A 56,513-nucleotide genomic window follows, 5' to 3' on the forward strand; every position below is an offset into this window, starting at 1 on the left:
GATAAAGCTTTTGTTTGCCCTATCCCGACAAGCGCCCACACGAATTACCTGATCAATTTGTTAAAGAGCGGTGCTTGGCGATTATCGCTGCGCGATCATTCGTCTCAAGCGAGACGCGCTGTTTTGCGTCTCTCAAAGCGAGGTGCATATTCTAGCAACCTCTCGTTCCGAGTCAACTCTTTTTTTCAACTTCTGTCACCGTGGCGACTGTGAATCAGAGCTGCTTCGAAGGCCGGTCATTATCGTCATTTTCTTATGAAAATCAACAACTTGTTTCCAACCTTCCCGCTGGTCCCGACTGCCGTTTCCGGCTGTCTCCCCAAGCGAGGAGGCGAATTCTACAGCCATGAGCGGGAGAGTCAACAGGCAATTCTTAAAATATCTGAATTATATTAAAACTGTTCAAAAAGCAGACAAACTCAGGCCCTGCAGTTCAAAAAACATACAGTCAAATACAGCAGATCGTTACTGGACAAAAAACAGACAGCTTTCAGGCTGTTCAATCACAATTGAAAAGGGCGCCCACAAGGGCGCCCCAATTCAAAACCAACGATGACTGTCAGGAAGTGTAACTGAGCGGAATAAAGGTGCCCCAGAGTATGGCGGATGCGGCCAGCACGCCCACGAGGACACAGAGTCCGACGGTCAGAATCGAGGAAGAGAAGAAGAACGCCCGATCCTCGGGAATCTGCATGATCACCGGAACTCCCGTGTACAGGAGGTAAACGGTGTAGGCCAGCGCAACCATGCCAACGATGACATTGAACCAGAGCATCGGGTAGAGCCCTGCCAAGCCGGACAGAAAGAGCGGCGTTGCAGTGAAGGTCGTCAACACGATGCATTCGTCCATGGTGACATTGCCGCCGTAGGTCTTTTCCATCCAGTGCACGGCGTAGGCGATAAAGCCTACCGCGACCCACATGGCGAAATAGAAGGCAATCGCAGCTGGCAGGGCACTGGACAACTCGAGCTTGACCGGGTCTCCCCCCGCTATGCTCCAGCCAACCTGGGTCGTGCCGATGAACAGCGACACGGCCGGAATAGCAGCCAGGATGCTGATCTGCGACAGAAAGACGTGAAGCGTCGTGTAATGTTCATTGCGTATTGAACCCCATTCATCTTTGGGGTGATAGAGCATTCCCATCATGTGCTGTAGGAACATTTTGCACTCTCCCTCTTCGTACGCCCTGGACATCCTTCCCTGACGAACCTGGGCTATTTTGTAGGATTGAACTGCATCAAGTCGTTGAACCTTGGTTTCTTTTTATTCCCCTTTACAGGCCTATGAAAGTGTAGATGGTCTGCGCCGGGTTTGTAGGGCATCAGAGATTAAATTTCAGGTAGTGATCCACCAGCAGCAGCGCGAACAGCGCCATGACGTAGACGATGCTGTAGCGGAACATCTGCATCGGTACACGGCGATCGTCACCGGCGCGCATCACCCGCCAGGCCCACTGCAGGAAACGCAAATTCAATACGGAAATGCCGGCCAGATAGATCAGCCCGCTCATGCCCGCAAGGAAAGGCAGCGCCGTGGTTGCGATCATCAAAAGCGTGTACAGCATGATCTGCAAGCGCGTGAAGTGCTCGCCATGCGTGACTGGCAGCATGGGCACCCCCGCCTTTTCGTAATCTTCCCGGCGGGCGATGCATAGCGCCCAGAAGTGCGGCGGTGTCCAGGCGAAAATGATCAGCATAAGCAGCAATCCATTGGGCTCCAGTGCTCCGGTAACCGCGGTCCAGCCCAACAACGGTGGCGACGCGCCGGCAACGCCACCGATGACGATGTTCTGGGGGGTCGCCCGCTTCAGGAAAACCGTATAGATCACGGCATAGCCAATTAACGACAGTAGCGTGAGCCAGGCAGTCAGCGGGTTGACCCAGAACGCCAGCAAACTGATGCCGGCGACGCCGATCAGCGCAGCGAAGGCCAGCGCCTGCTGCGCACTCAGCTTGCCACTGGGCAATGGACGCCCCCGGGTTCGGGCCATGTGCTGGTCGATGTGCCTGTCCATGACATGATTCACCGCCGCGGCCGAACCTGCGGCCAGCGCAATGCCCGACATGGTCAGTATCACCAGGACGAGTGATGGCGGCCCCTCCTGCGCAAGCCCCATTCCCACCAGGGCCGTCAGCAGCATTACCGCCACCACCCGGGGCTTGCAGAGCTCCAGGTAGTCGCGCCAGGTCACCGGAGCATGGGCGAACTCAACAGCTTTGCGCGCAGGCATAACAGTTCTCCTTCTCAATGACTGCGTCTCTTTGGTATAGCCAGACAAGGCTTAGCAGCAAAAGCACCGCTCCGCCGTGGTGCGCCATGGCAAGAGGTATCGGAACAGCATAGACAATATTGGCAACGCCCAGTCCGACCTGTGCAGCGGCCAGCGCTGCGACACCCAGCAACTCCCCTTTGTGCCAGCCGGCACGGGCGAGTCGCCAGATCATGATCGCAACCACCAGCAGCACCAGCAGCGCTCCAGCGCGGTGGGTCATCTGGATGGCCGCTCTACCCTCACGCGGCAACTGACCGCCCTGGTAGTTAGGCCCCGTCTCAAGCGTCACCTCGAAGCCGCCGTGAAAGTCCAGAGCCTGCGTTTGCCCGCGCTCGCAGAGAAGCCAGTCGGTACAGGCCCAACCAGCGTAGTTCGCACTGGTCCAGCCGCCCAGCGCAATCTGGAGAAACAGCACAATCAGCGCGGCGAGCACCCAGCTTCGCCCTCGCCGACGCGCCACCGGCCTCCCTGCAGACCCGCGATAGAACCGCAACAGGCGAAAACGCAGCAGGACCAGGCCGGCCAGTATCAGCAGTCCGCCCAGCAGGTGCAGCGTGACAACAATGGGTAGCAACTTTAACGTAACGGTCCACATGCCGAACAACGCCTGCACCACCACCAGCCCGAGCAGCGTCATACTGAGCACGGCCGGATAGCCTTCGACACGGCGCCGGCGCCAGCCGGCAACCGCCAGTGCCAGCACCAGTAGGCCGAGCGTACCGGCAACGTAGCGGTGCACCATCTCGATCCAGCCCTTGTGGGCCAGCAACGGCTGGTCAGGGTAGCGAGCCTGGGCAATCGCCAGCGCCTCTTCCGAGCCAGGCAGAACGATATGACCATAACAGCCGGGCCAATCGGGACACCCCAACCCTGCGTCGTTGATGCGAGTCCAGCCACCGAGCATCACTACAACGAGAGCCAGCAACACAGCGGCATGGCCGAGTTTCAGAGGCCACCGAGCATACGAAGACGTCATCCCCGCCTCCTCAACCAACATTCGACAGTTTCAGCAGCTTGCGCACATCATCGAGCACCCCCTGAGGCGAGACTCCGAGGTCGTAGCGCATGACCAGGTTACCCAGCGGATCGATCAGCCAGAGCCCCGGCCCCAGCTCGGCGACCCGTTTCGACACCAGCCCTTCGCCGGACGGCGACAGGCTGACAAGGTGCCACTCCACCCGGTCCCGCTCCTTGCCGATAGCGGTCCAGAGGTTGGGCATGCGCTCGACCCAGTCCGCGCAACTGCGACAGTCTGCCGGCACGGTCAAAAGCAGCTGCCATTGCTCCAGCCCCTGCCAGGGCTTGCCGCCACTGTCATGCAGTTGCCACTCGGATATCGACGCCCCATCGGCCAGAAGCTGGCCATGATGAGTGCGACCCTCGGGCACGCCGACTCCGCTCCAGTACATCAGAACGGCAAGCAGCAGCGGCCCGAATCCAAGCCCCCACACCAGCCAGAAAGTCCCTCTACGCATCGAATTCACCTCCTCTCGACCTCAGATTCCAGCCGTGCCACAGTACAAGCCCCGCCAGTACCGCCGCCATGCTGAACCACTGAAAGGCATAGCCCAGGTGCCTCTCCGGCTTCATCAGGGCCTGGTGTCTGTCAACCCGCAGGCCAGCCACGACCGGTTCGGTCAGATCCAGCACCCAGGGCAGAACATCCTGCCCCAGTTCCTGACGCAGGCGCTGCTCATCCAGCGCCTGCACCCGCTTGGGCCAGCCCGCGTCCCAGACGTCCTCCCCGATGACCAGGCTGCCCTGTAGCCGGTGCATCCGGCCGTCGAACAGGGCTTCCTGCGGAAGCTCGACCTCAGGGAGAACGCTTCTGTCAGGGGATGCGGCCATCCAGCCCAGATTCACCGGTAGCAGAGCCTCTTCCGCCGGCATGAAAGCGACCACCTCGTAGCCGGCCCGGCCATCCCGCGTGCGGTTGTCCAGCAGCAGCCAGTGATCCGGCAACAAATGACCTTGCAGCTGAGCTGGGACGAAGTCCGCGCTGTCAGGGCCAAGGGCCTGCAAATGATGAATCACCCGGCTGTCGTCGTTCCAGGCCTGCAGCATCTGTCGCTTCTCTGCCGCGCGTTGCAGCTGCCAGCACCCCAGAGCGACCAGCGCCGGCAGCAACAACAGCGCGCAACAGAGTAACCACCACTTGAAACAGGTAGCGCCGCCATCTTTACTCATGACTTTGCCCTGTCGGATACTGATGCCTCACCCTGCCGGAGCACACAATGCTGAAGTTACTGATTGCCGTCATATTCGCTGCCATCGTCATCAGCCTGTTCAGTGGGCTGTACTTCCTGCTGACGGACCGCGGCCAGTCACACCGCACGGTCAATTCGCTCTTTTTCCGGGTCGCTTTCAGCATCCTGTTACTGCTGGTCATCGTTTACGGTTTCTACAGCGGCGAACTGAGCATGCATGCGCCCTGGCTGGGACCTTGACCCCCGTCTTGCACCTCACAGGATATAGACGAACAGGAACAGACCTACCCAGACCACATCCACGAAGTGCCAGTACCAGGCAACCGCTTCGAATCCGAAATGCTGCTCGGCACTGAAGTGCCCCTTGAGCACCCGCAGCCAGATAATGATCAGCATCAGCGTCCCCAGCGTCACATGCATGCCGTGGAAGCCGGTGAGAATAAAGAAGGTGGCGCCATAGATTCCGGCGTGCAGCGTCAGCCCCAGGTGATGGTAAGCCTCGTAGTATTCGTAGGCCTGGAACACCAGGAAACTGGCGCCGAGCAGTACGGTGACGGCCAGCCAGAGCACGATATTGCTGCGATTACCCAGTTTCAGCGCCTTGTGCGCGATAGTGACGGTAAAGCTCGAGGAGATCAGCAGGACGGTGTTCAGAAGCGGCAGATGCCAGGGCGAGATGATCTGTTCAGGTCCTGGAAACCGTTCCATATCCGGAGTCGTCATTAGCGGCCACTGCGCCTGAAACCCCTCCCAGAGCATGTTCGAGACGCCCTTCTCACCCTCTCCGCCAAGCCAGGGCACCGCCAGATTCCGCACGTAGAACAGCGTGCCGAAGAAGGCGGCAAAGAACATCACTTCCGAGAAAATGAACCAGCTCATCCCCCAGCGGAAGGAACGGTCCATCTGTTCGCTGTACATCCCCGACATGCTCTCGTGCACCACGTTGCGGAACCAGCCGAACAGAATCGCCAGCAGCATCCCCAGCCCCAACAGCAGCAGCAGCCAGCCGGTACCGGTCGAGGCGCCGGCACTGAGGGCGTTCATCAGATTGCCGGCACCGAATGCCAGCAGAAACAACGCGATCGATGCCAGGATCGGCCAGCGACTCTGAGGGGGTACATAGTAGCTAGCGGTACTCATAACGGAGACCTCCGTGTTTCGCTGGCCAGCGCCTGACCGTCAGGCGCCTCGGGCGTGATATCGAACAGTGTGTAGGAAAGCGTTAGGGTGCGGATATGCTCGGGCAGCTTTTTGTCGACCACGAACAGCACCGGCATTTCCACCTGTTCCTCTCCCTCCAGCGACTGACTGTCGAAACAGAAACAGTTGATCTTGTGCAGGTAGCGCGCAGCTTCGGCCGGCGCCACCGATGGAATCGCCTGGGCGATCATGCGCCGCTCGGTCGGGTTGCGGGCAAAGAAGGCGGTCTGGCGCATTTCGCCGGGATGGACGCGAACGGCAGTATCCAGCGGCCGGAACTCCCAGGGCATGCCCTCGTTGTTCACGCCGATGAACTGCACCTGCACGCTGCGACTGATATCCGCGTCCTCGATCGCCACGGGCCCCGTATTGGTAATCTTGCCGTTGAGTCCGGTCACGCGGCAAAAGACATCGTACAGCGGCACCAGCGCGAAGCCGAAACCGAACATCAGTACGCAGCCCGCCAGCAGCCGCAGGACCAGGCGACGGTTCTTGCGACCCAGCTCGCTCATGGTCTTATTTCACCACCGGCGGCTGGGAGAAACTGTGGTAGGGCGCCGGAGACGGCAGCGTCCACTCCAGCCCGTGCGCGCCCTCCCAGACGCGGTCGGTCGCTCTGGCGCCGCCACGGATACAGACGATGACGTTGTAAACGAAGAGCAGCTGCGACAGCCCGAAGATGAAGGCCCCAACGCTTGCCACCGAGTTGAAATCGGCGAATTGCAGCGCGTAGTCCGGAATTCGTCTCGGCATGCCGGCCAGGCCGACAAAGTGCATCGGGAAGAAGGTGATGTTGACACCGACGAAGCTGAGCCAGAAGTGAATCTTGCCCATGCGCTCGTTGATCATGTGGCCGGTCCACTTCGGCAGCCAGTAGTACGCCGCCGCCATGATCGAGAAAATGGCGCCCGGAACCAGTACGTAGTGGAAGTGAGCGACGACGAAGTAGGTGTCGTGGTACTGGAAGTCCGCCGGCGCGATCGCCAGCATCAGGCCGGAGAACCCGCCGATGGTGAACAGCACCACGAAGGCCAGCGCAAACAGCATCGGCGTTTCGAAGGTCATGGAGCCGCGGAACATCGTCGCTACCCAGTTGAACACCTTCACCCCGGTCGGCACCGCGATCAGCATGGTGGCGAACATGAAGAACAGCTCGCCGGCCAGCGGCAGGCCGACGGTAAACATATGGTGCGCCCACACCAGGAACGAAAGAATCGCAATGGAGCCAATGGCATAGACCATGGAGGCGTAGCCGAACAGGCGCTTGCGGGCGAAGGTCGGGATGATCTCGCTGATGATGCCGAAAGCCGGCAGAATCATGATGTAGACCTCGGGGTGGCCGAAGAACCAGAACACGTGCTGGAACAGCACCGGGTCACCACCGCCAGCGGCGTTGAAGAAGCTGGTTCCGAAATGGATATCCATCAGCATCATGGTCACGACCCCAGCCAGGACCGGCATTACCGCGATCAGCAGAAAGGCGGTGATCAACCAGCTCCAGACGAAAAGCGGCAGCTTCATCATCGTCATGCCGGGGGCGCGCAGGTTGAGGATGGTGGCGATAACGTTGATCGCCCCCATGATGGAACTGATCCCCATCATGTGAATCGCGAAGATGAAGAAGGTCACGCTCGGCGGCGCATAGGTGGTCGAGAGTGGCGCGTAGAAGGTCCAGCCAAAGTTGGGTGCGCCGCCGTCCATGAACAGCGTCGAAATCATCATCGCGAAGGCGAACGGCAGGATCCAGAAGCTCCAGTTGTTCATACGCGGCAACGCCATGTCCGGCGCACCGATCATCATCGGCACCATCCAGTTGGCAAGACCGACAAAGGCCGGCATCACGGCGCCGAACACCATGATCAGGCCGTGCATCGTGGTCATCTGGTTGAAGAATTCAGGCTGCACCAGCTGCAGGCCCGGCTGGAACAGCTCCGCCCGGATCAGCAGCGCCATGGTGCCGCCGGTCAGGAACATCAGCAGGCTGAACCATAGGTAAAGAGAGCCGATGTCCTTGTGGTTGGTGGTAAACAGCCAGCGCCCTATGCCGCTGGCGGGGCCGTGTGCGTGATGGGTGTCACCCAGGTTCTGACCGAGCGTCGATTCCATGGCCCCCTCCTACTGGTTCAGTTCAGCGATCTGTTGAGGGCTGACACTGTCACCGGTGTCGTTGCCCCAGGCATTGCGTTCGTAAGTGATCACGGCCGCCAGGTCGACGGCGTCTAGCTGGGCGCCGAACGCCTGCATCGCCGTCCCCGCCTTGCCATGTAGCACGATATCGATATGCGGACCTATGTCGCCGGTAGCGATGGGACTGCCGGCCAGCGCCGGGAAGGCACCGGGCACGCCCTGGCCGTTGGGCAGGTGACAGGCGGCGCAGGCGCTGTTGTAGACCTGCTCGCCGCGTTCCATCAGCTGCTCCAGACTCCAGTCCTGTTCGGCCGCCGCCGCCTGGGCTTCCGCAGCGCTGCGGGCATCGGCCAGCCACTGGTCGAACTCTTCCTGCGGCTTGACCTCGACCACGACCGGCATGAAGCCGTGGTCCTTGCCGCAGAGCTCGGTGCACTGGCCGCGATAGATGCCCGGTTCCTCGGGTATGACCCAGGCCTCGTTGACGAAGCCCGGAATGGCATCCTTCTTGACGGCGAAATCCGGCACCCACCAGCTGTGGATAACGTCATTGGAAGTGAGCAGAAAGCGAACCTTCTTGCCGGCCGGCAGCACCAGCGGGTTGTCGACCTCGAGCAGGTAGTGCTCGCCCTTTTCCGCCTCGTTGTTGATCTGTTCGCGCGGTGTCGAGAGTACCGAGAAGTAGTCGATGTCGTGGCCAAGATACTGATAGCGCCACTTCCACTGGTATCCGGTGATCTGCACATCGAGATCGGCCTCGGTGCTGTCGTACATCCGGATCAGAGTGGCGGTGGCCGGCACGGCCATGGCTATCAGAATGCCGAAAGGTATAAGGGTCCAGAGAATTTCCACGAAGGTATTTTCGTGAAAGTGATGCGCCTCGGCGCCCCTGGATTTGCGATGGTGGATGATCGACCAGAACATGACGCCGAACACCACCACGCCGATGGCGACACAAATCCAGAAAATGATCATGTGCAGTTCACGGATATCTCGGGCGATTTCCGTGCTACCTGGTGATAAATTCACTTGCCAGGCGGCGGCTGCTGGCAGGGAAACAAGCAATCCAATCCATGGCAACAGCCAGATTCTTTTTATCATTACCGGGCCTCTCACAAGGTCCGCCGGGCCGCCCAAGTGTCGCGACCATGCGGAATTTTCCCTAGCAGATCACTTGGTTAAAACTGAGTATAGCAGCCCCCCGGGTAATGCAAGTTTGTCTCAGGCTGCTCCCAGAGACAGCGCCCAACGCACCAGCAGCATAACGAAAATCACAAAGGCAGCGGCCACGATCAGGCCCGCCAGAATGAAGCGCCAGGGCTTTTCAGATGAAAAATCTTCACGGCGTCTGCGCTCGGACTGGACCCCGAACATTGCCGCGAGCACGCTTTGCAGCGTCTTCAGCAGACCGCCTTTATCGGGCTCTTTGGCCATCCGGGCCTCCGGTTTCTTAGATTGGTCGGGCTTTGGCGGAAACGCCGTGCAATTTGCAGGATGGGTGGAACGACGCATGGCAACGGGATATCCGCCCCTGAGGAAGCAAGCGCGTCGTGCAACCCATCTGTGAGTAGCAGCTCAATATCGAAGAGCCCGGCAGCACCGATGGGTTACGCCGCTTGAGACTTTCTGCGAACCGACAGTACAGTGCCATCGCGGCTCCACCCATCTACTGTTCGCTGAAGTTATAGCCGAAAAGCATGAAGAACGCCGGAGCCGAATGGCACTCAGGCCGTCTGACGACGTGCCCCCCTGCTCCTGCGCCGACGTTTCCACAGGCGGAAGCCGAGCAGCCAGGCGAGAATCAGACCGTAGATCAGTTGTTCCTGGAAGGAGCTGCGGATCTGCCAGATGAAATGCAGCATCGCCAGCAGGGCGATCAGGTAAACCAGGCGATGCAGTTTTGCCCATTTCGGACCGAGGCGACGTTGCATCCCGCGGGTGGATGTAACGCCCAACGGAATCAGCAGCAGCAGCGCCAGGGTACCGACAATGATATAGGGACGCTCGCTGAGCTCACGCAGCAGCAGATCCGGCCGCCAGCCGAGTATGAAGGTCGCGAACGCCAGCAGGTGGACCACCGCGTAGAACAGCGTGTAGAGCCCGAACATGCGGCGGTAGCGCTGCAGCCAGGCCCAGCGGAACATCAGTCGCAACGGCGTTACCGCCAGGGTGACGAACAGCAGCCGCAGCGTCCAGATACCGGTGAACTGCACGATGGCCTGCGCCGGATCCGCCCCCAGATCCATCGCCAGCGCGCGCTCCACCAGCCAGGCCAGCGGCAGCAGCGGCAACAGGAATACCAGCCACCACAGCGCCAGACGCCGGAGACGTTCGGGAGTCAGAACCATTTGCGCAGGTCCATGCCACTGTAGAGGCTGGCGACCTGATCGCCATAGCCGTTGAAAGGCTTGGTGTCGATGATATTGGGCGAGAACAGCGACGACGGCAGCCGCCGCTCGGTGGCCTGACTCCAGCGCGGATGGTCGACTTCGGGATTGACGTTGGCGTAGAAGCCGTATTCGTTCGGCGCCGTCTGGTTCCAGGTGGTCACGGGCATGGATTCAGTCAGTTCGATCCTGACGATCGACTTGATGCTCTTGAAGCCGTATTTCCAGGGAACCACCAGCCGGAAAGGCGCACCGTTCTGCGGCGGCAGCGCATTGCCGTAGAGCCCCACCGCCAGCAGCGTCAGGGGGTGCATCGCCTCGTCCATTCGCAGCCCCTCGACATAGGGCCAGTCCAGGGTCGAGAAGAAACCACCCTGCCCCGGCATCTGCTCCGGATCCAGCAAGGTGGTAAAGGCGACATATTTGGCCCGCGAGGTCGGTCCGAAGCGTTTGAGCAGATCGCCGAGCGGGAAGCCCATCCAGGGGATCACCATCGACCAGGCTTCGACGCAGCGCAGCCGGTAGATACGCTCTTCGATCCCGTGGGGCTGCAACAGATCCTCGAGGGCATAGGTGCCGGGTTTGTCGACCTCGCCGGCGATCTCGACGCTCCAGGGATCGGTTTTGAAATTCTGCGCCTTGCGTGACGGGTCCTGCTTGCCTGTGCCGAACTCGTAGAAATTGTTGTGCGTGATGACGTTGACGTAGGGTGCAGGTTTCTCGGCCGTGGACAACGCTTCGTTACGGGCACCGGCGCGAAGCTTGCTCTGCAGCCAGTCGGGACCGGGATAGCGGGGGGCATCTGCGTCGAGGTCGTAGGCCGGAATCGCTGCGGCGCCGCCGCTGAGCGCCAGCGCGGCAGAGCCGGCCAGCCCCTGCATGAACAGGCGCCGATTGCGATAGATGGGCTCCGGGGTGATTTCGGAGGCTTTGATCGGGTCGGGTTTCTTGATCAGCATGACGGACTCTCTGTCTGGCTCTCACCGAAAGTATACCGGGAGCCTAGGACGGGAGACTGAAACCTGCCTGAAAAGCACCGCATCGGCCGTATCGGAATGCAGCATCCTGTAGGATGGCTATGGCATTGACCTGCCAGTGCGCACCGCGGTCACAGCGGCGTAACCCATCGGTCAATGGCCCGCCTGTGCCCGAAGATACTCCCGATGGGTTACACGGCGCCCGGGCTCTGGCAGAAATGCTTAAGCCCGCTGCTGTGCGCCGCTCCAGCCATCCTACAAGCTGCCTGAAAAGCGCACCATCTCCCGCATGGGGATGCGGAAGATGGCAGGCCTGACGTCAGAAAGCCCGGCGCTTGCGCCAAACCCAGATCGCCGGGCCGGAAAGCATGTAAACGAGGAACAGTGACCAGAGGAACAGCGGCGGACTGATCGAGATGACCCCGACAACAAGCACGATAGCCGCCAGGATGACGAACGGCACCTTGCCCTTGAAATCGACCTCCTTGAAGCTGTGATACAGCACATTGCTTACCATCAGCAGACCGCACAGGGCCACCATTCCCGCCACCGCATACGACAGCGGGCCTTCCGGCACCACCTCGAATTCGGTGCAGGCCCAGACCAGTCCGGCGACAGTGGCGGCAGCGGCCGGGCTCGGCAGGCCGATAAAGTACTTCTTGTCCACCGATCCGATCTGGGTGTTGAAGCGCGCCAGACGCAGAGCTGCGCAGGCAACGTAGATGAAAGCGGCGAACCAGCCGATCTTGCCGGTGTTGTCGAGCGCCCAGGTAAAGGCCACCAACGCCGGCGCCACACCGAAGGACACCATGTCCGACAGCGAGTCGTACTCGGCGCCGAAGGCGCTGCTGGTGTTGGTCATCCGTGCCACACGGCCATCGAGTCCGTCGAACAGCATCGCCACGAAGACCGCAATGGCCGCCGCCTCGAACTTGCCGTTCATACCCGCGACAACGGCGTAGAAACCCGAAAACAGCGCGCCGGTGGTGAACAGGTTCGGCAGCAGGTAGATACCCCGGCTACGCGGCTTGACATCGTCTTCGCAGGGCTGATTATGTTCGTCCGTCATATTTACCATCGCTGACCACTGAAAAAAGTGGCGACCATTCTACAGGCGCGGTGTCCCTGCTGTCACCGCTTGTGCGCCGCAGCAACGGCTCCGCTGGCGGGCAGAGGCACGCTGTCGCCAAGCAGCACCCGGTCGACGAACTTGCGCATCAAACCGTTGGACTCCGGGGTTTCCTGCGCCGTCGCCAGTACCTTTCCGAGATGATCGTCGCCGTCGGTATAGTGGGCCCGGTAGTGCGTCAGGCGCTCGACCAGCGTGGCCTTGTCCACTTCGGGATGGAACTGGAAAGCCCAGAACGGACAGTCTCCGACCCGGATGGCATGCAGGCACTGATCGGTATACGCCAGAAGCCTGCAGCCCGGCGGCAAGCGGTCGGTGTACTGCCGGTGCACGGACACCGCAGCGAAACCATCCGGCGTATCGTGAAACAGCGGATCCGTGGCAGCATCAGGTGTCAGACTGATCGGCAGGGTGCCCATCTCGAAACCCGTTTCGCGGTGCGCGACCCTGCCGCCAAGCGCCAGCACCACCAGCTGGAAGCCGAAACAGGACGCGAAGGTCGGCTGGCGGGTTTCGACCACGCGCCGGAGCAAACGCTGACTGTCGTGGACGAAGGTGTAGCGCTCTGGCTCCAGCACATTGGCTTCACTGGCGCCCCCCACCAGCAGAGCATCGTAGCCATCGGCGACGTTATCGGCAAAGGACGGCGTATCGAAGACATTGAGCACCTCGATCTGCTCCAGCGCCAGTCCGCAGTAGCTGGCGAAGCTGCGATGCTCCTCCTCGCGGACCTTCCGCTCGGTGCGGATCTGCAGCAGCAACAGCTTCAGATCCGAGCGCTCTTTGGCCGTTTGCATCATGCCTTCCTCAGAGAAACAGCTCCATATCGCAACTGGACCTGCGACCGATGGCATCCGAGTGCCGTGCCAGCCAGTCATCGGCCCTTTGCCTGCCGCGATTTCGAAGCGACTCGAGAAAGTGTAGTCGGGTATCGCATTTTGTGGCACGCCCCAGGGTCGCCAGCAGCTCGTCGGTTTCGATCAGATGCATACGCAGCCGACGCATGCGACGCTCGAACAGGCTGAAAGAAATGGGCAGCTGACTCACCTCCTGCTTGATATGACTGATGGCGCGCATCTCGCGCAGAAAGGTGGTCTGAAAGCCAAATTCGCTGATGCGTTCCTGAATCGCCGCAGCCGACGCCGGCGTACCGACCCGCAGCAACGGCTGCAGCAGTACCACCAGCACATCGTGGCAGTCGCAGTCGAAGATCAGCGGGTAGACCGCAGGGTTGCCGGAAAAGCCGCCATCCCAGTAACTGCGACCGTCCACCTCGATCGCCTGATTCAGGTTCGGCAGGCAGGCCGACGCCAGCAGGTGTTCGGCATGCAGTTCGCCTTCGCGAAACAGCCGTATCTTGCCGGTCTGGACGTCGGTGGCGGCGATGAACAGGCGGAAGGGGCTGCCGGCCCGCAACCGTTCGAAGTCGACCAGCCGCTCCACCAGGGCCCGCAATGGGTTGATATCCAGCGGGTTCATGTCGTAGGGCGATATAAAGTGGCTGATCTTCAGCATCAAACCCGCCATTGCCGGCGCCGTCCCCTGTGTCGAGAGTACCGCCGGCGGCTCCGGCAAGGCGTGCAGCGACACCTGCTCCCAGAAACGCGCCAGCAGCTCGCGGGCCCCTTCGCGCCCGCCCTGCTGCCAGCCGCTTGCCAGCACCACCGCGTTCATGGCGCCGGCACTGGTGCCGCTGACACCCTCGAATGACAGATCCGGCTCCTCGAGCAGACGATCCAGCACGCCCCAGGTAAAGGCGCCGTGGGCACCACCGCCCTGCAGCGCCAGATTCAGCTTTCGCACAACCATGATATGCCTCCGGCATTTTTGTGCACTGCACAAATTTGACGTCCTGCGCCCTGAACGTCAAGTGAATCTGCCATGACGGGTGACGGGTGACGGGTGACGGGTGACGGGTGACGGGTGACGGGTGACGGGTGACGGGAAAATTGTAGGAGCCCGGTCTCCGGGCGAACAACCCCGTGCCGATATTGTTCGCCCGCGGAGCAGGCTCCTCCTACAGGCGGGGTTCCGTGGTGCCGGGAGTCAGTGAAAATCCCGCGAACGCAGCGACAGCGCCCGCCACTGGTCGCTGATATCGGACAGGCGCCCGGCCACCACGTGAATCACCGCCCCTTCGCGCTCCAGCACCCCGGCCACCTTCAACAGCCTTGCACCGAGCAGCGCCTGACGCTGGAGCCTCGCGGTATCGCGCCAGACGATCAGGTTGACCTGACCGCTCTCGTCCTCGAGTGTCACGAATGTGACGCCCGAAGCAGTGCCCGGCCGCTGCCGGTTGGTCACCACCCCGGCGACGCGCACCAGCTGGCCGGGCCGGCAATGCTCCAGCTCATCCGCCCGCAGACAGCCTCCGAGCATGCCCCGCTCCCGCAGCAGCGCCAGTGGATGCCGCCCCAGGCTCAGCCCCAGATGGCGGTAGTCTTCCTCGAGATCCGACTGCTCGTCCGGTGCGTCCAGCCAGGCCGCTTCGGGCTCGGCAACGCGGGCCTCCCCCAGCGCCAGCTCCGGATTCGCTGCCAGCAGCTCCCAGCGCGCCTGATAGCGATGGCCACTGAGAGAGTTGAGGGCGCCGGCCGCCGCCAGCGCATCCCAGTCGTTGCGCGCCAGCCGGACACTGCGCTGCGCCTCGGCCAGTGACACGAAACCTGGGGCCGGGCGCTGTGCGACCAGCCGGCCGGCGGCCTGCCGGGCAAGCCCTTTCACCAGTCTGAAGCCGAGTCGCAGGGCTCCGTCGGGTTCGAGCGTGCAGTCCCAGTCGCTGGCATTGAGGTCTACCGGCCGTATCGTCACCCCGTGACGCTGCGCATCCTGCACCAGCTGCGACGGCGAGTAGAACCCCATCGGCTGGCTGTTCAGCAGGCTGCAGCAGAAGGCCGCCGGTTCGTGGCACTTGAGCCAGGCCGAGACGTAGACCAGCAGCGCGAAGCTGGCGGCGTGTGATTCGGGGAAACCGTATTCGCCGAAGCCCTCGATCTGGCGACAGATGCGCGCCGCGAATTCGGCGCTGTAGCCCCGCTCCCGCAGCCCGGCGACCAGTTTCTGCTGGTAACGGGCGATACTGCCGCTGCGACGCCAGGCCGCCATCGCCCGACGCAGCTGATCGGCTTCGCCGGCCGTGAAGCCGGCGGCGACCATCGCCAGCTTGATCACCTGTTCCTGGAAGATCGGCACCCCCAGGGTACGCCCCAGCACCTGCCGTACCTCGTCGCTGGGATAGCTGACCGCCTCGAGGCCATCGCGCCGTTTCAGGTAAGGGTGCACCATGTCACCCTGAATCGGCCCGGGCCGCACGATCGCCACCTCGATCACCAGGTCGTAGTAGCAGCGGGGCCGAAGGCGCGGCAGCATATTCATTTGCGCCCGGGACTCCACCTGAAAGACACCAACGCTATCGGCCCGCGACAGCATCTCGTAGACGGCCGGATCTTCCCGCGGGATGTCCTGAATGCGAAAAGGTTCGCCACGGCGCTCGCCGAGCAGCGCCAGCGTCTTGCGCACGGCGGTCAGCATGCCCAGTGCCAGCACGTCCACTTTCAAAAGCCCCAGGCTTTCGAGGTCGTCCTTGTTCCACTGGATCAGGCTGCGGTCCTTCATCGCGGCGTTTTCCACCGGCACCAGCTCCGACAGCGGACCTGCCGAGATCACGAAACCGCCGACGTGCTGCGACAGGTGACGCGGGAAGCCGAGGATCTCCTCCACCAGCTCCAGCAGCAGCTGGAAACGGGGCGCCGGCGCCTCGCCGCCGAGCTCGCGCAGCTGCTCCAGCCAGGCGGCCCGCCCGGCGCGGCGATCCAGTTTGCCGGTCAGCCAGGCCAGGTAGGCCCCGTCCAGCCCCAGCGCCTTGCCGACGTCGCGCAGTGCGCTGCGCAGCCGATAGCTGATCACCGTCGCCGCCAGCCCCGCCCGTTCGCGACCGTAGCGCCGGTAGATATACTGGATCACCTCTTCGCGCCGTTCGTGCTCGAAATCGACGTCGATATCCGGCGGCTCGTTACGTTCTGCTGAGATAAAGCGCTCGAACAGCAGGCTGACCTCGCGCGGATCCACCTCGGTGATATGCAGGCAGTAGCAGACCACCGAGTTGGCGGCCGATCCCCGCCCCTGGCACAGAATTCCCTGGTCGCGGGCAAAACGGACGATATCCTCAATGGTGAGGAAGTAGTGTTCGTAGCGCAGCCTGGCGATCAGCTTAAGCTCGTGCTCGATCTGCTTGCGCACCGCCTCCGGAGTGCCGTCGGGAAAGCGCCGCCGCTCTCCGTCCCGCACCCGCTCGGCCAGCCAGTCACCCGCGCTTCTACCCGGCGGTACCAGCTCGGACGGGTATTCGTAACGCAGCTCGCCCAGCTCGAAATTGCAGCGCTCGGCAATGCGGACTGTTTCTCGCATCAGCTCGGCGCCATAGAGTCTCTGCAGCTTCTGCTGCGAGCGCAGGTGCCGTTCGGCATTAGCCTCCAGGCGATAGCCCGCATCCGGCACCGGCACGCCACAGCGAATGGCCGTCAGCACGTCCTGCAGCCGCTGCCGCGACGGATGGTGCATCAATACCGCATTGCCGCAGACGGCCGGTATCCCCAGCTCTTCGGCCAGCCCCCTTTGTAAAGCAAAGCGCTCGGCATCGCCGGCCCCCAGCAGCCGCTCCAGCAACAGCCAGAACCGGCCGGCGAAACGCTCGCCAAGCGCCCGGGCCCGGCGACGGGCCTGCGCCGGATCGTCCCCCGGCCGGTATAGCAACAGACAGTCTTCCAGGTCGTCGATGTCGGCCCAGTCGAGCCGGTACCGGCCTTTTTCCGCCCGCCGCCGCCCCAGGGTGATGAGCGCACAGAGACGGGCATAGCCCCGCCGGCTGGCGGCCAGCACCACCAGCCGCTCGTCGCCGAAACGGAACTCGGCGCCGACGATCAGCTTCAGCCCGTGCTCGCGGCAGGCTTCCCAGGCGCGCACGACACCGGCCACCGAGCACTCGTCGGTCAGCGCCAGGGCTCGATAGCCCAGCTCCGCCGCGCGCGCGACCAGCTCTTCAGGGTGGGAGGCCCCGCGCAGGAAGCTGAAGTTGCTGAGACAGTGCAGTTCGGCGTAGTCGGTTTGCATAAGGTATGTTTCCCAAGCAATGGCACGCTTCGCTCCGCTCAGGGATGCCCTACGTTTGCCCATCCTTGTAGGGCACCTTGAGCGCAGCGAAACGTGCCGCTGAAGCCCCCCTCCAAACCACCTACCCGAACCAGCCGTGCAGATACCAGTCTCCGCCCGCCTCGCGGTAAAGCCAGCCGCGGCGCCCGTCGGGCCAGCGGCCGATATAGTAGTCGCGGCGCACCGGAGCGCTGTCCCACCAGCCACTGACAATGCGTTCCGGCCCCTGCAGCAGCTCGATGGCGCTGCCGACCTGCCTGGACGGCAGTCGCTGCGGTATCTCCAGCAACCAGCCGGGACGCGCACCCGGCTGCAGGGCGGCGGACGACAGCCGCCCCTGCAGCGGCGCCCGGCGCCAGCCGCGCTCCGGCCGATAGTCGGCGCAGGGCTCCAGCCGGCACAGCGCATCGCTGCCAAGGCGCGTCTGCAGCCGACTCAGCAGCCGTGCCGGCGTATCTTCCCGAGGCGCAATGCTGAACAGATCCTCCCGCCCCCGTTCCAGGTCCCGGAATTGCGTCGCCTCCAGCCGCAGGCCGATCACCGGCTGCTCCAGTGTCAGTCGTTCGAAGCGCAGCCGGCACAGCTCGAGCCAGACCTCGGCGCACTGCTCGCCGGCCGCATGTCCGACCGACAGGCGCTGGTTCCGCTCCTGCTGCGTAAGCTCCAGTTGCAGCTCCAGGGCACGCCAGTGCCGGGCACGCAGAAAACCCTCCAGCTGAGCCAGGAGCCGCCGCAACGGAAACAGCAGCGCCAGCGTCTGTTCAACCTCGTACGCCAGCGGCAGCTCGCCGCAAAAGACCTCGGGCGGCTCGAAGTAGCGCGGCGGGTCCGGCAGCCGACCGGTCAGCCGGTCGAGGCAGGCAGTCAGCTCCGGCCCCAGACGATGCGCCAGCTCCGCAGACGGCAGCGCCAGCAGCTGCTCCAGCCGCTGCAGCCCCAGCCCGCGCAAGCGCGACTGCAGCCGCTCGTCCAGCCCCAGGCGCTCGGTTGGCACCTGCCCGAGGCGAGCCCGGTACTGCTCAGGATCGCAGGCACGAAAGCCGCCATCCAGCGCCAGCAGCCGCGCCGCCAGCGGCGTCTGGCCGGTGGCGATGCAAGCACTCAGCTGCAGCTGCTCCAGTTGTGTCGTCAGCTCCTGCCACAGTGTCTCCAGCCCCCTGAAATAGCGCAGCATGGAAGCGATCTCCAGCAACAGGCCCAGGGGCGGCTGCAGGCTGACACGGGCGCTGAAGCGGCCGCTCCAGAGCGCCAGCCCTTCGAGATAGCGCGGCTCCTGTGCCGGCTGCGGGGTCAGCAGCTCCAGTTCCGGCACCAGGCTGAGCGCCGTCGCCACCGCCATCTGCGGCTGCACCCCCTGCTCCGCAGCTTCCACGTTGCAGAGCCGGACGCGGGCACCGCGCTCATCCAGCAACGCCAGCGGCGCCCGGCGGCCTTCGCTTCGCATTTCCAGTGGCAGCAGTGGAAAGTGCAGATAGAGCCAGAGCCCCTTCATCGGAACCTGCGAACGGCCCCCGATGAGTTCCTGATCAGACGGGGCCTGTTAGCGGACTCGCCGACCAGTCGCAGTCGCGGACGGGCGCTGGCTGCCGGCCTGGAGTCGGCGGCCGCCCCCTCAAGCGACAGCACCTGGCGCGACAGCGGCCAGGCGCCCTTGCGCTTGAGCACCGAAATACCTGCGCTCACGCCGTCCTGCTCGGGCTCCAGCAGCAGCCGGTACGGGGCCGGCGAGCTCTGGTCGCGGCAGGCGCCGGGGCGAAAGACGAATCCCAGCCCCCCGCCTTCGCTGGCGGCCAGCTGCAGACGCCGCAGCGCCTTAGCCTCGCCACCCGGCAGCCAGCCCAGCACCGCGGCGCAACAGCCGCTTTTCAGCCCCTGCTCGAGGCACCACAGACGGTCACGACGGCTGGTGCTGCGCACCAGCAGCAGCCGTTCCAGCGGCACCCCGGCGGCTTTCAGCGCCGGCGCGTAAGGGATATGGGGCGGATCCACCCAGAGAATCCAGCGGTCCTTCGGCGCCGCCGCCAGCAACGGCAGCAACAGTCGCAGTTCACCGCAGCCTTCGGTGTCGTAGAGCACCTCGACCAGGTTGCCCGACTGCCAGCCGCCGCCGGGCAGCCACTGATCCAGCTGCGCATGACCACTCGACAGGGTCGCCGCCGACGCCTCGCTCACCGCCTCACGCCCGCGCCAGACAGCGCCCTGTTGCATTAACTGATCCAGACTCATCGCCAGCCTCCCGAGTTACTGTACATATATACAGTATATTGGTCGAAAAAAGCTGTATGAGCAAGTGGTGAGTGGGTAGGGTGCTGCAGAGCGAAGCAACCGCCATGGATGGCGGGAAGCCTGGCATTGCAGGAGCAAATGCCAGCGAAGCGCACCGGTAAGGGGTAAGGGGTAAGGAAGATCGTAGGAGCCGCGCCCCGCGGCGAATTGTTCCGGCATGGCGGTTATTCGCTCGCGGAGCGAGCTCCTACACAAGCTAGGCGCCGTACGGCTTCTTGTAGAGCCCACTCCGTGGGCGAACCGGTGCGGCACCCAGCCGGATCCGTTCGCGGCGGGGAAGTGCCCGTAAGTTTGGGTACGCCGCTCCCACGTTCACTTCAGCCAGATCACACTGGCCATGCGGCCGGTTTCACCGTCGCGGCGATAGGAATAGAAACGCTGCGGATCGCTGAAGGTGCAGAAATTGCCGCCACCGACGGACGCCACGCCTGCCAGTTCGAGACGCTGGCGGGCCAGCCGGTAAAGGTCGGCGAACCACTTGCCCGGATGATCCGCACGGGCCACGAAAGCACCGGCGGCCCCGGGTTGTGCGGCGCAGAACGCGGCCCTCACCTCGTCGCCGACCTCGAATGCCGACGGGCCGATCGCCGGCCCCAGCCAGCAGTGCACCCGGGCAGGCTCGGCGAACACCGCCAGCGTACGCTCCAGCACGCCGACCACCAGGCCGCGCCAGCCCGCATGGGCGACGGCCACCCGGTCGCCGTCGCTGAAGAATACCGGCAGACAATCCGCGGTCATCACGATGCAGGCCTGCCGGGGACGGTCGCTCCAGCAACCGTCGGCCTCCCTGACCTCGCCATCGTCCCGCGACTCGACCACGCCGGTGCCGTGCACCTGACGCAGCCACTGCGCCGGATACTCTAGCCCCAGTTCCGCGATCAGTCGGCGCCGGTTCTCGGCCACCTTAAGAGGATCGTCACCGACGTGGTCGCCCAGGTTGAGGCCGCTGAAAACACCCTCGCTGACACCGCCGTCACGCGTCGAGACGCAGGCACCGACCCGCGACGACAGCGGCCAGTCCGGAACGATCAGTTCCATAGGTCCTCTTCTTCGCGCAGGTCACGCTGCAGCGCTGCAAGCAATTGCTGCATATCGCCAGGCAGATCCACTTCCCAGGACATCAGTTCGCCGGTCGACGGATGCCAGAGCTCGAGCTTCTTGGCGTGCAGCGCCTGGCGGTTGAAACCCCGCAGCTCCTTTATCAGTGACTCGCCAACACCCTTGGGCAGGCGGAAGCGACCGCCGTAGAGCGGGTCGCCGACCAGCGGGTAGTTGATATGCGCCATGTGCACGCGGATCTGGTGGGTACGGCCGGTTTCGAGCTTGAGCCGGATATGGGTATGGGCGCGGTATCTGTGCAGCACGCGGTAGTGGGTCACCGCCTCCTTGCCGATCGCCACCACCGCCATCTTCTGACGATTGCGGTTGTGCCGGCCCATCGGCTCGTCGACCATGCCGCCGCCGGTCATAACACCCTGCACCACCGCCTCGTACTCGCGCCCCATCGAGCGCTCCTGCAATTGGCCAACGAGCTCGGTCTGGGCCTGGATCGTCTTGGCCACCACCATCAGGCCGGTGGTATCCATATCGAGTCGGTGCACGATACCGGCGCGGGGCACCTGGGCGATCTCGGGGCTGTGATGCAGCAGGGCATTGAGCAGGGTGCCGTCGGCATGACCGGCCGCGGGATGCACCACCAGCCCGGCGGGCTTGTTCAGTACCAGAATATCCTCGTCCTCGTAGACGATATCCAGCGGGATATCCTGCGCCTTGTGACCCTCGATCCGTTCGAGCTCGGCTTCGACGCGAATCAGCTCGCCCCCCAGCAGCTTGTCGCGGGGGCGTTTCTGCTCGCCGTCGACGCTCACGCAGCCGTCCTTGATCCAGCCCTGCAGGCGGGAGCGCGAGTAGTCGGGAAATAGTTGTGCAATCGCCTGGTCGAGTCGCATGCCGACCTGCTCGTCGGATACGCGTGCCTCGAGTTGAACCTGTTCAGGTTTCTGTTCTGACATCGGGGATATGTTATTCAGCAGGATGTTTTGGCTTGGGTTCCGGTTGTGTTTAAATAAGCCGGACTTTTGGATTAACTCGCCCAGTATAACCGAAACCGGCAAGGGAGCCTCTCCCATGGACGGACTTAAGTATCGCTGTAGGCAATCGGGACTCATCAACATGCGTTTTGTCAAAGTCATCGGCATCCTGACACTGTTTTCCATGCTGTCCGCCTGCTCCATGTTCGGCGGCGATAAAGAGGAAGAGCCGGATATCCCGGAACAGCAGCTCTACTCCGAGGCGCTGAGCGCGCTGGATGCCGGCAACTTTACCCTGGCCGTCGAGAAGCTTCAGCTGCTGGAGGCCCGCTACCCCTTCGGTCGCTTCTCCGAGCAGGCGCAGCTCGAGCTGATCTACGCCTACTACCGCAACTACGAGCCGGAAGCCGCCCGCGCCGCCGCCGACCGCTTCGTCCGCCTGCACCCGAACCATGAGAACATCGATTACGCCTACTATCTCAAGGGCCTGACCTCGTTCGAGGAGGACCGCTCGCTGACCGCCCGCTTCTTCCCTATCGACGAGAGCAAGCGTGACCCGGGCGCCGCGCTGGAATCGTTCGAAAGCTTTTCGACTCTGGTCAACCGTTATCCCGAAAGCCAGTACGCGCCGGACTCGCTCAAGCGCATGCAGTACCTGAAGAACCGGCTGGCACAGTACGAGGTGCACGTTGCCAACTACTACATGAAGCGAGGCGCCTACGTCGCCGCCGCCAACCGCGGCCGCTACGTGGTCGAAAACCTGCAGGAAACCCCTGCCGTGCCGACCGCGCTGGCCATCATGGCGGATGCCTACACCGAACTAGGCATGACCGACCTGGCCGCCAACGCACAGGAAATCCTCAAGGCCAACTTCCCGGACTTCGAGTACAAATCCAGCCGCAAGCGCGAAGCCTCGCTTCTCGAGACCGCGACCTTCGGCCTGTTCGGTGACGAAGGCGAAGTACCGGCGCCCGAGCGGGCCGAGTGACCGCCTTGAATGGCGGGAACATTGAAAACGTAGGAGCTCGCTCCGCGAGCGAATGATCACCTGCTGAAACGAAAACGATTCGCCCACGGAGTGGGCTCCTACCAAAAAACTATCCTTCCATAACACCGCAAACAATAAAGGCGCCTTCCGGTGCCTTTATTGTTATGGGATATCGCCAGACCGCGATCAGTCGCCCGCCTTCCAGCCGGAAGTAATCGGGTAACGACGGTCGCGACCGAAACCGCGCTGGGTGATACGCACGCCCACCGGCGCCTGACGGCGCTTGTACTCGTTGATGTCCACCAGGCGGATCACGCGGTTCACCACCGCCTCGTCGAAGCCTTCGGCAATGATGGCGTGGGCGCTGTAATCGCGTTCGATATAAAGCTCGAGAATTCGGTCCAGCACATCGTAATCCGGCAGGCTGTCCTGGTCCTTCTGATCCGGCGCCAGCTCCGCCGACGGCGGGCGGTCGATCACGCGCTGCGGAATCGCCGGCGACAGACCGTTGCGGTACTCGGCGATGCGATAGACCAGCGTCTTGGGTACATCCTTCAGCACATCGAAACCGCCGGCCATGTCGCCGTAAAGCGTCGAATAGCCCACCGCCATCTCGCTCTTGTTGCCGGTGGTCAATACCAGATAGCCCTTCTTGTTGGAAATCGCCATCAGCAGCACGCCGCGGCAACGGGCCTGCAGGTTCTCCTCGGTGGTGTCCTTGGCCATGCCGCTGAACTCGTCCTCGAGCTGCGTCATGAAGGCCTCGAACATCGGCTCGATCGAAATCACGCTGTATCGCACGCCCAGGGTGTCGGCCTCGGCCTCGGCGTCCTCGAGGCTCATCGACGAGGTGTAACGGAAGGGCATCATCACCGCTTCGACCCGATCGGGGCCGAGGGCGTCGACCGCCACCGCCAGCGTCACCGCCGAGTCGATGCCGCCGGAGAGCCCCAGCACCACACCCTTGAAACCGTTCTTGTTGACGTAATCGCGCACGCCGAGCACCAGCGCCTCGTAGGTGCTCTGCTCCACCGTCGGGAAGGGCGTGAACTCCTCTCCCGGCACGCTCAGGCTCTGATCCTCGTCGCTGTAGTCGACGAGGTAGAAATCCTCTTCGAAAAAGCGCCCCTGAAAGATATGGGTACCGTCGGCGGCGATTACCTTGGAGCCGCCGTCGAAAATCAGCTCATCCTGACCGCCAACCTGGTTCAGATAGAGGATCGGGCAGTTAGCCTGGCGCGCACGCTCGCTCAGCAGCTGCAGCCGCTGACGGGACTTGTCGATATGGAACGGAGAGGCGTTGAGGTTCAGCATCAGCCGGGCATTCTGTTCGGCCACCTGCAGCGCCGGTCCGCTGTGCCAGAGGTCCTCGCAGACGGTCAGCGCCAACGGCACGCCCTTGAGCTCGAACACACAGGGCTTGTCACCGGCGACGAAGTAGCGCATCTCGTCGAATACCTGGTAGTTCGGCAGGCACTGCTTGGCGTACTCGGCAATCACCTCACCGTTGTAGATCACGCCTGCCATATTGTAGAGCCCGCCATCGCGGTAGCGCGGATAGCCCACCACGACGTGAATATCACGCACTTCCTCGCAGATTCTTCTGATCGCCGAGTCGATGCGGTTGCGGATACTCGGACGCAGCAGCAGGTCTTCCGGCGGGTAGCCGGAGAGCGTCAGCTCGGGAAACAATACCGCGTCGGCGCGGTGGCGATTGCGGGCTTCCAGGGCAACGTCGATCACGCGCTGGGTATTGCCCGGAATGTCACCCACCAGGGTATTGATCTGGGCCATCATGACCCGAATGGAAGTGCTCATGGATGCGAAAAGCTCTTGTCAGTTCAGTGCCAGCCGACCGGACAGGCGGTAAGGCTCGGGATCGATGATCGGCGTCCGGTCGAGCAGCAGGTCCGCCATCAGCCGCGTCGACGCCGGGGCCAGCACAAGACCGTTGCGGTACTGACCGGCGTTGACATGCAGCCCGCGATAACCGGGCACCGCACCGATAAAGGGGATGCCTTCGGGCGAGCCGGGACGCAGCCCCGCCCAGTGATGCTCGACGGGATAATCCGCCAGTTGCGGCAGTATATCGATTGCGGTGCGATAGAGCGAATCCCGAGCATCCTCCGTGGCCTGCTTGTCGAAGCCGACCCGCTCCAGGGTACTGCCGACCAGCACCCGGCCATCGTTGCGCGGGATCAGGTAACGCCCGCCCAACAGCACCACCCGGTTAACCAGCCCGACCGGCGCTTTGAACAGCATCATCTGACCTTTCACCGGCTCCACCGGCAGCTCGAGCCCGAGCGGCGCCAGCAGCTCCCCCGTCCAGGCACCAGCGGCCAGCACAGTCTGCCCGGCCCGGAACTCGCCTTTGTCGGTACGCACACCGACGACCTGCTCGCCATCCAGCAGTAGCTCGGCGCTACCGGCCTGCTCGATCAGTTCAATACGGGGGTTCAGTTCGAGGCTGCGGCGCAGCGCCTGGCCGAGACGCGGATTGCGAATACTCGCCACCTCCGGCATCCAGAGCGAGCGTTCATGCCCCGGGCGCAGATGCGGCTCCTTGCGATAGAGAAATTCGGCATCGACCTGCAGCATCGGCCGGCGAAAGCGTGCGGCCCATTCAAGCGCCTCGGCCTCGTCGTCGACCGACACCATGAACATGCCCTTCTGACGCAGCTCCGGATCGATCCCGGTTTCCTCGAACAGGTCCTGCGACAGATGGATATAGCTCGACTGCGACCAGGTCGCCAGCTGGGTTACCGGCTCTTTATAGCGCCAGGGATAGAGCGGCGATACGATCCCGCCCCCGGCCCAGGTCGACTCCCGGGCACAGAGCCCGCGCTCCACCAGCGTGACCGAAGCCCCCGACTGCGCAAGCTCCCGCGCCGTCAGCATCCCGATCACGCCGCCGCCTACTACCAGAAAATCCGACATTGCTCCCCTTCCGACCGGCTAAGTGTTAGGGGTATTTTGACGGGTTGGCGGGGAGGATGCTAGTCGACTCAGATCAGGAAAACGAGACCCATCAAGTTATGAGTTTGATGGGCCTCGTCATATGGAGTATCAAGGTACCACTATCAGTATCGATATCGGAGGAGTTGTAGTCGCAGGTATCTGCACCGAACTCGTCGCAAGTGACGCCTCGCTTAACGAAAACTCATAAGACGCAGTACTAAATACAGTCGCATAGCCAGCCTCCGAAATATCATTACACTCCCATGTGAAATTATCGATATTCCCACTACCGGTAATTGTACAATTACCACCAGTGTTCTTACTTATGAATACCAAACTAAGATTTGCCTTATTTGAACCACCGCAAGCACTATTGTCGGCGCGTATACACGCAAATGTGCCAGATATATTAGTCAAACCAGAAACGTTATCAGTCACTTCTACCTGAATGGAATCACTTAATGTATTAGTGTAGTTTCCAGCACCATCCGTTTCAAAAATAGGATCTGTTGCCATACTCACACCATTCGGGTCGATAGGGTTGCTGACATCCGCTCTTCTATGCCCAACCACCCCTGTATTGGTGATAAGCGATTCAGCCTCAATACTGGTTACCCCCATGCTGACACCAGTTGTTAAGCCGCGAAAATAGACACCATAGTAATTAAGGTTTGGATTTGTGATCGTCGTAACTGGATCGTTTTCCACTGTAGCAATAGTCGCATCTGAAGGATGCCAATTAGATAGCAATGCCAGGTTGATTTCATAAAAAGGCACTTTATCCAACCAAGCCGCCGATGCTGTTTTTAGCGACTGGATGAAGGATAGAGCCGACAATGTCGTATCGCTTGACCATGGCAGATCATCAACAAAAATCCCTCGAGCCTGAACCTGGGTACTGGAACCTACTGCAACAGAGGCGGTACCCGTAAGATCCCTACCGCTCGGCTTGGCCAACGATACTGCTGACGCATCTGTCAAATTTCCTGCATCGACCAATTGTTCGACATAATCCACCACATACTGGCTATAAGCAGCATTACCCAAAGCCCCTGATGCCAGATAGCTAGATGGCATAACTGTAAGGTCCATCAGTTTCCAATCCTTCATCAGGCGGTATATGCCGTCCATCCGCTTGAACCGGCATACTTCTCGATATCTAGCGTTATTAGTCGATGCTAACGCAAATGATACGCCATCTTCGCTCCAGTAATGCTTGTGATCACCAGATCCGTTAAAGTAGGTTGCATTATCTGGCCAGTACCAACGGTATTTGGTATCGACAGAGCTAGAGTCATGATGATCTCGGCAACAGTCGATACAGATATTCGGCTGGCTCGAATCATAGTCCGTATCAACTATACCGGAAGCTTTCGATACCAAGCCGGACTGCGGTAGTGGATAATCATCTTCCAGCTTCTGAGAACTCGAATTATAGACCACCTCTGCAGGCGGCAACCCAGAACCATTAGTAACCAATTTGCAGACACAGCTTACCGTCAAAAAGTCGTCTATACGCTCGGTTTTAAGGTCCGAGTCGTAGGTAACCACTTCAAAAGTCACAACGGTACTATCACCAGTCTGACCCTGCTGGTAGACCGTCGGCAGTGGCTTTGAAGTCTCTTTTTTCTTACCATCCCCAACATCAACAGAAATAACATCAGGCGCTAGGCCCGGATTGTGAATCCGTCTTGGGATTGAACCACCATAAGCGGTATCCGGCAACGCAGGAACCCCTGGGTTTACAGCCCCTATAATGGATGCCAATTCGATAGGCTTATCTGCCGTATCCCACGAAACAAACAAGATAACTTCCTTATAGTCCGACAATGAGGCTGTCGCATCAGAAACTGCACTAACCCCTCCACTGACAACATTGTAGGCCGTTACGTCTCGCCAAACGCTAAAGTCAAAATTTTCATAGGAGACTGTGGAAGCTGATGCCGCTGGTACAACCCCGATGAGTTTATAGTCTTCAAGGTCCTTGAAATTTCGAAGAGCTTCTATTTCACGTTCTGCCAGTGCTGTAGCGGCAGCACGTTTCTGAGACTCTGAAGAAACCCCAAGAAATACACCCTGAAGCTGAAGTACAGCCACAATACCTACAACCGCGACAACAAGAGAAATAAGCACTTCGATCAGTGTAAAGCCACGGACCTTTTTATCCTTAAAGTTCATAACAAAGATCCTCAATTATCGAAGTCCGACCAACTGCCCTGCTTTCGGGCAATTTCCAGCACACTAGTACCTGCCCCGATATTGTCCAATACGCTTTTTGAGTAGTAGAGAGTATAGGTGCCAGCCCCCAGGTCTACATCTCCGTTCGTCAGGAGGCTACCATAAACAACGCCGGTACCGTTGACACTCAAGACAGTCGATGGAGAGTCATTCGGATGGGGATCTCCCCACGTTTCAGTGTAGATATCCGAAAACGCAAAAACGATGCCCCATAATCTAAAGTTACCGCTAAGCGTAACGTCTCCGTGAATTACTACGATTACGGGTTCATCATAGCTGGCGATGGTTCCTCCATTGATTGTGCAATCTCCATCAACCCAGATAATGGGAAAATCACCATCTCTAGCCCCACCATAGAAGATAGCACCGACATCGGCGCCATCAATTTGCGCACAAGTCATGGGTTCGGCGTAGCTCTTAATTCTTTGCCATGCGCCTGGGTCAGGGTTTCCATCGACATCCAGCAGGTTAAATGTATTTGCAAAGGTATCCGTCGTATTCCCTTCAATAATATCATCGCACTGGAGATACGTTCTAAATTCATCCCCCGTACACTCAGCAACAGCTGCTGTACAACTGCAACTCTCACAGGCTATAAACTCGCCACCGCCATAATAAGAATAGGCACTCGCAGCATTTGTGGCCTTGGAGTTAAGGTACTCTGTCACATTGCATGTTTGCCAACTTCCGGTACCACCGGCCACAGGCGTATCCGCGGTCCACGCTGAAAGGTAGGTATTATTATTTGGATTATTGGGATCACCGGCGCCGTTCGGATTACCTATTATTGTAAAGTTTCCATTTGGATCAAACGTCCCATTAGCCATTACCGGAGGAATTTTACCCGGATCGAAAACTGGTACAGAGCCGTATTGCTCCCGGACTTTCGCATGTCCAGTTCCATCCAACGACTCACCCTCTGCAACAACACTGGCGAATCCCGATGAAGTCGTAGCCGAAACAGATACCGAAGCGCCATTAATCTGAAAAGTTTCCGAGCCTGCCCAAGCCTCATCTAGCAGGTATCGTTGAACGCCATAGTCAAGCGCGCCATTTGCCGCATGCAACGCCTCTTTGGCCCGGTTGGTATTCGCTGAGGTTTTAAGTTCGAACATTCCTATCTTTGCTGAAACTACAGCGATAACAAGAAGGAGCGCCAAAATGATAACCGTGACGAATAACGTCGCCGCCCCCCGTTGCCTATATTCAAGCTGTGAGCAACCGATTGAAGACAGCAGCCCAATAGAAGTTCTCATAGATCACCTCGAATACGCACATCTTCAACCAGTTCGGCGCTTATATTAGGATCAATAAGTGAGTCAGCAGATATGGCGACACGGATAGATTTGACCGTTCCCTGGGCGAAGGAAGCAACCGATACAGGCGTATAGGCAACCGCATCATCGCGAAGAATAAAACTGACGCTGGCGCTTACGGTATTCTCGTCAAGGAGGTTATACCAACTACCGAACCCGTTACAGACCGTTGCCGGCTGGGATGCAGAGGCGATCACGCCCCACATCGCTTCGATGGTGTTATCAGTCGTATCATGGCGAAAACCGGCTATGCGCTCACCTCCGCTGGCGGTATCGAAAGTCGACTCGTAGCCCAGCAGAATACAACTACCCTGGGTATCCGTATCCGCCAACGCCGTGCTGTCGTTCAGAAACACCGCGAGCGGGCCTGTGGCACTGCTTGTTACTCGCACCAAATCCCGATACGGATTGTCAGAGACAGCATCCACCGTCGAATAGCCAGCACGGCGGATGTCCCGGACGATCGTATCCATGGCAATCCGCAGTTCCTGGTTGAGCCGAATCGTAGTCATCGCCTGCTGAGTACTGGCTATGGTGGTGCCGTACATGCTGATAACCACCGCCGCGATTAGTAACCCAAGCACCATCGCGATCATCAGCTCAATAAGCGAGATACCTCTCTGCCGCATCAGCATGACTCGTACCCCGCATAGCCGGTCGGAGAGCAAAGCCGGGCTCTGCCACTCGGCGACAGCACTACATTGATTTTCCTGCCATCCGTATCTTCAAAACTTGCTGTACCGTTGGTCACCCCGGCCTTCAGCCCTCCTCTCACAGGGTCAAATTCAACCGTGCTACTGGAAAAGTTCTCATCCAGGCTTACATTCGGGAATTCATCGACGGACACGACCCTCTGGATACCCTCCACCATGCAACTGGCGGCACTGGCAACACAGTCACAGTCGGAAAATGGCTCTGTATCGGTAATGCCATAGCACCAAGGAATTGTGGGAGTAGTTTCCCTAAAATTAACCGCAATATCCTTATTCGACTTGATCGCCTGGGCACGCGCAAACTGCAGGTCGGCATAAAGCGCCTGCGCGGCTCCCGAAAGGCGCTTCTTTTCGAAGATGGCGTTGAAGGTCGGAATACCAATCGTGACGAAGACCGCCAGCACAGCAAGCGCGACGAGCAACTCGATTAGCGTCACGCCCATCTGGCGCCTGAGTTTCACAGCACCCCGCCCCGAAAAATCACACGCCATGGCCTTGTCAATTCCTTCTGCTAGAGTGTTAGCATACTGCAACACTAAGGATAGCAATTCGAGGGAACTATAGTGAACTCTTCCGCTCGCGGTTTTACATTGATCGAGTTGATGATCGTCGTGGTCGTGATAGCGATCATTGCCATGTTCGCCTATCCGGCCTACATGGACTACGTGCGCAAGGGACGCAGAGCGGACGCACAATCCCACCTGCTGGCGGCCCAGATCGCACAGGAGCGTTATCGGGCGTACAACAACGATTATGGCACAGTAGGGGAATTGGCGTCAGCGGGTCTCGGAATCACGACCTCCGATAACTTCTACAACTACACCATCCCTGTCGCGACGAGCTCCGCTTACGAGGTGAGAGCCACAGCCAAAGCAGGTACCGACCAAGTTAATGATACCCCTTGTACCGTTTTAACCCTCAACCAAAGCAATGACTTTGGAACAGATGCGTCTTGTTGGAAACGCTAAACAGCCGCAGCAGAACAGTTCGCGGCGAGGCGCCGCTCCTACGAGTGCCACCACAGCTTGCAACGAAAAACGCTGCCATCGGCAGCGTTTTTCAGTTTCCCATCACTCAACCCGCAAAATTTTCACGTCGAAGAGCAGCGTCTTCCCCGCCAGCGGGTGGTTGAAGTCGACGTAGACGACCTGGTCATCGAAGGAGCTGACGATGCCCGGCAGCTCGCCGCCGGGTTCCTGGAAGCTGACGACGAGGCCGGGCTCGAGGTCCATGTCCTTGAACTGGCTGCGCGGCATGCGCTGGATGTTGGCCGGGTTGTGCTGGCCGAAGCCCTTTTCCGGGCTGATGGTCAGGGTTTCCTCGGTGCCCGGCGCCAGGCCGAACAGCGACTGCTCGAAGCCTTCGAGCAGGTTGCCGTCGCCGACGGTGAAGGTGGCGGGTTGAGCGTCGAAGTTGGAATCGACCAGCTGGCCGTCTTCGAGGCGGATGGCGAAATGCAGGGTCACGGTCTTGCCGGGACCGATGGTCTGATCAGTCATACTTGCCTTAATCCGTGGGTTGGGGGCGGCGCCGTTTCTCGAAGAACAGCATATCGATGATCAGCAGCGCGGCGCCGACGGTGATGGCGCTGTCCGCCAGGTTGAAGGCCGGGAAGTAGTAGGGCCCCCAGTGCAGCGAGATGAAGTCGACGACATGGCCGAGCACGACCCGGTCGTAGAGGTTGCCCAGTGCCCCGCCGAGCAGCAGCGACAGGCCCATACCGAGCCACCAGTGTACGCGCGAGGTGCGCTTCATCCAGATCACCAGCGCGACGCTGACCACCAGCGCCACCAGCGCGAACAGCCAGCGCTGCCAGCCCCCGGCTTCCGCCAGGAAGCTGAAGGCCGCGCCGCGGTTGTACAGCAGCGTGAGGTCGAACACCGGCAGCAGGCGGTGCGGGTCGGCGTATTCCAGGTAGTGCTCGGCGAGCCACTTGCTGGCCTGATCCAGGATCAGCACCAGCGCCGACAGCCAGAGCCAGACCAGGGAAGACCCCGGCCGGTCCGGCTGACGGATACGGGCGTCGGTACGGTGCAGTTCGGTCATCAGCCCCGCTCGTTGATCAGGCAAAGTGGCGTACTTCGCCATCGCCTTCGACGTTGTCGACGCAGCGACCGCAGAGTTCCGGATGCGCCTCGTTCTGGCCAACATCGGCACGATGGTGCCAGCAGCGACCGCACTTGGCCTCTTCCGAGGCCGCCACGGCGACCTTGAGCCCGGTCACATCGGTGTCACGCGCGTCCGCGGCATCGGCCATCGGCGCCAGCTCCGCTTTGGAGGTCAGCAGCACGAAGCGCAGCTCGTCGCCGAGGCGCTCAAGGTCCGCCTTCAGGCTGTCGTCGACGTAGAGGGTGACGACGGATGCCAGCGATGCCTTCACCAGCTTCTCGTTGCGGGCATCCTCGAGGCACTTGTTGACCGCGGTCTTGACGTCCAGCACACGGTTCCAGAACTCGCGACCAAAGGCGTCGTCCGCCGCCAGCTCGAACAGCCCTTCGTACCAGGTGCTCAGGAAGACGCTTTCCTTGCGCTCGCCCGGCAGCACTTCGTAGATCTCCTCGGCGGTGAAGCTCAGGATCGGTGCGACCCAGCGGGTCAGCGCTTCGGCGATATGGTAGAGCGCGGTCTGGCAGGAGCGACGCGCCAGGCTGTCGGCCTGGGTGGTGTACTGGCGGTCCTTGATGATGTCGAGGTAGAAACCGCCCAGCTCCTGCACGCAGAAGTGGTGTACCTGCTGATAGACTTCGAGGAAGCGGTAGCTGTCGTAGGCCGCGGCGATCTTCTGCTGCAGCTGGTAGGCCGCATCGACTGCCCAGCGGTCCAGCGCCAGCATGTCCGCCGGCGCCACGGCATCGCGCTCAGGTTCGAAGCCGTTGAGGTTGGCCAGCAGGAAGCGCGCGGTGTTGCGGATGCGGCGATAGCTGTCGGCGGTGCGCTGCAGGATCTGCTTGGATACCGCCATCTCGCCGGAGTAGTCGGTCGCGGCAACCCAGAGGCGCAGGATATCGGCGCCGAGCGAGTCGGTGACCTCCTGCGGCGCGATGACGTTGCCGAGCGACTTGGACATCTTGTAGCCCTTCTCGTCGACGGTGAAGCCGTGGGTCAGCACCTGCTTGTAGGGCGCGCAGCCGTTGATCGCGATCGAGGTCTTGAGCGACGACTGGAACCAGCCGCGGTGCTGGTCCGAACCCTCGAGGTAGAGGTCGGCGGGGAAACGCAGCTCTTCACGCTGGCGCAGCACCGCGTGATGAGTGACGCCGGAGTCGAACCAGACGTCCAGAGTGTCGGTGACCTTGTCGTAATCGGCGGCTTCATCGCCCAGCAGCGACTCGGCGCTCAGCTCGAACCAGGCATCGATGCCACCCTTCTCGATCTCCCGGGCAACCTGCTCGATCAGCTCGGCGGTACGCGGGTGCAGCTCGCCGGTCTGCTTGTGAGTGAATACGGTAATCGGCACGCCCCAGGTACGCTGGCGCGAGACGCACCAGTCCGGGCTCTGCTCGACCATCGCCTCGATGCGGTTCTGGCCCCATTCCGGGAACCAGCTGACGCCCTTGATGGCGTCCAGCGCCTGGGCCTTGAGTCCCCTGGCGTCCATCGACACGAACCACTGTGGCGTGGCGCGGTAGATCAGCGGGGTCTTGGTGCGCCAGCAATGCGGATAGCTGTGCTCGAAACGCTTCAGATGCACCAGCTTGCCTTCGCGCTCCAGCGCATCGACCACCGGGCCGTCGGCCTTGTAGACGTGCACACCGGCGAACTCGCCGGCGGCGTCGGTATAGGTGCCGTTGGCCTGAACCAGGTTCAGGGTGCCGAGGCCGTACTCCTGACCGACCACGAAGTCTTCCATGCCGTGATCCGGCGCGGTGTGAACGGCACCGGTACCCGCATCGGTGGTGACGTGCTCGCCCAGGATCACCGGCACCTGGCGGTCGTAGAACGGATGTTCAAGCACCAGGCGCTCCAGCGACTTGCCGCTGCAGGTCGCCAGTTTCTCGAACTTGTCGACGCCCCAGCGCGCCATGATGTCATCGAGCATGTCCGCCGAGACGACGATGCGTTCGGGGCCCTGGTTGATCTCGACCTGCACCAGCGCGTAGTCGAGCTCGGCATTCAGCGATACCGCCTGGTTGGCCGGCAGGGTCCAGGGCGTGGTGGTCCAGATCACCAGCGACACCGGACCCTCGCCCGCGTCGGATCCGAACTTGCCGAGCGCCGCGGCCTGATCGGCGAAGCTGAAGCGCACGTCGATCGCGGTCGAGGTTTTGTCCTGATACTCGACTTCGGCCTCGGCCAGCGCCGACTGACCGACCACGCTCCAGTACACCGGCTTGTAGCCCTTGATCAGGTGGCCGTTCTCGATGATCTTGCCGAGCGCGCGCACGATGTTGGCTTCGGTGTCGAAGTTCATCGTCAGGTAGGGGTTGTCCCAGTCGCCGACCACACCCAGGCGGATGAAGTCGGCCTTCTGCCCGGCAACCTGCTCGGCAGCGTAGTCACGGCACTTCTGGCGGAATTCGCTGTAGGGCACCTTGTCGCCGGCACGGCCGATCAGGGTCTCGACCTTGTGTTCGATCGGCAGACCGTGGCAGTCCCAGCCCGGCACGTAGGGGGCGTCGAAGCCGGCCAGCGTCTTGGACTTGACGATCATGTCCTTGATGACCTTGTTCACGGCATGACCGATGTGAATATTGCCGTTGGCGTAGGGAGGGCCGTCATGCAGGATGAACTGTTCCCGGCCCTTGCCCGCTTCACGCAGTCTGGCGTACAGATCGATCTCGTTCCAGCGCGCCAGTCGCGCCGGCTCGCGCTGCGGCAGGTTGCCGCGCATCGGGAATGCCGTTTCCGGCAGGTTCAATGTCGCTTTGTAGTCGGTCATGTCGTGTCGCTTGAAGTTATGCGGTTCCAGCCCGTGTTGACAGGCTGCTGAAAAACTACCTACGTTGCTATCGCTGCGTTAAAAATTGGCTCATCTCGATCATTTATACTGCATAAACTCACTCGCTTCGCCAATTTTTGCCCGGGCGGCGTTCCGTTTGCGCTAGCGGCCTCGCTAGCGCTTTTCAACAGCCTGTCAGACGATCGGGTCAGGTCAGCAATGCCCGGGCCGCATCGATGTCCTGTTGAATCTGCTGCTTCAGCTGTTCGAGACCGTCGAACTTGCGCTCGTCGCGGATGAAGGCGTCGAACTCGACGTTCAGCAGCTGGCCGTAGAGGTCGCCCGTAAAATCGAACAGATGGGCCTCCAGAACCGGCTGGGTACCGTGCACGGTCGGGCGCATGCCGATATTGGCGACCCCCGGATGGATGCTGCCGTCGCCGATCCGGACCCGCACCGCATAGACCCCGCGCAGCGGCGCCGCGAAGCGGTGCATGCGCACGTTCGCCGTCGGAACGCCGAGGGTCCGCCCGAGTTTCTGCCCGTGCATCACCCGGCCACAGATACGGTAACGCCAGCCCAGCAGACGCTGTGCGCCGTCCAGGTCGTTGGCCTGCAGCGCCAGACGCACCCGGGTACTGCTGACGCGCTCGCCGTCGAGCAGGTAGGTTTCCATATGCTCGACGCTGAAGCCCTTCTCCCGCCCCACCTGCTCCAGCATGGCGTAGTCGCCCTTGCGATCGCAGCCGAAGCGGAAATCGTCGCCGACCACGAAGTGCCTCACCGCCAGCCCTTCCAGCAGCAACTCGTCGATGAAACGGGCGGCCGACATGCTGCGCAGACGGTCGTTGAACGGCAGGCAAAGCACGCGGTCGACGCCCTGATCCCGCAGCAGCCGAACCTTCTCGTCGAAGCGGGTCAGGCGCGGCGGCGCCTCGGCACCAGCAAAGAACTCGCGCGGCTGCGGCTCGAAGATAATCGCCACCGTCGGCAGACCGAGTTCGAGCCCCTTGGCCTTGACCTGGTCGAGCACCTTGACGTGCCCGCGGTGCACACCATCGAAGTTGCCGATGGTCGCGACACAGACGCGGTGCTTGTCCCGCAGGTTATGTAATCCCCGGATCAGTTCCATCAAACGCAAGCCATAGCCTGAAAATAAACCGCCGGATTATAACGCAGATGCAACGCCACGAGTACCGCCCGGCGGCGGGGTGACGTGTGGCGGGTTGTAGGTGGCACGTCCAGGCTCAGGCGCGAAATACACGTAGGGCACCTTGAGCACAGCGAAACGTGCCAGATCCGACCAGCAATCGCGCCCGCCCTATCCTGCCGGGCAGCTTTGTCCAGTTCAGGCGCGCAGGTGACGCAGCCGCAGGCCGCACAGCAGCAGCACTGCGCCATAGAGCCCGGCCCCAAGCACCACCAGCAGCCCCATCTGCCAGGCGCGCTGATACAGCCCCCAGCCCAGCCACTGCTCCACCGCCGGACTCAGGTAAAGCAACAGCGCCGCCATCACAAGATTGGCAGCCAGCAGACGCAGCAGCAACAGCGGCCAGCCCGGTTGCCAGCGGAAGACGCCGTCACGAAGCAGGCCGCGCAGCAGCAACCCGGCATTGAGGAATGCCGACAGCGACGTCGCCAGCGCCAGCCCGACGTGAGCCAGCGGCCAGATCAGCACCAGATTCATCACCATGTTGGCGGTCATCGCGATCACCGCGATCTTCACCGGCGTCTTGGTGTCCTGGCGCGAGAAGAACCCCGGCGCCAGCACCTTGATCAGCATGAACGCCAGCAGACCAAAGCCGTAGGCGCGCAGGCTGCCCGCCGCCATTGCGACATCGCGCTCGGTGAGCGCGCCGTAATGAAACAGCGTGATCAGAAGCGGCTCGGCCAGCAGCACCAGCGCCAGCGCCGCCGGCAGCCCGATCAGCAGCACCATCCGCACCGCCCAGTCGAGCGTATGGGCGAACTGCTCGGCCGACTTGGCGGCGTGCTTGCGCGACAGGCTCGGCAGAATCACGGTGGCGATGGCGATGCCGAACACGCCCAGCGGCAGCTCCGAAAGCCGGTCCGAGTAGTACAGCCAGGAGACGCTGCCGGTCTGCAGAAAAGACGCCAGCACGGTATCGAGCAGCAGATTGACCTGCGCCACCGAGACACCGAACAGCGCCGGCAGCATCAGTTTGAGAATCTGCCGCACACCAGGGTCGCCGAAATCCGGCCTCGGCACCGGCAGCAGCCGGATACGCCAGAGAAACGGCAGCTGAAACATCAGCTGCACGAAACCGGCCGCCAGCACGCCCCAGGCCAGCGCAAAGATCGGCTCCTCGAACCAGGGACTCAGCCACACCGCGGCACCGATCAGGCAGACGTTGAGCAGCACCGGCGTGAAAGCCGGCACCGCGAAGCGTTCGTAGCTGTTGAGGATCGCGCCGGCAAAGGCCGTCAGGGAAATCAGCGCAAGGTAGGGAAAGGTGATGCGCAGCATCTCGGACGCGAGTTCGTAACGTTCGCTGTCGTGCAGATAGAACCCCGGCGCGAACAGCGCGGTCAGCACCGGCGCCGCAACCACCGCCAGCAGCGTCAGACTGATCAGCACCGAGCCCAGGCTCCCGGCCACCCGGTTCACCAGCTGCTGGACATCGAACAGGCTGCGCTGAGTGCGATATTCCGACAGCACCGGCACGAAGGCCTGCGAAAAGGCGCCCTCGGCGAACAGGCGACGCAGAAAGTTGGGGATCTTGAACGCCACGAAAAAGGCGTCGGCGCTGCCCGAGGCGCCGAAATAGCTCGCCACCACCACATCGCGCACCAGGCCCAGCACCCGGGACAGCAGCGTCATCAGCCCCACCACGCCGCTGGAGCGCAGCAAACTGCTTCCCTTGCCGGTTTGTACCTTCGTTTCCGCCACCACGCCCCCTTACGCCTTACGCCTTACGCCTTACGCCTTACGCCATCCATGGTGGCATTCGCCGTGCGCTCTGCCACCCTGCCGCGCCCGGCATCATACTGCGACCTGGTTAAAAATTCCGCTCTTTTATTGACATCGGGCCAGCGAGAAGGAATAATCTCGCGTCTTAATTTCTCGGCATCCACCGCCGGGACCTAACCAATCAACGTTTAAGGAGCCGGACTGTGGCAAATTCCGCAGGATCTCGTAAACGCGCTCGCCAGGCGGAGAAGCGTCGCCAGCATAACGCTAGCCTGCGCTCCATGGTGCGCACTTACATCAAGAAAGTTGTCAAGGCAATCGACGGCGGCGACCAGGCTGCTGCCGCAGAAGCCTTCAAGGTCGCTCAGCCGATCATGGACAGCTCTGTCAACAAGGGCATCTTCAACAAGAACCAGATCGCCCGCACCAAGAGCCGCCTGAACGCCCGCATCAAAGCACTGGCGTAATCACGCAAAGACTCGGCGCCGGCAAGCGTTTTCCGGCGCTCAAGAAAAAACCGGCTTCGGCCGGTTTTTTTGTGTCTACGGGTGACGGGTGACGGGTTACGCGTTAATCCGGAATTCACACGTTAAATCCCGGAATTCGCCGTAGGCTCATTCCAGGTTACGGACCCGCGACAGCCCATGTAGGGCATCCTTGAGCGCAGCAACCGCCATGGATGGCGGGAAGATCGTTATTGCAGGAGCAAATAACGACGAAACGTGCCGGCTTTTACGGTGCCGTTCGCTTCGAGGCTGTGAAAGTATTCGATATCTTGCGAACCGGCCTCACCCTGTCCGGCGCCGCGAGCTCTCGGGCTGCGTAGGAGCGGCGCCCTCGCCGCGAATTGGTTAGGCGCCGGTGCTTCCATTGTTGCACCGGCAGTCATGGATCGTCTCAGAAGGCATTGCGATTAGAGCAAAACAAGACCTGATGGCTTCACGCCACCCGCTTTTCGCAGTACTCCCGGAACCTTTCCAGGTCCGGCAGGATATTGAGTACCCGCGTGAAGTTGTAACTCAGCGTCATCAGGCTGAACTCGGCGCGGACCTTGTCTAGTCCCCGGCACAGGAAGTGTGTCCAGCCGGCCCACATTTTGATGGTGCCCAGGGGATGTTCAGCCAGTGCCGCGCGTTGCTTCATGTAAGCCTCGCCCTCGGTTTCCATCCGCTGTTGATGCCGTTCCACGACTTCCTCATGTTCCCAGCGCTGGAGCTGTCTGCGGTTGGATTTTTCTTTCAAGCACTGACCTCGCAACGGACAGGACTTACAGTCTGTGCGACTGCTGATATAGCGCCTCATCTGCTTGCCGTTGTTGGTTTTGCCCATGCATGAGAATTTGAGCACGTTGCCAGCCGGACATCGATAGCAGTCGCTGTCCGGATCATAGATAAAGTCCTCGCGGCCGAAGCGCCCGTCGTGCTTACCTCTCTGGCTGATCGCCACAAACGGGGTGATGTCCGCGTCTTCGCAAGCCTTTAGCTCCAGTTGATTGTAATAACTGCTATCAGCCACCACCTCGAGGTTTTTCGTCCCCAAGTTCTCTTTGGCCTGCAGGGCCATCCGGGCTAGTTGGTTCTGGTCGTTGCCGTCGTTGACTACATCGCTGGCAATAATCAGACCGTGCTGACTGTCCACGGCACACTGTACATTGAAGCCAGCCGTGGGGCCCTTATCGGTCTTCTTGTTCAACAAGCGAGCGTCCGGGTCGGTTCGGGACAGCTGGGTCTCGCCGCTCGCCTCCAAGTGTTCCATATCCTGCTGGCAATGCTGCAAGTGCCGCTTCAGCCGTGCCAGTTTGTCCTGCATTGCTTCCTCATCCTGCGCCGCCTGGGCCTCCTGCCGGTCTCCTTGAGCCAGTGTGGTATGCCAAGCCTCGATGTCCGCTTCAAGCTTGGCCTGCAGGCGTTTCAGTTTGGTGCGGGTCTGGATGCTGGCCTTGGAGGCATTGCCCTCCATAAAGGCACTGTCGATAGCGACCAACTCGGCACCAAACAGCGATAGCTCTCGACAGAGCAGGATGAAGTCTTTATTGACGGCTTTCAGGGCGGTCGGGTTGTTTTTGCGAAAATCGGCGATGGTCTTGTAGCTGGGATGCAGCTGGTTCAGCAACCAGATCACTTCCAGGTTACGGTAAGTCTCCCGCTCTAGCCGGCGAGAGCTGCGGGTGCGGTTAAGGTAGCCCCAGAGGTAGAGCTTCAAGAGGGCCGCCGGCTCAAAAGCGGGCTGTCCGGCCGACAGCTCGCCGCCGGCATTCTGAAAGCCCAGCTTTTCCAGATCCAGAGTGCTCACATACACGTCGATGGCTCTGACTTTGCTGTCAACGTCGACATATTCTTCGATAGAAGGCGGCATCAGTAGCAGCTGATGCCGCGATGGACCTTCCTTGTAGCGCCGTCCCATATGCCGGCCCTCGCTGGCCATTCAGACTAAGCGCAGGATTTTAGCCGAAAAAATACTTTCACAGCCTCTTCGCTCAGGGGCACCTACGACTGCCACCTTTTAACCGTCGTACCAACCCTATTCGCTGCGAGGCGCCGCTCCCACAACCAATCACGCCAGCGCCAGGTTATCCCGGTGCACCAGCTCCTCTTCCGCCATGTAACCGAGCAGCTGCTCGATCATGGTGCTGGGCCGGCCAATGATCCGACGCGCCTCGTCCGCGCCATAATTCGCCAGACCGCGCCCGACGATGCGGGCATTCTCGTCCATCAGAATCACCATCTCGCCGCGCGAAAAATCGCCCGACAGATCGCGCACCCCGGCCGGCAGCAGACTCTTGCCCCTTTCGCGTACCGCCGCCACGGCGCCGGCGTCCAGCACCAGAGTACCGCGCGCCTGCAGATGCCCGGCAATCCACTGTTTGCGCGCCGCCTCGCGGCTGCGCTCCGGTATCAGCAGCGTGCCGACGGGCTCGCCGCGCCGCAGACGCAGCAGCACTTCGGGCTCGCGCCCGCTGGCAATCACGGTGACCGCGCCGGAACGTGCCGCCAGACGCGCAGCACGCACCTTGGTCGCCATACCGCCGCGCCCAAGCCTGCCGCCACCGCCAGCCATTGCCACCAGCGCATCGTCCTCGGCCCGCGCCTCGTGAACGAATTCGGCATCGGGATTGCTGCGCGGATCCGCGGTATAGAGACCACTCTGATCGGTCAGCAGAATCAGCCCGTCCGCCTCGATGAGGTTGGCCACCAGCGCGCCGAGCGAATCGTTGTCACCGAAGCGGATTTCATCGGTTACCACGGTATCGTTTTCGTTGACCACCGGCACCACCCCAAGCCGCAGCAGCTCGCGCAGCGTGGCGCGCGCGTTCAGATAACGCTTGCGGTTCGACAGGTCCTCATGGGTCAGCAGAATCTGCGCGGTGTGGGTGGAGTGGCGTTGAAAATTGGCCTCGTAGGCCTGCACCAGGCCCATCTGCCCGATCGCCGCCGCCGCCTGCAGCTTGAACATCTCGTGCGGCCGGTCAGCCCAGCCCAGGCGCGACATCCCCTCGGCGACCGCACCGGAGGACACCAGCAGCAACTCCAGCCCACCGGCGCGCAATGCCGCCAGTTGATCGACCCAGTGCGCGATTGCCGCCTGATCCAGTCCCCGACCGTCATTGGTCAACAGCGCACTGCCGATCTTGACGACCCAGCGACCACCACTGCTCAGCCTGTTCCTACCCCTGGACACCGAACTACCCTCTGTCAGCGAACCCACTCGACGTCGACATCGTAGTCGTCATCGTCGAAATCATCCCAGTCTTCATCTTCACCGGACTTACGCGCCCGAATCGCCTCACGCATCGACTCGACGCACTCCCGGGCCTCGACATCGATCTGCGCACGAATCTCGCGCTCCTGCTCTTCCAGCTCCGGGTTTTCGGCGATTTCCTCGGCGCGGCGATCGAGCAGGTTCTGGATATCATGCACCAGTTCCTGGACGCCGGTCTTGTTCAGCGCCGACACCCGATACACAGGTCCCGCCCAGCCAAGCGCGTCGACAACCGCCTGGCAGCGCGCATCCTGCTCCTCTTCCGGCACCATGTCGAGTTTGTTGAGCACCAGCCAGCGCGGCTGCGCCGCCAGGGTCGGACTGAATTTCTCCAGCTCGTTCGCGACCACCACAGCCGCCTCTTCAGGCGTCTGCTCATCCCAGGGCGCCATATCGACCAGATGCAGCAGCAGGCGATTACGCGCCAGATGTTTGAGGAAGCGAATGCCGAGCCCCGTCCCCTCGGACGCGCCCTCGATAATGCCGGGTATATCGGCGATCACGAAGCTGCGGTGACTTTCCGTGCGCACCACCCCGAGATTAGGCACAAGGGTCGTAAAGGGGTAGTTGGCGACCTTCGGCTTCGCCGCCGAGACCGAACGGATAAAGGTGGACTTGCCGGCATTCGGCAACCCCAGCAACCCCACATCTGCCAGCACCTTGAGCTCCAGTTTGAGATTGCGGGCCTCGCCCGGCGTACCATTACTGGTCTGGCGTGGCGCACGGTTGACCGAACTCTTGTAGCGGGTGTTGCCCAGACCGTGGAAGCCACCCTGTGCGATTTTCTCGACCTGACCCTCGCGCACCAGGTCCGCCAGCACTTCGCCGGTGTCCTGATCGACAACGGTGGTACCAACCGGAAGCTTCAGCACCAGATCCTCGCCCTTGGCACCGGTGCACTGCCGCCCCATGCCGTTCTGACCGTTCTGCGCCTTGTAGTGACGGGTAAAACGGAAATCAATCAGCGTATTGAGGGCGCTGTCCGCCTCGACAAAAACAGAACCGCCGTCGCCGCCGTCACCGCCGTCAGGGCCGCCTTTGGCGACGAATTTCTCGCGCCGAAAGCTCATGCAGCCATTACCGCCCTTGCCGGCTTCTACCGATATCAGCGCTTCATCGACAAACTTCATTACCTAACCTCCCCGCAACGAACTGACCGCTGCGTGAGCGAACAGTAAACAGTGGACAGTGAACAGTTATTGGTGTCCAGCGATTTCTTTCCCTGCTGACTGTCAACTGTTATCTGCTAACTGCATTTGATCCCAACAAAAAAAGCCCCGCAGAGGCGGAGCTTTTTCAGAACGCTAAAAACCGGTTTACGCGGGTACGATGCTGACGTACTTGCGCTTGCCCTGGCCTTTAACTTCGAACTTTACTACGCCGTCCGCCTTGGCGAACAGAGTGTGGTCACGACCCAGGCCAACATTCTCACCGGCGTGGAACTTGGTGCCACGCTGACGCACGAGGATGTTGCCGGCTACGACTGCCTGACCGCCGTAGCGCTTGACGCCAAGACGTTTCGACTCTGAGTCGCGGCCGTTACGAGTAGAACCACCAGCTTTTTTGTGAGCCATTATCTATCTCCTGATCCGGTTGCCTTAGGCGCTGATACCAGTGATTTTCACCTGAGTGAACCACTGACGGTGACCCTGACGCTTCATGTGGTGCTTACGACGCTTGAACTTCAGGATCTGCACCTTGGCGCCACGGCCGTGCTCGACCACTTCAGCGGTTACCTTGGCACCGTCAACCACCGGCGCGCCCACTTTAACGTCGTCGCCGTTACCAACCAGCAACACGCGATCGAATTCAACGCTGGAACCCAGCTCGGCCTGCAGCTTTTCCAGCTTCAGGGTCTGGCCTTCCTGAACGCGGTACTGCTTGCCACCGCTGACAATCACTGCGTACATTTCTTTCTCCAAGTCATGCCCATCCGGCTACTGGAATACAAGAACCTACTTCTAAGGGTCGACCCCTATGGTAGGGAGCTAAAGTTGGATGAGCTCAGGGCGCGAGATTCTATAGCAATGCGATCGCATGTTCAAGCTCGGCGTGAGTGTAGTGGTGAGCGGGTAGGGTGTCGGTACGCGAAGTGCACCGCACCGTCATGGATGTCATGGCGACGACATCGCACGGGGGCAATCCATTTATTCGCCGCGGGGCGCGGCTGCCCCGGGCGCTTTCTTGACACCCTTGCAGGCACCCCCTAGCATGGCGCGCATACAAATCGTACAGATCAGACCGTCCCATGCAGCCACATCAGCTCAACCCCGAGATCGAGCCTCAGTTCGAAGCCGTTAACGACTACATTATCAACCACCTCGGGTCGACGGTCCCGCTGGTCGAGAAAATCGGCCATTACATTGTCGAAAGCGGCGGCAAACGGTTGCGCCCTCTGCTGGTTCTGCTCGGCGCCAATGCCTGCGGCTATCAGGGACAGCACCATATCCCGCTGGCAGCGATCATCGAGTTCATCCACACCGCCACCCTGCTGCACGACGACGTCGTCGATAATTCCGAGCTTCGCCGCGGCAAGGATACCGCCAACGCCCGTTGGGGCAATGCCCCCAGCGTCCTGGTCGGCGACTTTCTTTACAGTCGCGCCTTCCAGGTCATGGTGGAAATCGGCAGCATGGAGGTGATGCGCGTGATTGCCGACGCCACCAACGTCATCGCCGAAGGCGAGGTGCTGCAGCTGCTCAACTGCAAGAACCCCGACACCAGCGAAGAGGCCTACATGCAGGTCATCCTCGGCAAGACCGCCACCCTGTTCGAGGCGGCGGCCGAGACCGGCGCCATTCTCGCCGACTCATCTGCGCAGGCGCGCGAGGCGCTGCGCCTGTACGGCCGTCATCTGGGCATTGCCTTCCAGCTGGTCGACGACCTTATGGACTACCTGTCCAGCGCCGAGGAAATGGGCAAGAACGTCGGCGACGACCTTGCCGAGGGCAAGCCGACGCTGCCGCTGATCCAGGCAATGAAGGCCGGCAACGAAGACGAGCGCCAGCTGATCCGCCAGTGCATCAGAGCCGGCGGCCTCGACGATCTGCAGCCGGTCCTCGATATCGTGCACCGCACCGGCGCCATCGACTACACCAAAGCCGCCGCGCAGCGCGAGGCCGACCGTGCCGTCGCCGCGCTGGAGGCGCTGCCGGCCAGCTCGTTCCGCGACACCCTGGAACAGATAGCCGAGCTGGCGGTCAACCGCAGCAGATAAGCCGTAATTGTGCGATATCTGCAGCGAAAAGCGCACCATTGCGCAATAAGCGTGCTTAGCCCTGCCTGAGCCGCTATAATCGCCAGATATCACTTTGCATAAAAAACCATCAGATTAAAGTATCCAATGACTAAACCCTCCTCTTTCGAACGCGAAGACCTGCTGCGCTGCGGTCATGGCGAGATGTTCGGCCCGGGCAATGCCCAGCTGCCGGTCGACAACATGCTGATGATGGACCGCATCGTCAAAATCGCCGAAGAAGGCGGCTTGTACGGCAAAGGCGAGATTATCGCCGAGCTCGATATCAACCCGGACCTCTGGTTCTTCCAGTGCCACTTCCCGGGCGACCCGGTGATGCCGGGCTGCCTCGGCCTCGATGCCATGTGGCAGCTGGTTGGCTTCTTCCTGGGCTGGCGTGGCAACAAGGGTCGCGGCCGCGCCCTGGGTTCCGGCGAGGTCAAGTTCACCGGCCAGATCCTGCCCACCGCCAAGAAGGTGACTTACAACATTCACCTCAAGCGCGTGATCGAGCGCAAACTCGTCATGGGCATCGCCGACGGCAGCGTCAGCGTCGACGGTCGCGAAATCTACACCGCCAAGGATCTGCGCGTCGGCCTGTTCACCTCCACCGACAGCTTCTGACAGGCCTCTTGGCCACAGGCAGAGGACGCAGGAGCGGTTTCTGCCTAAGCTTTCAGACAGGCACCCTGCTGCGAGCTTCAAAACGGCCCGGATACAGGTTGCCTGCCGACCTGTTCCGGGCCGTTTTCGCATTCCGTCAGCGACAGTCCGGCGGGCAGTCACGACAGGAAGCCGATTACAGGTAGCCATCGGGTCTGCTTTGAAGGACAATAGGCGACCTGTTATCAGCAATGAATCTAAACCGAGTGAATCACAAGAGGCCTCACATGCGTCGTGTCGTTGTTACCGGTATGGGGATCGTGTCCTGTCTGGGCACCGACAAAGAGTCCGTCCTCGAGTCTCTGAAAGAGGGCCGATCCGGCATAAAGTTTCAGGAAGAATACAAGGAGCTGGGTTTCCGCAGCCAGGTAGCTGGCAGCATCGACCTGGACCTTGAATCCCTGATTGACCGCAAACTGCTGCGCTTCATGGGCAGCGCGGCGGCCTACGCCTACCTGGCGATGGACCAGGCCATCAAGGACTCCGGCCTGACCGAGGACCAGGTTTCGAACGTTCGTACCGGTCTTATCGCGGGCTCCGGTGGCGCTTCCTCGGCCGATATCGTCGAGACTGCCGATATCCTGCGCACCAAGGGTGTGCGTCGCGTTGGCCCGTACCGTGTTACCCGCACCATGGGCAGCACCGTATCCGCCTGTCTGGCGACACCGTTCAAGATCAAGGGCGTCAACTACTCCATCACCTCCGCCTGTGCCACCAGCGCGCATTGCATCGGCAATGCCATGGAGCAGATCCAGCTCGGCAAGCAGGATGTGGTCTTCGCCGGCGGCGGCGAGGAACTGCACTGGTCCCTGAGCGTGATGTTCGACGCCATGGGCGCCCTCTCCAGCAAGTACAACGACACGCCGGAGAAGGCCTCACGCGCCTACGACGCCAACCGCGATGGCTTCGTCATTGCCGGCGGCGCCGGTATGCTGGTGCTCGAAGACCTGGAGCACGCCAAGGCCCGCGGTGCCAAGATCTACGCCGAACTGGTCGGCTATGGCGCGACCTCCGACGGCTACGACATGGTGGCACCGTCCGGCGAAGGTGCCGTACGCTGCATGCAGCAGGCGATGTCCACCGTCGAGGGCTCTATCGACTACATCAACTCCCACGGCACCTCTACGCCCGCCGGCGATATCCAGGAGCTGAAGGCGATGAAACAGGTCTTCGACGACAAGATGCCGCCGGTCAGCTCGACCAAGTCGCTAACCGGGCATTCGCTGGGTGCCACCGGCGTTCAGGAAGCGATCTACTGCCTGCTGATGCAGGAGAACAACTTCGTCTGCGCCTCGGCCAACATCGACGAACTGGACCCGGAAGCCGAAGGCCTGCCAATCGTGACCCAGCGCATCGACAACGCCAACCTCGAGCGCGTGATGTCCAACAGCTTCGGCTTCGGCGGCACCAACTCGACGCTGGTGTTCCAGAAGTACAAAGGCTAACCGCCGGCGAGGGTGGAATCACCCGAAACGCAGGAGCCGCATACAAAAAAGCCAGCCCCATTGGGCTGGCTTTTTTGTATCTGCAGTATGACTGCTACAGCGTGAAAATTGCGAAATCGCAGGATGGGTGATGGGCTACCCGTCACGCGTAACCCGTAACCCGTAACTCGTAACCGCTTATATCAGGCACCTATCAGGCACCGATGGCGCGCATCTCCCGCTCCAGCCAGCCGACGACCTCCGCATGCACCTCTTCGACACTGCGCCCCCGGGTCTCGACCGGTGCGCCGATGCGCAGCTCGACGGTGCCGGGACGCTTGACGAAGCTCTTGCCGGGCCAGTAGCGGCCGGCATTGTGGACGATCGGCACCACCGGCACCTCGCTGTCCACGGCCAGCATCGCGGCGCCCTTGTTGAAGCGGCCCATCTCGCCGACCTTGACGCGGGTGCCCTGCGGGAAAATCAGCACCGGAATGCGCTGCTCGAGCTTTTCCCGTCCCTGCGCCATCAGCTGTCTCAGCGCGCCGCGGCGCTGACTGCGATCCAGCGCGATCGGCTTGAGCATGCCCAGCGCCCAGCCGAAGAACGGAATCTTCAGCAGCTCGCGCTTGAGCACTACGGCCTGCGGCCGGATCAGAGTCTGGAAGTAAAGGGTCTCCCATTCGCTCTGGTGATTGGCCACCGCGACGAAGGCGCTGCCGTCGTTCGGCAGATTCTCCCGTCCCTCGACCCGGACCCGCACGCCGCAACAGATACGCAGCCACAGCATGTAGAAATAATTGATGCCGGTAAACAGGGTGAAGCGGGCACGAAACGGAAGCACAGGCCCCAGCAGCAGACAAATCAACGAATACAGAATGGTCACCGGATAGAAGCCGGCGTAATACAGGGTCGCACGCAGGTATTGCATCGGCGTCGCTTGCGGCATGCTCATCCTCCGGTCACCGGCGGAAAGAAGGCCACCTCGTCGCCATCCTTCAATGCCGCCTGCAGGTCGACCATCTCCTGATTCACCGCCACCAGCAGGTTCGGTGCCTTGAGCACCCGGGACCAGCCCTCGCCGCGTTCGGCCACCAGGTGATCGACGAGCTGCCCGACCCGCTCGACCCCGGCCGGCAGCGCCAGCGCTTCCTGATCGACGCCGAGCTGCTCGCGAACCCGGGCGAAATATACCAGCTGCAACATTTCGCTTACTCCTCAAGTTTCCAGTGACCGCTCTTGCCGCCCTGCTTTTCCAGCACCCGCACGTTACCGATCACCATACCGCGATCGACCGCCTTGCACATGTCGTAGAGCGTCAGCGCGGCGACGCTCGCCGCGGTCAGCGCTTCCATTTCGACTCCGGTCTGACCGGCCAGCTTGCAGGTCGCGGTAATGTCGATACGGCTGTCGGCCTCGACCGGCACCAGCTCGACTTCGACCTTGCTCAGCATCAGCGGATGGCACAGCGGGATCAGCTCCGAGGTGCGCTTGGCCGCCTGGATGCCGGCGATTCGCGCCACCGCGAGCACGTCCCCCTTCTTGTGCCCGCCACTTAGAATCAGCGCCAGGGTTTCCGGCAGCATGCGCACCTCGGCCCGCGCCACCGCCTCGCGGTGCGTGACCGCCTTCTCGGACACGTCGACCATGCGTGCGTGTCCCTTTTCATCCAGGTGTGTCAGACCGCTCATAGGCCCTGCCCTCTTGTAGTTGTCGCTCAGACCGCCTCGGCTTCCAGCCTGCGCTTGTTGATCACCGGATTGGCATACATCTGCCGCATGATCTCCCGCTCGCCGTCGCTCAGCCCCTCCATGCGCGCTTCGAAAGCGGCACGCTGCTCGGCCGTCACCTCGTCGCCCTCACCGGCGGCAATCAGGTTGGACGGATGCAGGTGGTAATGACCGATGATCTCGCGATCGATGAATGCGGAAAGTTCCTCCGGCGACTCGAACTGACCCCGAATCGGCGCGCCGAAGGCCACGTGAACATGACCCTTCTGACCGGTAATCCCGGCAACGATGCTGTTGATATCCTCGTACTGGGCCTTTTCATAGCTGCCGGCGCTGGCACGCGCATACAGCTCCTTCGCCTTGGCGCGATCGCAGGGATCGAACTCGTAGGCGATCGAGACCGGCACTATATTGAGCCGCTCGATGGCCTCGGAAAAGGAGCGCTTCTTGCGCTGCGCCATGTAGAACATCTTCAGGATCGCAGGATCGGTACGGTCGTTGCCGTCCTTGGCGCGGCCCTCGCGCTGCGCGATCCAGATCGACTCGCCCTCGGCGATACTGTGATCGATGTAGGCGGACAGCTGGTTCAGCGCCGTCATCATCTCCCGTCCCTTGGCCGAACGGTTGACGATGAAACTCTTGTTCAGCCGCATCAGATCCGAGACATAGGGCTTGCGCAGCAGGTTGTCGCCGATGGCGATGCGCACCGTATTCATATCGGCCTTGTACAGCATCCAGTTGACGAACGCCGGATCCATGGCGATATCGCGATGGTTGGAAACGAACAGGTAGGCCTCGTCGGGATCGAGCTGTTCGAGCCCCGAGCAGCTCAGCCGGGTGGTGGTACGCGCGATCATCTTCGACATGTACTTCGCCACCAGCTGCTGGAAGTCGCGGATGGTCTCGACATCGCCGACCGCGCGCGCCAGCCCCATACGCACCAGCGGGCGCACCAGGAAACCGCACACCCCCGCCAGCCGCGGGAACTGATAACGGGCAATGGCGCGAATGAACTCGTCGTTGTACAAGAGCCCGTTCAATACCTCGGACACTTCGCTGTCGCGGTACGGGCGGATCTCCCGGAACGGATCCTGCAGCGCGGAATTGTCGCTCATGCTGTTCTCTGGTTACCGTCTGTGGATAAAAAAGGCGCTATTTTACCCGCTGCGCGGCGCCTTTGCAGCGCCACGCGGCAGGTTTGTCAGCCGGACGCGTAGGGCGGGTTAGCGCTGCAATGGCACTCGGCGTCCGGCTCTGCCATCGGTCGGGCATCGCGTAACCCGCCATAGGCGCCAAGGGCGCCTTGTCGTCGGCTGGCACCTGGCCAGACTCATTCGACGATAAAGATGGCGGTGCGGTATCCATTCAGCCGGGCCCGAGCAGCTCGGAAAAGGGTATAAAGCCGACAGGATCGCCCTCGGCAACCGTCACGCCGGGCGGAATGACCGCCAGCCCGTTGGCCCAGCTTGCGCTGGAGAGGATGCCTGAGCTCTGGTTCGGCGCAGCCACTGCCCGTCCTCCCTCCAGCCGCACCCGCAGGTACTCCTGCCGGCTGCCCGGCTGCGGTCGCCTGAAGCCGGCCGGAACCTGCAGCGACAGCGGTGGCTCGACCGCAGCCCCCTGCAGGCGCCGCAGATAGGGCCGCGCCAGCAGGCAGAAGGTCACCAGCGCCGAGGCCGGGTTTCCCGGCAGGCCGAAGAAGGGCACTCCCCGTACCCGACCGTAGGCCAGCGGCTTGCCCGGCTTGATGCGCAGTCGCCAGAGCCGCAGTTCACCGAGCTTCTCGACCGCCGCTTTGACGTGATCCTCCTCGCCGACCGAAACTCCGCCGGTGCTGAGAATACAGTCGACCCCGCGTGCCGCTTCAGTCAGCGCCCGCTCGGTCGCAGCAGCGCTGTCCTCCACCCGGCCCAGATCCAGCACCTCGCAACCCAGCCCCTGCAGCAGACCGGCAAGCAGGTAGCGGTTGGAGTTGTAGATCTGACCCGGCGCCAGCGGCATCCCCGGATCGACCAGCTCGTCGCCGGTGCAGAGCAGCGCGACGCGCAACGGACGCACCACCTTCACGCTGGCGATGCCGGTCGAGGCCAGAACCCCCAGATCGGCAGGCCCCAGCACAGTACCGGCCGCCGCCACGCCGCTGCCCGCGGCAATATCCTGCCCCCGGGCCCTGATGTTCTCGCCCGCCGTCGGCTCCCGTGTAAATCGCACCCGGCCGCCATCGACTTCGGCATTTTCCTGCATTACCACAGCATCGGCGCCGGCAGGAATCTCGGCGCCGGTAAAGATACGCGCCACGGTGCCGGGTTCCAGCGGCATCGGTGCGACACCTGCAGGAATGCGCTGACTCACCGGCAGCCAGCCGGCCTGCGCCTGATCGGCACAGCGACAGGCATAACCATCCATGGCGCTGTTATCGGCCGGCGGCACGTCGACCGCCGCCTGCGGCGACTCCGCCAGTACCCGGCCCAGCGCCTGCATCAACGTTACCGTTTCCGATTCTGCCACCGGGTTGACGTCGGCCAGCAACGCCTCTATTGCCTCCTCGACGGGTATCAGCCCGGGTCTGGTATCGCGTCTCTCCATCGCTCAGCCCCGCTGCTGCGCGTGACGCATCAGCATGTCGACGAAGTTGCAGGGTCGATGACGGTTGTCGAGCTGTTCGACGATGATGCGATCCCAGCCGGTCCGGCAGGCGCCGGTCGAACCCGGCAGACAGAAGATCAGGGTGCCATTCGCCAGCCCCGCCAGCGCCCGGGACTGAATCGTCGAGGTGCCGATCTCGTCGTGGGAGAGGCTGCGGAACAGCTCGCCGAAGCCCTCGATTTCCTTGTCGAACAGCGGCGCCAGCGCCTCGGGCGTCGAATCGCGATGCGAGAAGCCGGTGCCACCGGTGGTCAGAATCACGTGCACGTCCCGGTCGGCGATCCACTGCGACACCTGCGCCCTCAACTGGTAGACATCGTCCTTGACGATGCTCCGCGCCTGCAGCCGGTGACCCGCCTCCTGCAGGCGCTCGACCAGCGCCTGGCCGGAGGTGTCGGTCTCCAGGTTACGGGTATCGGACACCGTCAGTACGGCGATGTTTAGCGCCACGAACTCGGCCGCGCTGTTGCTCTGTGCCATGCTGCTCTCCTGAAAAAGCTTATCTGAAAACTCGTAGAATGACTCTGGTACCGGGCCGCTATCTGGGCAACAATGGCGCCCCGTTTGCCCTTCAGGGCAATGCCCCATAAGACAAGGAAGCGAGAAAACGTCATATGTACATGGCCCTCAAACACCTGCACCTGACCATGGTCACCCTCAGTATCTGCCTGTTCATGCTGCGCGGATACTGGATGATGTTGGGGTCGCGTCTGCTCAACCAGCGCTGGGTGCGGATTATTCCCCACCTGATCGACACACTGCTGTTGCTGAGCGCCGTCGGCCTGGTACTGACCATCCAGCAGTATCCGTTCGTCAACGGCTGGCTCACCGCCAAACTGCTGGCACTCGTCGCCTATATCGCGCTCGGCATGATCGCGCTTAAGCGCGGCCGGAGCAAGGGGACCCGCACCCTGGCGTTTTTCGCCGCCCTGGCAACCTTTGGCTATATCGCCTGGGTGGCGGTCAGCCACGACCCGACACCGTGGAGCTGAGTTCCGGCTCGCTTCGTCGCTGGTTCAATTTGTAGGGTGCCCTGAGCTTGCGAACGGCACCGTCTGATGCGGCACGTTTCGCTTCGCTCAAGGTGCCCTACATTCGAATAAACCGAAGCGCGTTCGGAGGGATCAAAAACGCTCGTACAGGTGGCGGAGCACGGCGACCAGTTCGTTGCGCCACGGCCGCTGGCGGATGCCGAAGGTGCTCAGCAGCTTGCGGCACTTGAGCACAGAGGTGGCCGGGCGTTCCGCTTCGGTGTGAAAATCCTTGCTCGATACCGGCACCAGACGTTCGACCCGCAGCTGCTCGTACTGGCTGGCGGTGGCGATGATCGCCTCGCAGAAGGCGTATCGGGTGGTCACTTCGGCGCCGCAGTAATGGTAGGTGCCCCAGGCGCCGGCACCGCTTGCGAGCTGCTTGAGAATGGCAATCAGCACCCGCGCGACATCGGTCGAGGCCGTCGGGCAGCCACGGCGATCGTCCACCGCCACCAGCTCGGTCTCCTGACGCGCCTGCTCCAGCGAGCGGATCAGGAAATTGTGGCCGCCGCCGCTGAAAACCCAGCTGACCCTGAGAATGATGTGCCGGGGATGCACTCTGCGCAGCAGTTCTTCACCCTGCCACTTGCTGGCGCCGTAGACGCCCAGCGGATGTACGGCGTCGTTTTCGCTGTAACCGCTGGCGTAGTGGCCGTCGAAAACGTAGTCGGTGGACAGGTGCAGCAACGGAATCCCGCGCGACGCACAGGCCTTCCCTAAAAGCCCCACCGCCTCGGCGTTGAGGCGAAAGCAGTGTTCGGACTGCCGCTCGGCGGCATCTGCACGGTTGAACGCCGCACAGTTGACGACGTAATCCGGCTGTCGTTCGTCGAGAACGCGCCCGATAGCGTCGGCATCGGTGATATCCAGCTGTTTGCGCCCCAGGGCGACGATCTCGAAAAAGCCGTCGTTTCCCGCCTGGCTGACCAGCTCACGCCCGACCTGTCCGTTAGCCCCGGTGATCAGAATCCTGACCGGCCGACTGTAAGAATCACTGGCCATAATGGGATATGCGACCCTCCCCCCTGGGAACTTGATTAACCCGAAAAATGCGCAAGTTGAAGAAAATTCACCTTACCACAGAACCTCCGGCGACAGTACAGAGCAGAACGCATATTCACCGGCAACGACCTCCAGCATATCGCCTGTTTACGCACCTGCAAACACCTCCGATACCCCGCCCCTCAACGACCGTGACATCTATACTTTCAGCAAACGACACGACCGTCTCTGCTGTCACTCCACCACCGTGCCGCACTGCAGCATGCGACGATGGCGACGCAGGGCTTTCAGGCCGACTGTGACATCCAAATTATTTCTGACTCTTGAGTCAGCTTTTTCTTGACTCTGGAGTCAGAAACGCAATAGAGTCGAGCCATACGATCTTGACCGAACACAAGTACAAGCAGGAGGTTTTCCTTGATCAGGTTCTTACTCAATCAGGAACTGCGGGTGGAGCAGGACCTCGACCCGAACGTCACGGTTCTCAACTACCTGCGCGAGCACCTGGGCAAAACCGGCACCAAGGAAGGTTGCGCCTCGGGCGACTGCGGCGCCTGCACCGTCGTTGTCGGCGAGCTGGAGGGGGACCGCATCCGCTACCGCACCCTGAACTCCTGCCTGACTTTCGTCGCCTCGCTGAACGGCAAACAGCTGATCACCGTCGAGGGGCTTAAGGACAATGGCCAGCTGCACAGCGTGCAGCAGGCGATGGTCGACTGCCACGGCTCCCAGTGCGGCTTCTGCACCCCCGGTTTCGTGATGTCCATGTTCGCGCTGCAGAAAAACGGTACAGGCTATGACAAGGCCGCCACCGAAGAAGCCCTGGCAGGCAACCTCTGCCGCTGCACCGGCTACCGCCCGATCATCGACGCCGCCGAACAGAGCTGCAAGGCAGGCTCCCAGGATCAGTTCGACCGTCAGCACGAAGCCACTCTGGCACAGCTGCGCAAGATCCAGCCGGATGCAACCTGCGAGCTCAACGGCGCCGACAACCGCAGCTTCACGCCGCTGACGGTCGCCGACCTTGCCGAGCTCTACGTGACTCACCCGGATGCCCGTCTGCTTGCCGGCGGTACCGACCTGGCGCTGGAAGTGACCCAGATGCACAAGCGTCTGCCGGTAATGATCTATGTCGGCAACGTCGCCGAGCTCAAAACCGTCGACACCTTCGACGACCGCATCGAGATCGGGGCCGCTGTGCCGCTGACCGACTGCTACGACGTGCTGAGCCGCGAATACCCGGATTTTGCAGACTTGCTGCACCGTTTCGCATCCTTGCAGATCCGCAACCAGGGTACCCTTGGCGGGAATATCGGAAATGCCTCACCGATCGGCGACTCGCCACCCGCCCTTCTTGCCCTCGGCGCCAATATCGTACTGCGCCAGGGCAACAGCAGCCGCACCATCGCACTGGAAGACTATTTCGTCGACTACCGCGTCACGGTGCAGCAGGAATCGGAGTTCATCGAGAAAATCATCGTGCCGCGGGCACCGACCGAGAACAACTTCCGCGTCTACAAGATTTCCAAGCGTCTGGACGACGACATCTCCGCCGTCTGCGGCGCCTTCAACCTGCAGCTCGAGGATGGCACCGTCACCGATGCCCGAATCGCTTTTGGCGGCATGGCCGCTATCCCGAAGCGCGCCCGTCACTGCGAACAGGCGCTGCTCGGAAAGCCGTGGGATGACGAGACGCTCGAAACTGCCGTCAGGGCACTGGCGGAGGATTTCGCACCGATTTCCGACTTCCGGGCCAGCAAGGAGTACCGCCTGCTGATCGCCGGCAACCTGCTGCGCAAGTACAAAATGGAACTCAGCGCCCCTGAGCAAGCTATACGGGTGACCGCTCATGTCTAATCACAACAAGACCACCAGAACCCAGGAAGAGATGATGGCCCTGGTGCGCCAGGACCTGAAAACCGGCGTCGGTCGCAAGATTCCGCACGAGAGCGCCGGCAAACATGTTTCCGGCGAAGCCGTCTACATCGACGACCGTCTCGAATTCCCGAATCAGCTGCACGTCTACGCCCGCCTCAGCGACCGGCCGCACGCGCGCATCCTGAAAATCGACACCGCCCCCTGTTACGAGATTCCGGGCGTGCGCATCGCCATCACCAGCAAGGACGTGCCGGGGCAGCTCGATATCGGCGCAGTCGTTCCGGGCGACCCGCTGCTGGCAGACGGCAAGGTCGAATACGTCGGCCAGCCGGTGATCGCGGTGGCGGCCAACAGCCTGGAAACCGCCCGCAAGGCGGCGATGGCCGCGGTGATCGAATACGAGGACCTGGAGCCGGTGCTGTGCGTCGAGGAGGCGCTGAAGAAAAAGCACTTCGTGCTCGACAGCCATCAGCACAAGCGCGGCGACTCGGCAAAGGCCCTGGCCAGCGCGCCGCACCGCCTGCAGGGCAGCCTGCATATCGGCGGCCAGGAACACTTCTACCTCGAGACCCAGATCTCATCGGTGATCCCGACCGAAGACGACGGCATGATCGTCTACACCTCGAGCCAGAATCCGACCGAGATTCAGAAGCTGGTCGCCGAGGTCATCGATGTGCCGATGCACAAGGTGATGGTCGACATGCGCCGCATGGGCGGCGGCTTCGGCGGCAAGGAAACCCAGGCTGCGGGCCCGGCCTGCATGGCCGCGGTGATCGCCCGCCTGACCGGCCAGCCAACCAAGATGCGCCTGCCGCGGGTCGACGACATGACCATTACCGGCAAAAGGCATCCGTTCTACGTCGAATACGACGTCGGCTTCGACGATGACGGTCGCCTGCACGGCATCGACCTGACCCTGGCCGGCAACTGTGGCTACTCGCCGGACCTGTCCGGCTCCATCGTCGACCGCGCCATGTTCCACGCCGACAACGCCTACTATCTCGGCGACGCCACCGTCACCGGTTATCGCTGCAAGACCAACACGGCGTCCAACACTGCCTACCGCGGATTCGGCGGCCCCCAGGGCATGGTAGCGATCGAGAGCATCATGGACCATATCGCCCGCACCCTGGGCAGGGATCCGCTGGATGTACGCAAACACAACTATTACGGCACGGAAGATCGCAACGTCACCCACTACTACCAGACCGTGGAAGACAACCAGATCGCCGAGCTGACCGCCGAGCTCGAAGCCAGCAGCGAGTATCAGCGCCGTCGCCGCGAGATCGCCGAGTTCAATCGCCAGAGCCCGATTCTGAAGAAAGGTATCGCGATGACGCCGGTGAAATTCGGC

General features: G+C 61.6%; 53 protein-coding genes (1 of these 53 running past the window's edge). 10 read left to right on the plus strand and 43 right to left on the minus strand.

The genetic code is table 11. The features are described from left to right. Positions 1–559: 559 nt before the first annotated feature. From IEX85_RS21555 to IEX85_RS21575, 5 genes are all read right to left on the minus strand, one after another. Positions 560–1,162 (minus strand): Yip1 family protein, encoded by a 603-nt coding sequence (locus IEX85_RS21555; protein ID WP_188862704.1) that lies wholly within the window; start codon positions 1,160–1,162, stop codon positions 560–562. 160 nt (positions 1,163–1,322) lie between these two features. Then, positions 1,323–2,231 (minus strand): heme o synthase, encoded by a 909-nt coding sequence (gene cyoE / locus IEX85_RS21560; protein WP_188862705.1) that lies wholly within the window; start codon positions 2,229–2,231, stop codon positions 1,323–1,325. Next, complete coding sequence (locus tag IEX85_RS21565; protein WP_188862706.1) at positions 2,209–3,249, minus strand: COX15/CtaA family protein; 1,041 nt, start codon at positions 3,247–3,249, stop codon at positions 2,209–2,211. The genes cyoE and IEX85_RS21565 overlap by 23 nt, the downstream gene beginning before the upstream one ends. Before the next feature lie 10 nt (positions 3,250–3,259). Further along, the gene (locus IEX85_RS21570; RefSeq protein WP_188862707.1) at positions 3,260–3,748 is read right to left on the minus strand and encodes a redox-active disulfide-containing membrane protein; all 489 of its coding nucleotides are present in this window, start codon (positions 3,746–3,748) and stop codon (positions 3,260–3,262) included. Beyond that, the gene (locus IEX85_RS21575) at positions 3,741–4,460 is read right to left on the minus strand and encodes an SURF1 family protein (RefSeq protein ID WP_188862708.1); all 720 of its coding nucleotides are present in this window, start codon (positions 4,458–4,460) and stop codon (positions 3,741–3,743) included. The genes IEX85_RS21570 and IEX85_RS21575 overlap by 8 nt, the downstream gene beginning before the upstream one ends. 47 nt (positions 4,461–4,507) lie before the next feature. On the opposite strand from IEX85_RS21575, the gene IEX85_RS21580 reads away from it, so the two are divergent. Then, the gene (locus IEX85_RS21580) at positions 4,508–4,720 is read left to right on the plus strand and encodes a twin transmembrane helix small protein (RefSeq protein WP_188862709.1); all 213 of its coding nucleotides are present in this window, start codon (positions 4,508–4,510) and stop codon (positions 4,718–4,720) included. 15 nt (positions 4,721–4,735) lie between these two features. Here IEX85_RS21580 and IEX85_RS21585 read toward each other — a convergent pair whose 3' ends face one another. From IEX85_RS21585 to rluD, 15 genes are all read right to left on the minus strand, one after another. After that, positions 4,736–5,620, minus strand: a complete 885-nt coding sequence (locus IEX85_RS21585; protein ID WP_188862710.1) for a cytochrome c oxidase subunit 3 — start codon at positions 5,618–5,620, stop codon at positions 4,736–4,738. Next, a complete protein-coding gene (locus tag IEX85_RS21590) occupies positions 5,617–6,192 on the minus strand; it encodes a cytochrome c oxidase assembly protein (protein ID WP_188862711.1) in 576 nt (191 codons plus the stop codon). The genes IEX85_RS21585 and IEX85_RS21590 overlap by 4 nt, the downstream gene beginning before the upstream one ends. 4 nt (positions 6,193–6,196) lie before the next feature. Next, complete coding sequence (gene ctaD / locus IEX85_RS21595; RefSeq protein ID WP_188862712.1) at positions 6,197–7,786, minus strand: cytochrome c oxidase subunit I; 1,590 nt, start codon at positions 7,784–7,786, stop codon at positions 6,197–6,199. A 9-nt stretch (positions 7,787–7,795) separates the two neighbouring features. Beyond that, a complete protein-coding gene (gene coxB, locus IEX85_RS21600; RefSeq protein ID WP_188862713.1) occupies positions 7,796–8,908 on the minus strand; it encodes a cytochrome c oxidase subunit II in 1,113 nt (370 codons plus the stop codon). A gap of 120 nt (positions 8,909–9,028) precedes the next feature. Continuing rightward, positions 9,029–9,241, minus strand: coding sequence for a DUF2970 domain-containing protein (locus IEX85_RS21605; RefSeq protein WP_188862714.1), 213 nt, complete (start codon positions 9,239–9,241; stop codon positions 9,029–9,031). A gap of 290 nt (positions 9,242–9,531) precedes the next feature. Beyond that, positions 9,532–10,155, minus strand: a complete 624-nt coding sequence (msrQ, locus tag IEX85_RS21610; protein ID WP_188862715.1) for a protein-methionine-sulfoxide reductase heme-binding subunit MsrQ — start codon at positions 10,153–10,155, stop codon at positions 9,532–9,534. Further along, positions 10,146–11,153, minus strand: a complete 1,008-nt coding sequence (gene msrP, locus IEX85_RS21615; RefSeq protein ID WP_188862716.1) for a protein-methionine-sulfoxide reductase catalytic subunit MsrP — start codon at positions 11,151–11,153, stop codon at positions 10,146–10,148. Before msrP ends, msrQ begins: the two co-directional genes overlap by 10 nt. A 337-nt stretch (positions 11,154–11,490) precedes the next feature. Next, positions 11,491–12,240: a CDP-diacylglycerol--serine O-phosphatidyltransferase gene (gene pssA, locus IEX85_RS21620; protein ID WP_188862717.1), complete on the minus strand. Its 750-nt coding sequence runs from the start codon at positions 12,238–12,240 to the stop codon at positions 11,491–11,493. 62 nt (positions 12,241–12,302) lie between these two features. Further along, on the minus strand, positions 12,303–13,097 hold the full coding sequence (locus IEX85_RS21625; RefSeq protein WP_188862718.1) for a type 1 glutamine amidotransferase: 795 nt from the start codon (positions 13,095–13,097) through the stop codon (positions 12,303–12,305). A gap of 10 nt (positions 13,098–13,107) precedes the next feature. Beyond that, the gene (locus IEX85_RS21630; RefSeq protein WP_188862719.1) at positions 13,108–14,109 is read right to left on the minus strand and encodes a patatin-like phospholipase family protein; all 1,002 of its coding nucleotides are present in this window, start codon (positions 14,107–14,109) and stop codon (positions 13,108–13,110) included. A 237-nt stretch (positions 14,110–14,346) separates the two neighbouring features. After that, on the minus strand, positions 14,347–17,409 hold the full coding sequence (locus IEX85_RS21635; RefSeq protein WP_188862720.1) for an error-prone DNA polymerase: 3,063 nt from the start codon (positions 17,407–17,409) through the stop codon (positions 14,347–14,349). 121 nt (positions 17,410–17,530) lie between these two features. Next, the gene (locus IEX85_RS21640) at positions 17,531–18,940 is read right to left on the minus strand and encodes a Y-family DNA polymerase (protein ID WP_188862721.1); all 1,410 of its coding nucleotides are present in this window, start codon (positions 18,938–18,940) and stop codon (positions 17,531–17,533) included. Next, on the minus strand, positions 18,937–19,674 hold the full coding sequence (gene imuA, locus IEX85_RS21645; protein WP_188862722.1) for a translesion DNA synthesis-associated protein ImuA: 738 nt from the start codon (positions 19,672–19,674) through the stop codon (positions 18,937–18,939). Before imuA ends, IEX85_RS21640 begins: the two co-directional genes overlap by 4 nt. 372 nt (positions 19,675–20,046) lie before the next feature. Beyond that, positions 20,047–20,772 carry a peptidoglycan editing factor PgeF gene (gene pgeF / locus IEX85_RS21650; protein ID WP_188862723.1) on the minus strand — a complete coding sequence of 242 codons (726 nt, stop codon included), beginning with the start codon at positions 20,770–20,772 and terminating at the stop codon, positions 20,047–20,049. Beyond that, entirely contained in the window at positions 20,763–21,746 is a 984-nt protein-coding gene (rluD, locus tag IEX85_RS21655; RefSeq protein WP_229722055.1) for a 23S rRNA pseudouridine(1911/1915/1917) synthase RluD, read from the minus strand. Before rluD ends, pgeF begins: the two co-directional genes overlap by 10 nt. A 160-nt stretch (positions 21,747–21,906) precedes the next feature. On the opposite strand from rluD, the gene IEX85_RS21660 reads away from it, so the two are divergent. Beyond that, the gene (locus tag IEX85_RS21660) at positions 21,907–22,752 is read left to right on the plus strand and encodes an outer membrane protein assembly factor BamD (RefSeq protein ID WP_188862725.1); all 846 of its coding nucleotides are present in this window, start codon (positions 21,907–21,909) and stop codon (positions 22,750–22,752) included. A gap of 186 nt (positions 22,753–22,938) precedes the next feature. On the opposite strand, the gene IEX85_RS21665 is transcribed toward IEX85_RS21660, so the two are convergent. The 6 genes from IEX85_RS21665 to IEX85_RS21690 all read right to left on the minus strand — a co-directional run bounded on the left by IEX85_RS21665 (position 22,939) and on the right by IEX85_RS21690 (position 30,468). Beyond that, on the minus strand, positions 22,939–24,570 hold the full coding sequence (locus IEX85_RS21665) for an NAD+ synthase (RefSeq protein WP_188862726.1): 1,632 nt from the start codon (positions 24,568–24,570) through the stop codon (positions 22,939–22,941). An 18-nt stretch (positions 24,571–24,588) separates the two neighbouring features. Then, positions 24,589–25,689, minus strand: coding sequence for a glycine oxidase ThiO (gene thiO, locus IEX85_RS21670; RefSeq protein ID WP_188862727.1), 1,101 nt, complete (start codon positions 25,687–25,689; stop codon positions 24,589–24,591). Positions 25,690–25,818: 129 nt separating this feature from the next. Continuing rightward, complete coding sequence (locus IEX85_RS21675) at positions 25,819–27,888, minus strand: type IV pilus modification PilV family protein (RefSeq protein WP_188862728.1); 2,070 nt, start codon at positions 27,886–27,888, stop codon at positions 25,819–25,821. Positions 27,889–27,899: 11 nt separating this feature from the next. Continuing rightward, positions 27,900–29,204: a pilus assembly PilX family protein gene (locus IEX85_RS21680; RefSeq protein ID WP_188862729.1), complete on the minus strand. Its 1,305-nt coding sequence runs from the start codon at positions 29,202–29,204 to the stop codon at positions 27,900–27,902. Next, the gene (locus tag IEX85_RS21685; protein ID WP_188862730.1) at positions 29,201–29,899 is read right to left on the minus strand and encodes a PilW family protein; all 699 of its coding nucleotides are present in this window, start codon (positions 29,897–29,899) and stop codon (positions 29,201–29,203) included. Before IEX85_RS21685 ends, IEX85_RS21680 begins: the two co-directional genes overlap by 4 nt. Then, positions 29,893–30,468 carry a GspH/FimT family pseudopilin gene (locus IEX85_RS21690; RefSeq protein ID WP_188862767.1) on the minus strand — a complete coding sequence of 192 codons (576 nt, stop codon included), beginning with the start codon at positions 30,466–30,468 and terminating at the stop codon, positions 29,893–29,895. Before IEX85_RS21690 ends, IEX85_RS21685 begins: the two co-directional genes overlap by 7 nt. A 72-nt stretch (positions 30,469–30,540) precedes the next feature. On the opposite strand from IEX85_RS21690, the gene IEX85_RS21695 reads away from it, so the two are divergent. Beyond that, complete coding sequence (locus tag IEX85_RS21695; protein ID WP_308425682.1) at positions 30,541–30,945, plus strand: type IV pilin protein; 405 nt, start codon at positions 30,541–30,543, stop codon at positions 30,943–30,945. A gap of 102 nt (positions 30,946–31,047) precedes the next feature. On the opposite strand, the gene IEX85_RS21700 is transcribed toward IEX85_RS21695, so the two are convergent. The 5 genes from IEX85_RS21700 to murJ all read right to left on the minus strand — a co-directional run bounded on the left by IEX85_RS21700 (position 31,048) and on the right by murJ (position 37,698). After that, positions 31,048–31,476, minus strand: coding sequence for an FKBP-type peptidyl-prolyl cis-trans isomerase (locus tag IEX85_RS21700; protein WP_188862731.1), 429 nt, complete (start codon positions 31,474–31,476; stop codon positions 31,048–31,050). 7 nt (positions 31,477–31,483) lie between these two features. Beyond that, positions 31,484–32,023, minus strand: a complete 540-nt coding sequence (lspA, locus tag IEX85_RS21705; RefSeq protein WP_188862732.1) for a signal peptidase II — start codon at positions 32,021–32,023, stop codon at positions 31,484–31,486. Positions 32,024–32,039: 16 nt separating this feature from the next. After that, positions 32,040–34,856 (minus strand): isoleucine--tRNA ligase, encoded by a 2,817-nt coding sequence (ileS, locus tag IEX85_RS21710; protein WP_188862733.1) that lies wholly within the window; start codon positions 34,854–34,856, stop codon positions 32,040–32,042. Positions 34,857–35,064: 208 nt separating this feature from the next. Further along, complete coding sequence (ribF, locus tag IEX85_RS21715) at positions 35,065–35,988, minus strand: bifunctional riboflavin kinase/FAD synthetase (protein WP_188862734.1); 924 nt, start codon at positions 35,986–35,988, stop codon at positions 35,065–35,067. Positions 35,989–36,204: 216 nt separating this feature from the next. Next, positions 36,205–37,698 carry a murein biosynthesis integral membrane protein MurJ gene (murJ, locus tag IEX85_RS21720; protein WP_229722059.1) on the minus strand — a complete coding sequence of 498 codons (1,494 nt, stop codon included), beginning with the start codon at positions 37,696–37,698 and terminating at the stop codon, positions 36,205–36,207. Between the two features lie 293 nt (positions 37,699–37,991). Between murJ and rpsT the strand changes: the two genes are divergently transcribed. After that, positions 37,992–38,255: a 30S ribosomal protein S20 gene (gene rpsT, locus IEX85_RS21725; RefSeq protein ID WP_188862735.1), complete on the plus strand. Its 264-nt coding sequence runs from the start codon at positions 37,992–37,994 to the stop codon at positions 38,253–38,255. A 472-nt stretch (positions 38,256–38,727) separates the two neighbouring features. Here rpsT and IEX85_RS21730 read toward each other — a convergent pair whose 3' ends face one another. From IEX85_RS21730 to rplU, 5 genes are all read right to left on the minus strand, one after another. Then, positions 38,728–40,191 (minus strand): IS1182 family transposase, encoded by a 1,464-nt coding sequence (locus IEX85_RS21730; RefSeq protein WP_188862736.1) that lies wholly within the window; start codon positions 40,189–40,191, stop codon positions 38,728–38,730. 150 nt (positions 40,192–40,341) lie between these two features. Further along, positions 40,342–41,466 carry a glutamate 5-kinase gene (gene proB, locus IEX85_RS21735; protein ID WP_188862737.1) on the minus strand — a complete coding sequence of 375 codons (1,125 nt, stop codon included), beginning with the start codon at positions 41,464–41,466 and terminating at the stop codon, positions 40,342–40,344. Between the two features lie 14 nt (positions 41,467–41,480). Beyond that, the gene (gene cgtA, locus IEX85_RS21740; protein WP_188862738.1) at positions 41,481–42,677 is read right to left on the minus strand and encodes an Obg family GTPase CgtA; all 1,197 of its coding nucleotides are present in this window, start codon (positions 42,675–42,677) and stop codon (positions 41,481–41,483) included. Between the two features lie 186 nt (positions 42,678–42,863). Next, positions 42,864–43,121: a 50S ribosomal protein L27 gene (gene rpmA, locus IEX85_RS21745; protein ID WP_188862739.1), complete on the minus strand. Its 258-nt coding sequence runs from the start codon at positions 43,119–43,121 to the stop codon at positions 42,864–42,866. A 24-nt stretch (positions 43,122–43,145) separates the two neighbouring features. Then, positions 43,146–43,457: a 50S ribosomal protein L21 gene (rplU, locus tag IEX85_RS21750; RefSeq protein WP_188862740.1), complete on the minus strand. Its 312-nt coding sequence runs from the start codon at positions 43,455–43,457 to the stop codon at positions 43,146–43,148. A gap of 338 nt (positions 43,458–43,795) precedes the next feature. Here rplU and ispB point away from each other — a divergent pair, with 338 nt between their 5' ends. The 3 genes from ispB (at position 43,796) to fabB (ending at position 46,890) form a co-directional block, all read left to right on the plus strand. After that, entirely contained in the window at positions 43,796–44,764 is a 969-nt protein-coding gene (ispB, locus tag IEX85_RS21755; protein ID WP_188862741.1) for an octaprenyl diphosphate synthase, read from the plus strand. Between the two features lie 126 nt (positions 44,765–44,890). Further along, positions 44,891–45,406, plus strand: coding sequence for a 3-hydroxyacyl-[acyl-carrier-protein] dehydratase FabA (gene fabA / locus IEX85_RS21760; RefSeq protein WP_188862742.1), 516 nt, complete (start codon positions 44,891–44,893; stop codon positions 45,404–45,406). A gap of 266 nt (positions 45,407–45,672) precedes the next feature. Beyond that, positions 45,673–46,890, plus strand: coding sequence for a beta-ketoacyl-ACP synthase I (gene fabB / locus IEX85_RS21765; RefSeq protein ID WP_188862743.1), 1,218 nt, complete (start codon positions 45,673–45,675; stop codon positions 46,888–46,890). Between the two features lie 193 nt (positions 46,891–47,083). Here the strand turns inward: fabB and IEX85_RS21770 are convergent, their stop codons facing one another. The 6 genes from IEX85_RS21770 to moaB all read right to left on the minus strand — a co-directional run bounded on the left by IEX85_RS21770 (position 47,084) and on the right by moaB (position 51,725). Beyond that, positions 47,084–47,824, minus strand: coding sequence for a lysophospholipid acyltransferase family protein (locus tag IEX85_RS21770; protein ID WP_308425684.1), 741 nt, complete (start codon positions 47,822–47,824; stop codon positions 47,084–47,086). After that, a complete protein-coding gene (gene moaD, locus IEX85_RS21775; RefSeq protein ID WP_188862744.1) occupies positions 47,821–48,075 on the minus strand; it encodes a molybdopterin converting factor subunit 1 in 255 nt (84 codons plus the stop codon). Before moaD ends, IEX85_RS21770 begins: the two co-directional genes overlap by 4 nt. A gap of 5 nt (positions 48,076–48,080) precedes the next feature. After that, entirely contained in the window at positions 48,081–48,560 is a 480-nt protein-coding gene (gene moaC, locus IEX85_RS21780) for a cyclic pyranopterin monophosphate synthase MoaC (RefSeq protein ID WP_188862745.1), read from the minus strand. A 26-nt stretch (positions 48,561–48,586) separates the two neighbouring features. Further along, positions 48,587–49,714, minus strand: a complete 1,128-nt coding sequence (locus IEX85_RS21785) for a 1-acyl-sn-glycerol-3-phosphate acyltransferase (RefSeq protein ID WP_188862746.1) — start codon at positions 49,712–49,714, stop codon at positions 48,587–48,589. A gap of 250 nt (positions 49,715–49,964) precedes the next feature. Next, positions 49,965–51,185, minus strand: a complete 1,221-nt coding sequence (locus tag IEX85_RS21790) for a molybdopterin molybdotransferase MoeA (protein ID WP_188862747.1) — start codon at positions 51,183–51,185, stop codon at positions 49,965–49,967. A gap of 3 nt (positions 51,186–51,188) precedes the next feature. Then, positions 51,189–51,725 (minus strand): molybdenum cofactor biosynthesis protein B, encoded by a 537-nt coding sequence (gene moaB / locus IEX85_RS21795; protein WP_188862748.1) that lies wholly within the window; start codon positions 51,723–51,725, stop codon positions 51,189–51,191. Positions 51,726–51,865: 140 nt separating this feature from the next. On the opposite strand from moaB, the gene IEX85_RS21800 reads away from it, so the two are divergent. Further along, a complete protein-coding gene (locus IEX85_RS21800; protein WP_229722056.1) occupies positions 51,866–52,237 on the plus strand; it encodes a SirB2 family protein in 372 nt (123 codons plus the stop codon). Positions 52,238–52,369: 132 nt separating this feature from the next. On the opposite strand, the gene rfbD is transcribed toward IEX85_RS21800, so the two are convergent. Further along, a complete protein-coding gene (rfbD, locus tag IEX85_RS21805) occupies positions 52,370–53,281 on the minus strand; it encodes a dTDP-4-dehydrorhamnose reductase (protein WP_188862750.1) in 912 nt (303 codons plus the stop codon). Positions 53,282–53,698: 417 nt separating this feature from the next. Here rfbD and xdhA point away from each other — a divergent pair, with 417 nt between their 5' ends. Then, a complete protein-coding gene (gene xdhA, locus IEX85_RS21810; RefSeq protein WP_188862751.1) occupies positions 53,699–55,138 on the plus strand; it encodes a xanthine dehydrogenase small subunit in 1,440 nt (479 codons plus the stop codon). Beyond that, a protein-coding gene (gene xdhB / locus IEX85_RS21815) for a xanthine dehydrogenase molybdopterin binding subunit (protein WP_188862752.1) crosses the window boundary here: on the plus strand, positions 55,131–56,513 show its 5' portion. The gene runs 1,005 nt beyond the window's last position; only the first 1,383 of its 2,388 coding nucleotides appear in the window; the start codon lies at positions 55,131–55,133; the stop codon falls past the right edge of the window. The genes xdhA and xdhB overlap by 8 nt, the downstream gene beginning before the upstream one ends.

This window comes from Marinobacterium nitratireducens, from assembly GCF_014645375.1.
GTDB classification, from domain to species: domain Bacteria; phylum Pseudomonadota; class Gammaproteobacteria; order Pseudomonadales; family Balneatricaceae; genus Marinobacterium_A; species Marinobacterium_A nitratireducens.

Bases quoted from the DNA above. Each gene is read 5' to 3' on its own strand.
- IEX85_RS21555 (WP_188862704.1), bottom strand. From the start codon at position 1,162: ATGTTCCTACAGCACATGATGGGAATGCTCTATCACCCCAAAGATGAA.
- cyoE (WP_188862705.1), bottom strand. From the start codon at position 2,231: ATGCCTGCGCGCAAAGCTGTTGAGTTCGCCCATGCTCCGGTGACCTGG.
- IEX85_RS21565 (WP_188862706.1), bottom strand. From the start codon at position 3,249: ATGACGTCTTCGTATGCTCGGTGGCCTCTGAAACTCGGCCATGCCGCT.
- IEX85_RS21570 (WP_188862707.1), bottom strand. From the start codon at position 3,748: ATGCGTAGAGGGACTTTCTGGCTGGTGTGGGGGCTTGGATTCGGGCCG.
- IEX85_RS21575 (WP_188862708.1), bottom strand. From the start codon at position 4,460: ATGAGTAAAGATGGCGGCGCTACCTGTTTCAAGTGGTGGTTACTCTGT.
- IEX85_RS21580 (WP_188862709.1), top strand. From the start codon at position 4,508: ATGCTGAAGTTACTGATTGCCGTCATATTCGCTGCCATCGTCATCAGC.
- IEX85_RS21585 (WP_188862710.1), bottom strand. From the start codon at position 5,620: ATGAGTACCGCTAGCTACTATGTACCCCCTCAGAGTCGCTGGCCGATC.
- IEX85_RS21590 (WP_188862711.1), bottom strand. From the start codon at position 6,192: ATGAGCGAGCTGGGTCGCAAGAACCGTCGCCTGGTCCTGCGGCTGCTG.
- ctaD (WP_188862712.1), bottom strand. From the start codon at position 7,786: ATGGAATCGACGCTCGGTCAGAACCTGGGTGACACCCATCACGCACAC.
- coxB (WP_188862713.1), bottom strand. From the start codon at position 8,908: ATGATAAAAAGAATCTGGCTGTTGCCATGGATTGGATTGCTTGTTTCC.
- IEX85_RS21605 (WP_188862714.1), bottom strand. From the start codon at position 9,241: ATGGCCAAAGAGCCCGATAAAGGCGGTCTGCTGAAGACGCTGCAAAGC.
- msrQ (WP_188862715.1), bottom strand. From the start codon at position 10,155: ATGGTTCTGACTCCCGAACGTCTCCGGCGTCTGGCGCTGTGGTGGCTG.
- msrP (WP_188862716.1), bottom strand. From the start codon at position 11,153: ATGCTGATCAAGAAACCCGACCCGATCAAAGCCTCCGAAATCACCCCG.
- pssA (WP_188862717.1), bottom strand. From the start codon at position 12,240: ATGACGGACGAACATAATCAGCCCTGCGAAGACGATGTCAAGCCGCGT.
- IEX85_RS21625 (WP_188862718.1), bottom strand. From the start codon at position 13,097: ATGCAAACGGCCAAAGAGCGCTCGGATCTGAAGCTGTTGCTGCTGCAG.
- IEX85_RS21630 (WP_188862719.1), bottom strand. From the start codon at position 14,109: ATGGTTGTGCGAAAGCTGAATCTGGCGCTGCAGGGCGGTGGTGCCCAC.
- IEX85_RS21635 (WP_188862720.1), bottom strand. From the start codon at position 17,409: ATGCAAACCGACTACGCCGAACTGCACTGTCTCAGCAACTTCAGCTTC.
- IEX85_RS21640 (WP_188862721.1), bottom strand. From the start codon at position 18,940: ATGAAGGGGCTCTGGCTCTATCTGCACTTTCCACTGCTGCCACTGGAA.
- imuA (WP_188862722.1), bottom strand. From the start codon at position 19,674: ATGAGTCTGGATCAGTTAATGCAACAGGGCGCTGTCTGGCGCGGGCGT.
- pgeF (WP_188862723.1), bottom strand. From the start codon at position 20,772: ATGGAACTGATCGTTCCGGACTGGCCGCTGTCGTCGCGGGTCGGTGCC.
- rluD (WP_229722055.1), bottom strand. From the start codon at position 21,746: ATGTCAGAACAGAAACCTGAACAGGTTCAACTCGAGGCACGCGTATCC.
- IEX85_RS21660 (WP_188862725.1), top strand. From the start codon at position 21,907: ATGCGTTTTGTCAAAGTCATCGGCATCCTGACACTGTTTTCCATGCTG.
- IEX85_RS21665 (WP_188862726.1), bottom strand. From the start codon at position 24,570: ATGAGCACTTCCATTCGGGTCATGATGGCCCAGATCAATACCCTGGTG.
- thiO (WP_188862727.1), bottom strand. From the start codon at position 25,689: ATGTCGGATTTTCTGGTAGTAGGCGGCGGCGTGATCGGGATGCTGACG.
- IEX85_RS21675 (WP_188862728.1), bottom strand. From the start codon at position 27,888: ATGAACTTTAAGGATAAAAAGGTCCGTGGCTTTACACTGATCGAAGTG.
- IEX85_RS21680 (WP_188862729.1), bottom strand. From the start codon at position 29,204: ATGAGAACTTCTATTGGGCTGCTGTCTTCAATCGGTTGCTCACAGCTT.
- IEX85_RS21685 (WP_188862730.1), bottom strand. From the start codon at position 29,899: ATGCTGATGCGGCAGAGAGGTATCTCGCTTATTGAGCTGATGATCGCG.
- IEX85_RS21690 (WP_188862767.1), bottom strand. From the start codon at position 30,468: ATGGCGTGTGATTTTTCGGGGCGGGGTGCTGTGAAACTCAGGCGCCAG.
- IEX85_RS21700 (WP_188862731.1), bottom strand. From the start codon at position 31,476: ATGACTGATCAGACCATCGGTCCCGGCAAGACCGTGACCCTGCATTTC.
- lspA (WP_188862732.1), bottom strand. From the start codon at position 32,023: ATGACCGAACTGCACCGTACCGACGCCCGTATCCGTCAGCCGGACCGG.
- ileS (WP_188862733.1), bottom strand. From the start codon at position 34,856: ATGACCGACTACAAAGCGACATTGAACCTGCCGGAAACGGCATTCCCG.
- ribF (WP_188862734.1), bottom strand. From the start codon at position 35,988: ATGGAACTGATCCGGGGATTACATAACCTGCGGGACAAGCACCGCGTC.
- murJ (WP_229722059.1), bottom strand. From the start codon at position 37,698: ATGACGCTGCTGTCCCGGGTGCTGGGCCTGGTGCGCGATGTGGTGGTG.
- IEX85_RS21730 (WP_188862736.1), bottom strand. From the start codon at position 40,191: ATGGGACGGCGCTACAAGGAAGGTCCATCGCGGCATCAGCTGCTACTG.
- cgtA (WP_188862738.1), bottom strand. From the start codon at position 42,677: ATGAAGTTTGTCGATGAAGCGCTGATATCGGTAGAAGCCGGCAAGGGC.
- rpmA (WP_188862739.1), bottom strand. From the start codon at position 43,121: ATGGCTCACAAAAAAGCTGGTGGTTCTACTCGTAACGGCCGCGACTCA.
- rplU (WP_188862740.1), bottom strand. From the start codon at position 43,457: ATGTACGCAGTGATTGTCAGCGGTGGCAAGCAGTACCGCGTTCAGGAA.
- ispB (WP_188862741.1), top strand. From the start codon at position 43,796: ATGCAGCCACATCAGCTCAACCCCGAGATCGAGCCTCAGTTCGAAGCC.
- fabA (WP_188862742.1), top strand. From the start codon at position 44,891: ATGACTAAACCCTCCTCTTTCGAACGCGAAGACCTGCTGCGCTGCGGT.
- fabB (WP_188862743.1), top strand. From the start codon at position 45,673: ATGCGTCGTGTCGTTGTTACCGGTATGGGGATCGTGTCCTGTCTGGGC.
- IEX85_RS21770 (WP_308425684.1), bottom strand. From the start codon at position 47,824: ATGAGCATGCCGCAAGCGACGCCGATGCAATACCTGCGTGCGACCCTG.
- moaD (WP_188862744.1), bottom strand. From the start codon at position 48,075: ATGTTGCAGCTGGTATATTTCGCCCGGGTTCGCGAGCAGCTCGGCGTC.
- moaC (WP_188862745.1), bottom strand. From the start codon at position 48,560: ATGAGCGGTCTGACACACCTGGATGAAAAGGGACACGCACGCATGGTC.
- IEX85_RS21785 (WP_188862746.1), bottom strand. From the start codon at position 49,714: ATGAGCGACAATTCCGCGCTGCAGGATCCGTTCCGGGAGATCCGCCCG.
- IEX85_RS21790 (WP_188862747.1), bottom strand. From the start codon at position 51,185: ATGGAGAGACGCGATACCAGACCCGGGCTGATACCCGTCGAGGAGGCA.
- moaB (WP_188862748.1), bottom strand. From the start codon at position 51,725: ATGGCACAGAGCAACAGCGCGGCCGAGTTCGTGGCGCTAAACATCGCC.
- IEX85_RS21800 (WP_229722056.1), top strand. From the start codon at position 51,866: ATGGCCCTCAAACACCTGCACCTGACCATGGTCACCCTCAGTATCTGC.
- rfbD (WP_188862750.1), bottom strand. From the start codon at position 53,281: ATGGCCAGTGATTCTTACAGTCGGCCGGTCAGGATTCTGATCACCGGG.